The sequence below is a fragment of the Peribacillus sp. NPDC096448 genome, from assembly GCF_044762675.1.
Lineage (GTDB): Bacteria > Bacillota > Bacilli > Bacillales > DSM-1321 > Peribacillus > Peribacillus frigoritolerans_B.
The window spans coordinates 1-45,999 of the sequence record NZ_JBIWEU010000024.1 but is presented as its reverse complement, the minus strand read 5'-3'; the positions used below and the strand labels follow the sequence as shown (position 1 = coordinate 45,999).

Genomic DNA, 45,999 nt, shown 5'->3' with positions numbered 1-45,999 from the left:
GAAGAAATGTTTGACTTGCTCATTTGCTTTTTTGATAGTGTGTGCTCACTTAAAATTTAACGTTGGCGCTTTGTTTTGTTCAGTTTTCAAAGAGCGATTTTTGTCGTCCATTTGGAAACGACTTTAATAATATATCATCTATATTATTTTTCGTCAACAACTTTATTCTTTCGCTGTCGACTTAGTTATTATATCTAGTATCAGGAATAAAAGCAATAGTTATTTTAAAATAAATAATATACATCAATTCATAGATTTCAAATACTATGATTTTACCCCTGATCAAGAAGAAAAAGCTTACATTGCAAGAGTAAACTTTTTCTTTAAACATTATAGTATTTCTTCTATATATAATTCACGATTAATCCCCAAATTGATAATTTGCTCACTATCCATCACCTTTATGACCGGTCTTGTTTGCGAGCCGGCATCAATAAAAATGATTTCAGCGATGAATCCATTGTTCAGTTTGACCCTGCTTCCTATGGAAAAATCAGCGAAGCTTGATAACAAGGTTTTAACTACCGCAATATCAAATTTACCAAAGTCGTCATGTAAGATCATTTCTAATACCTTAAACGGTGACTGTTTCTTTCTATATGTCCTTTCGGAAGTCATGGCGTGAAATACATCTGCAACAGCAATGATTTTTGAGAATAAGTTCATGGGCTTTGATTTCAATCTTTTGGGATAACCCGTTCCATCTAACCTTCCATGATGCTCTAGAACGGCTATCTTCACACTATCCTTAATGATGGAACTGTCCTTGATCATCTTGTAGCTGAAAATGGGATGAGCATGTATCTCCTCATAATCATCTGCCGTCAGGCTTTCCCTTTTATTTAATAACCTTGGTGGCAGCTTCGCCATCCCACAATCTGCCAGGCATCCGCCAATTGCAGCTTGGTAGACATCTGCCCTATTGCATTTCATTTTATATGCAATATATCCTCCTATCAATCCAATGGAAATAGCATGATGATATACATAGTCTTCCTTATTGCAATAGTTGTGCAGCATCAAAATGTTTCCTGGTTCCTCTAAAGCCTTGTCCATAAGGGGAATCATGATGAAACGAATCATGGCCACCTCGACTTTACTGCCTGCCTGCCAATTTTTAAATAATCGTTTATATTTTTGTACTGACTTAAGATACAAATCCGTAAAATCCGATGACTCTCCCATTTCATGCAATTCTGGATCTATTACTTCTTTCGGCAGAAATGTCTTTCCATCGATCAAAGTTTTTTCAACGCTCACCTCTGTTATTAAAAAAGCTTGCAATGCCTCAATTAACCGCGTGGTCAATATTGTTTTTTCATACATTATGGGGCGGTTCGAAAGACCTCTAATCTCTTTAGAGAGGATGCAGCCTTCGATTAAATAGCGAGTTTTCACTAGCAAAACGTTTCACCTCGGTAGTATTAATGAGTATCAGTTTACTTGAAAAAGATGGTAAAAATCATCTTAATTATGATTAAATACCTAAAAAAAATCAATTCATTAGTAAAGTTCCCTAAAATACGCGAGTCTTTTTACCTACACCCGACCATTCTTGATATCATTTTGAAATCCAGCTAATGCAAAAAAAAAAGACCCAGCTTAATTGCTGGATCTACAGTTTTTTACGGTTTATACAATTTGAGAGTTGCTCGCTTTCCGCACACCCGCTCCAATCACCTTTGTTTTAACCTTTTATAGAACCCTTTGCCTAAAGTCTTCATTGTTTTAAAAATAGAATTAATAAAACTTTAACTTTAGACTAAAATTCAAAGGGAATTTCAAAAGGAGTTCGGAATTTTAATACCGAACTCCTTTTTTATGAAAAGATTATTCTTCCGTATCTTTTTCAGTATCTTCATTTTCTTCAATTACAGTAGGTTCGGGATCAGAATCCGGATCTAGAGTTGTTACCGTCTCTATATCCATGTCTTTTTCTTCTTCTTCTTCCCTTCCTACGATGGCCACCGTAGAAACATATTCATTATCTGCGGATTCGAGTCGGATGAGCTTAACACCCTGTGTATTACGGCCCGTTTTAGAAATGCCTTCGACTTCCATTCGGATCAATACACCAGCTGCTGTAATCAGCATCAAATCTTCATCTTCACCCGTAACTGTTTTCACGGCTATAAGTTCACCATTTTTCTCAGTGACATTACATGTTTTTATTCCTTTGCCTCCACGGCTTTGAATGCGGTACTCTTCCGCAGAGGTCCTTTTTCCATAACCGTTTTTCGTAACGATCAGGACTTCTTCATCATCTTCAAGAATTTCCATTCCGACAACTTCATCATTCGTCCCTAAGGAAATCCCTTTCACTCCCGCTGCAGTACGTCCCATTGTCCGTACATCCGTCTCAGGGAAACGAATCATCATTCCGGACTTCGTTCCAATTATGATCTGTTTCTCCCCATTCGTAAGTCGGACAGAGATCAATTCATCATCTTCACGTAAACCTAAGGCAATTAAACCATTATTTCGGATATTTGCAAATGACGACAAAGGTGTACGCTTTGATATCCCAAGTCTGGTCGTGAAGAATAAATACCAATCGTCCGCAAATTCCTTCACCGGTATGATTGCGTTGACCCACTCGCCTTTATCGACTTCCAACAAGTTGATAAGCGGCAATCCTTTTGCCGTCCTGCCAAATTCAGGTATTTCATATCCTTTTGAACGATAGACTTTACCTTTGTTGGTGAAGAATAATAGAGTGTCATGAGTCGAAGTGGTTAACAAGTGACCGACAAAGTCATCTGTATTCGTTCCCATACCCTGTATTCCGCGTCCCCCGCGTTTTTGACTGCGGTATGTGGTTGCAGGCAAGCGTTTAATATAACCGTTATGCGTAAGTGTCACGATTATATTTTCCTCTGGGATTAAATCTTCATCTTCCAGGCTTTCAAAGCCAGCTAATGTGATTTCAGTTCTCCGTTTATCATCAAAACGTTCTTTAATTTCAAGAAGCTCTTCACGGATAATTTCAAGAACTTTTTCCTCATCAGCAAGAATCGCTTTATATTCTGCAATTATAGCCATTAATGCCTGATATTCATCTTCGATTTTTTCACGTTCCAGACCTGTCAAGCGCTGTAATCGCATATCCAGGATAGCTTGCGCCTGTTTTTCGGAAAGTGAGAATTGTGTCATTAAGCCTTCACGGGCAATATCTGTCGTTTGGGAACTGCGGATCAACGAAATGACTGCATCCAAATTATCAAGGGCTATGCGCAAACCTTCTAAAATATGGGCACGGGCCTCCGCTTTCCGCAGTTCGAATTCAGTCCTGCGCCGTATGACTACCTGCTGATGCTCCAAGTAGTAGCGCAGGCATTGTTTTAAATTCAGCACCTTTGGCTGACCGTCCACCAAAGCAAGCAGATTGATTCCGAAGGTGGTCTGCATCGCGGTATGCTTATACAGGTTGTTTAAAAGGACATTCGCATTAACATCCTTTCGAAGCTCCATGACAATACGCATACCATTGCGATCCGATTCATCCCGTAAGTCGGTGATGCCTTCGATTTTCTTATCTCGGGCAAGTTCTGCGATTTTTTCAATCAATCTTGCTTTATTCACTTGATAAGGGATTTCCTTAACAAGGATTACCTGTTTACCATTCGGTTTCTCTTCAATCTCGACTTTCGCCCGTTGAATGATTGACCCTTTACCGGTTTCATAGGCCTTTCTGATTCCGCTTCTCCCTAAAATCAAACCGGCTGTCGGAAAGTCCGGACCAGGAATATATTCCATCAACTCTGGAATTGTAATCTCAGGATTCTTGCTTAAAGCCAATACGCCGTCAATTACCTCACCTAATTGATGGGGCGGAATATTAGTTGCCATTCCTACCGCTATTCCTGATGAACCATTCACCAACAAGTTCGGGAAACGGGCAGGCATGACGGCTGGTTCTCTTTCTGAACCATCGTAGTTATCCTGGAAATTGACCGTATCTTTATTTAAGTCCCGGAGTAACTCCATCGAGATTTTCGACATTCTCGCTTCGGTGTACCTCATTGCGGCAGCTTGGTCACCATCGACCGAACCGAAATTCCCATGACCATCTACAAGCATATAGCGATAGTTAAAAGGTTGCGCCATCCGTACCATCGTTTCATATACTGCCGAATCACCATGCGGGTGATATTTACCGATTACTTCCCCGACAATACGGGCTGATTTCTTAAATGGTTTATCCGAAGTCATTCCAAGATCGTTCATTGCATAAAGAATTCTTCGGTGTACCGGTTTCAAACCGTCCCTTACATCAGGCAAAGCCCGCGACACGATAACGCTCATCGCATAATCCAAAAACGATGTCCGCATCTCGGTACTTATATTTATTTCTTTAACACCTGATCTTTCATTTTCTGACATGGAGCCAACCTCCTATTAAAAGCTTATACTCTCATTTAAGTTTATCTGTTCGTGCACTATTTAAAGAACAGGATGTAAAAAGCATCCTGTCAAAAATCAGATATCAAGATTTTTTACATAAATTGCATTTTCTTCAATGAAGTTACGTCGCGGTTCCACCTTATCGCCCATCAGCATCTCGAAAGTTTCATCAGCCTCGGCAGCATCTTTCAAACTGACTTGAAGCAGCGTTCTCGTTTCAGGGTTCATCGTCGTCTCCCACAATTGCTCCGGATTCATTTCCCCCAGCCCTTTATAACGCTGCAGGTTAGGCTTGGGAGTACTTGGCAAACTTGCCATGATTTCTTCAAGCTCGCGGTCATTATAAGCATAATCCACTTTTTTTCCTTGCTGGATCTTGAAAAGTGGCGGCTGAGCAATATATATATAACCATACTCGATGATTTTTCGCATGTACCGGTAGAAGAATGTCAACATCAGTGTTCTGATATGGGCACCATCCACATCCGCATCGGTCATGATAACAATTTTATGGTATCTAGCCTTTTCAATATTGAATTCATCACCAATGCCTGTTCCAAGCGCTGTGATGATCGTACCTATTTCCTCATTGTGCAGGATTCTATCCAATCGCGCCTTTTCAACATTCAGGATTTTACCCCTTAGCGGCAATATGGCTTGGAAATGGCGGTCCCGTCCTTGTTTTGCCGAGCCTCCCGCAGAGTTTCCTTCAACGATGTACAATTCGCTGATACCCGGGTCCTTAGAAGAGCAATCCGCCAATTTCCCCGGTAGATTGGATACTTCCAAAGCACTTTTCCTCCGGGTCAATTCACGTGCTTTCTTCGCTGCCAAACGGGCTCTCGCCGCCATTTGCCCTTTATCTACAATTTTTCGGGCCACTGCAGGATTTTCATATAAGAAGGCATCAAGCCTTTCCGAAAGAATGGAATCAGTAACCGTCCTCACTTCAGAGTTTCCGAGTTTGGTTTTCGTCTGACCTTCAAATTGCGGATCGGGATGCTTAATCGAAATGATTGCCGTTAAACCTTCCCGGACATCTTCACCCGAGAAATTGGAATCCGCTTCTTTTAAAAGACCATTTTTCCGTGCATAATCATTGATGACACGGGTCAAAGCAGTCTTGAATCCTGATTCATGTGTACCGCCTTCATAGGTATGGATATTATTGGCAAAAGAAAAGACATTACTGATATAGCTGTCATTATATTGCAGAGCCAATTCAACAGAGATGCCATCTTTTTCGCCTTCCATGAAAATCGGTTCCTCATGCAATACCTCTTTTGAACGGTTCAAATGCTCGACATAGGATTTGATGCCGCCCTCATAGTGAAACTCCCTGATTTTCTCTTCTTCTTCACGTTTATCTTCAATGATCAGTTTCAAGCCTTTATTCAGGAATGCAAGCTCACGGATTCGTGTGGCTAATGTATCGAAATCATATTCCAAGGTTTCCGTGAAGATTTCACCATCAGGAATGAAGTGTACAGTCGTTCCGGTATGATCGGTTTCCCCGATGATTTTCAAATCCTCTTTTGGGATACCGCGGTTAAATTGCTGATAATGGATTTTCCCTTCACGATGAACGTACACTTCCAACACCGTGGATAAGGCATTAACCACTGATGCCCCCACACCATGCAGACCGCCGGAGACCTTATAACCCCCGCCGCCAAATTTACCGCCTGCATGGAGGACCGTCATGATTACTTCCACAGCCGGGCGTCCCATTTTTTCATGGATGCCCACTGGAATTCCCCGACCATTATCGACTACGGTTATGCTATTGTCTTCTTCGATCGTCACTTTGATTTCCGTACAGAAACCAGCTAGTGCCTCATCAATACTGTTATCGACAATTTCCCAAACAAGATGGTGAAGTCCTTTTGCAGCGGTGGAGCCGATATACATCCCCGGACGTTTACGAACTGCTTCTAAGCCTTCTAAAACCTGTATCTGATTCTCATCGTATGCCTGAGCTTGTACTTCTTTTTGTTCCATTGTCATACGTATCACCTACACTTTTCTTTTGGCATTTATCAATTTTCAGGAGTAATTATAACGTTTAGCTACAATTCAAAGAATATCTATATCATCGATTAAGAGCGATGGCTGCAGTGAACGCTTTTTCAAAGTGGACGACGCAAGCGGTGAATAATATACCTGTTTGTCCGTCACTACAATCGATTTAACCGAGTTTTTTGCTAAATGGTAAGTTACATCGGACTTTTTCTCCAAAAATTCACTCATGATCGGAGAGGCCTGAAGCAGCTTCTTATCTAAAATGGCTATGACATCGTCCGTTTTCACAAGAATGTCTTCACCAATGTGGAGATACATACATTCACCTCATCATTTAACCTTTTTTATACTTCCTTGACTAACATAAAAGGTGGACGCTTCTCTTAGCGTTTGATGATCGATTCCATCAACGGAGGGTGTCGTCACAAATGTTTGCACTTTCCCTTGTATCGTATTCAGTAAATGGGATTGACGGAAATCGTCGAGTTCCGATAACACATCATCCAATAATAAAATGGGATACTCGCCGATTTCTTCATGGATCAGCTCAATTTCGGCAAGTTTCAAAGACAGGGCAGTCGTACGCTGTTGTCCTTGTGAACCATATGTCTGGACATCACGGTCATTCACAAAAAAAACCAGGTCGTCACGATGAGGACCTACCAGTGTAACACCCCGTTCAATTTCCCTTGTTTTTATTTTATCAAATTTTTCTGTGTATACTTCTATCATTTTCGTCAAATCCATAGATTCTGATACATCAAGCGACGGTTTATATTGGATTTTCAATACTTCTAGATTTCTGGAGATCCCCGAATGAATCGGCTCTGCCCATTGCTGGAGCTTTAAAAGAAACTCGTACCTTCTTTCGACAATTTTCGCTGCATACTGAATAAATTGATCTGTCAGCACGTCAAGCATCGTCGTATCCGTTTGTTTCCGGGTCTGCAGAAGCTTTAAGTAATGATTTCTTTGTTGAAGTATTTTATGATATTGGCTCATATCATGAAGGTATACGGGAGAAACCTGGCCAATTTCCATATCTATAAAACGGCGTCTGACTAGAGGACTTCCCTTTACAAGGTTAAGATCCTCAGGCGCAAACATGACCACATTCATATTTCCGACATATTGACTCAACTTTCTTTGTTCAATATGGTTGCACTTCGCCTTTTTCCCTTTTTTTGAAATGGTCAGCTCAAGTGGTATTGAGGTATTTCTCTTTCTAACTCTTCCTTCTATTTTAGCATACTCTTCATCCCAGCGAATAAGTTCTTTATCATTTGAGGTCCGATGGGATTTTGCCATTGCTAAAACGAAAATGGATTCCATGACATTTGTTTTTCCTTGAGCATTTTCGCCAAGGATTACATTGACTTTATTCTCAAAAGTCAGATTCAATTCGGTATAGTTGCGGTAATTTTTCAAACTTATATTTTCAATATACATATTCCGCTCTTCCCTTATGTTTTAGCTTGTAATTGTGTAGGTGCCAAATCCAGGAATCTCTATTTTATCACCTGATCTTAATTTTCTGCCTCTTCTCACGTCTAATTCGCCATTAATGTAAACCTCGTATTCACTTAAGAACCATTTCGCCATTCCGCCGCTTTGGATCAAATCGGCCACTTTCAGGAATTGTCCAAGCGTAATATATTCAGTATTGATTTTTATGGAGTCCATTCATGCCTCACTCATTTCTAAGTAGTCTTTAATATTTCATTTTACTAAATTAATCCCATTAAGACAAAGTATAGCTTTTTGAGTTCCTGTTTTTAGCGATTCAGAGTCCCGTACAGAATTGAAAAAACGCCAAAAATCCTTTGGAAACCCATGTTTAAATACAAAAAAATTAAAGACCTGCTATACAAGCCTTTAATTTTTTTGAAATATTATTTTAGCTTAATAAGTCCTTACCGGGAGAATTAATTGCAGCATGGAATCATCATGTAGCGGACGAATGACAAACGGACGCATTGCACCTGTGAAATTAATTTTTATATCGGAACCTTCCAATGCCTTTAGAGCATCCATTACAAATTTGGCACTGAATGAGATCTTCAGGTCTTCACCTTCAATGGCTTCTGCCTGAACCTCCTCAATTACTTTACCAATTTCAGGAGTATTGGAAGAGACTTCGATTATACGGCCTTCCAAGGTTGTCAATTTGACGACATTATTTCTTCCTTCTCTCGCCAATAAAGAAGCCCTGTCGATCGCTTGAAGGAAATCCTTGGTGTGAACAGTCACATCGGTTTTGCTATCCGATGGAATCAAGCGTGATGTATCAGGATAATTCCCTTCAAGCAGTCTTGAGAAGAATAATAAATTTTCAGCTTTGAAAAGTACTTGGTTTTCGGTAATGACGATTTCAATGAGTTCGTTCGTATCATCTAGGATTTTACTTAACTCATTCAGACTTTTACCTGGGATTACAACGCTATAGGTCCCGTTAATTTTATTTTCTATTTTGGCTGTTCTCATTGCAAGCCTATGACTATCTGTTGCAATACAGGTCAATTCGTCATCTTGAACCTTTAAGTTTACACCTGTTAAGATGGGGCGTGTTTCTGACGTGGACACTGCAAACCCAGTTTGGCGGATAAGGGTCTTTAAAAGGTCCGTTGGAAGCTTGAAAATATTTTCTTCTTCAATGATCGGAAGATGTGGATATTCCTCAGGATCCAGCCCATTTAGATTAAATTCAGCTTTTCCCGAGCGAATAATCGTTTGAAAGTTATTCTCCACTTCAATTTCTACAGTATCCATCGGCAGCTTTTTGACAATTTCACTGAAAAAACGGGCATTCAGGACAATACCGCCGCTGCTTTTAACTTCAACAATCTCATCTCCATCAACCTCAGCGGGAATGAATGATTGGATGGAGATATCAGAATCACTACCTGTTAGGGTGACCCCCTCGCTAGTAACGCTTATCTTTATCCCCGTTAGAATCGGAATCGTCGTCCTTGATGTGACTGCTTTCATTACTTCTTGGACACTATGAACTAATCGATCTCTTTGGATTATAAATCTCATGTTTCATCCTCCAATTTTTTATTGCCGAATAGGCATATTTATTAATAATTTTTATTAAAAAAGATAGTAGTAATAGTAGTAGGTCCTGTTGATATGTGGATAAGTCCACTCAACCTAAGGAAAAACAGTCTATCCACATGTGGACAGACTGTGTGTAAGTAGTCGTCAGTTATTCACATTATCCAGAATCTATTATACCCTCAGCTGGTCCTGGATTTCTTTAACCTGACGTTGAAGCTGGGTGTCCGTTTGCATGAGTTTGGAGATTTTTTCATGCGCATGGATAACGGTCGTATGATCACGGCCCCCAAATTCATCACCTATCTTGGGCAGGGATGAGTCCGTTAACTCCCTGGAAAGATACATGGCAATCTGTCTTGGAAAGGCAACTGATTTAGTCCGTTTTTTCGCCTTGAAATCCTCAAGTTTGACACTATAATGTTCACCGACCGTCTTCTGGATTTCCAAGATGGTGATTATTTTAGGTTTTGAGCTAGGGATGATGTCTTTTAATGCTTCAGCTGCCAAATCCGCATTTATATCTTTATTAATCAATGAAGAATAAGCGACGACACGAATAAGTGCACCTTCAAGCTCACGAATATTGGAATCGATTTGGTTGGCAATATAGAGCATGACTTCATTCGGGATGTCAAGACCCTCAGCTTTTGCCTTTTTACGCAATATGGCAATCCGCGTTTCCAGATCAGGAGGTGTGATATCCGTGATCAAGCCCCATTCAAACCTTGAACGGAGGCGATCCTCGAGTGTAGGTATCTCTTTTGGCGGGCGGTCACTCGAGATGACGATCTGTTTGCTTTCTTCATGCAGCGCATTGAATGTATGGAAAAACTCTTCTTGAGTTTGTTCTTTTCCCGCAAGAAATTGAATATCATCAATTAATAAAACATCCACACTTCGGTATCTATCACGGAATTCCCCAGCTTTATTGTCCCGGATTGAGTTGATGAATTCATTCGTGAACTTTTCAGACGATAAATAAACGACCTTTGCATTCGGATTATGCTCAAGAACATAATGCCCGATTGCATGCATTAAATGAGTTTTTCCAAGACCTACGCCCCCGTAAATGAATAAGGGATTATAGGCTTTGGCCGGAGCTTCTGCGACAGCGAGAGACGCGGCATGGGCAAAACGATTGCCGGAGCCGATGACAAATGTATCGAAGGTATTTTTCGCATTCAGCATATGCTGTGGAAATGCAGCATGCTCTTTATCCTGTTTTTTTATCTTTTTAGGCTGAACAGGAACGGCAAAATCATCATCTTCTTGATTGGGGGGAATGATGAATTTCGCTTCCAATTCCTCACCGGTAAGTTCAAACAATACATCGGAAATAAGATGGGAATAGCGTTCTTCAAGCCAATCCCTGGCAAATTCATTGGGAGCGGTGACTGTTAATGTATCACCTTGCAGTAAATAAGCCTTGGTTGATTTAAGCCAAGTTTCAAAGCTTGGTTTACTGATTTTCTTTTCGATTTTTCCGAGCGCCTGGTTCCAGAGGCTATCGATGTTATCCAAACTTATCCCTCCTTTGCAAAAAATTTTTAATAATTGTATCTAAATGTATAGGCACAAATAAACTCATCGATTGCCGTCTTTATATTAATTTTGACAGCAAAGGTTCGGTGAGCTGTATAAGGGATTTTTGTGTTGTGTAATATGGAGTGCCCAAAACTATATCTTGCGCTGTACAACCTTTGTACAGACTACATCTGGTGAGCCAGTGTAGATTTGAATGTTTATTCATCAACAGGTATTTTAAGAAATATATAATAAAGAAGAAAAAAGGGTTTTCGACAATATCCACCATCTGTGGACAGATTGATATACACAGGTCGGATAAACTATCCACAAGTTATACACAGTCTGTGGATAAACGTTGCCTGTTGATAAAGTTATTCAGAGTGAAAACACAAATATAATATCAGAAATTCAGGCGTCTTGCAATGGGTTAGAAAACTTTATCCACAACTTACCGAGCTTGTGGGAAAAACTTTTCCACAGGCTATTGTTATGTGCAAAAGTCTATAAAATGGGATGTGGATAGAAAAAAACATGTCGAATTTTATCCACAGACCGTGATTATAGGCTCGAATTAATTCGATTTGAACCAAGTTGTTCAAGCTGATGACCTGCATGGAGAAAGATCGAAAATGATTCAGGTTCATTCTTATTATTTGTCGAATGGTGTGCCGCAAGGGAGGATTCCTTGCGAATTCTATTTGTGCTCATGGATAAAATGATGGAAATTTTCCTTTCCCCAAAAATTTCTATATCAGTTCGGAGCAAAATCATTTACAATAGGCTAGGTAGTAAAAAAAGGCCTACTGGACATTGAGCATTAAAAAAAGAAATATTTTTTATGGATGAGGTTGACAAGTAGATACCTCCATCTATATAATTGTAAAGACTGTCTTTAACTGTTATTCCTCAGGGAGGTGTCATATAATGAAAAGAACTTATCAACCGAATAACCGCAAACATAGTAAAGTTCACGGTTTCCGTGCACGTATGAGCACGAAAAACGGACGTAGAGTAATCGCTGCACGTCGCCGTAAGGGCAGAAAAGTATTATCTGCATAGACCACTGAAAAGTCTCAGTGGTCTTTTTTCGCAAAATAAGGGATTTGCTGAGACTCAATTCATGTAATGAAGGTGTAAAAATGAAAAAAAAGTTAAGGATTAAGAAAGAGGATGAATTTCAGCTTGTGTTTAAAAAAGGTGAATCTTCTGCTAATCGGCAATTCGTTGTCTATGTCCTTGAAAAGCCTGGTCAGGATTATTTCAGGATCGGCCTTTCTGTCAGTAAAAAAATCGGGAACGCCGTTGTAAGGAACCAAATCAAAAGATACATACGGCAAGCGTTTTTGGAATTGAAAGAAGATATAGAAGAGGGTAAGGATTATATTGTGATTGCTCGAAAACCAGCGGCGGAGATGGACTTTTTCCAGGTGAAAAGCAGCTTGATACATGTCCTGAAACGTTCTAAATCACTAAACTTTAAAATGAAAAAACAATAAAGTCCCCTCAATATCGAATAAGCACTCCTCGGATCATGTGGTTACTTTGTAAGATGACATAGAAAATTCCGATTGTAACTGTGGAAAAAGTGGATTACTTTTCCTTGAAATCTGCTAATAAACAGTTCACAATTGTTTCAAAAAAGATTGATTGCAGTTAGGAGGAAATTACGGTTGAAAAAACGAATATTACTCATTATTGGACTAGCCTCGATAATGATGCTGTTGGCAGGGTGTACGGAAATTAAAGAACCTATTACTGCGGATAGTGAAGGTTTTTGGAATTCATACATTGTCTATCCATTATCAGCCCTGATCATCTGGCTTTCCGAAGCATTTGGCGAGAACTATGGTTTGGGAATCATCGGCGTTACACTAATCATTCGCTTGGCATTACTTCCATTAATGATCAAACAGGTGAAAAGCTCGAAAGCAATGCAGGCCATTCAGCCTGAAATGAAAGAACTTCAAGCTAAATACAGCTCAAAAGATGCTGCCACACAACAAAAACTACAGCAAGAAACAATGGCTCTATTTTCGAAATATAATGTGAATCCATTGGCGGGATGTTTGCCGATATTGGTGCAAATGCCGATTTTGATCGGATTTTACCATGCAATCAGCCGTACGGAAGAAATTGCTTTACATAGTTTTCTTTGGTTTGATTTAGGTTCCCCGGATCCTTATTATATTTTACCGGTCGTTGCAGGTATCACCACTTTTATCCAGCAAAAGATGTCCATGGTTGGAATGAACTCCAATCCACAAATGGCTGCACAAATGACGATGATGCTTTACATCATGCCAATCATGATTGTTGTATTTGCTATTAATTTCCCCGCTGCTCTTTCTCTTTACTGGGTAGTTGGTAACCTTTTTGGTATCGTTCAAACATATTTCATCAAAGGTCCGGATCTTAGAAAAGCAGCTGCGGAAAACGCGGGAGGGGCAAAGAAAAAGTGAAAAAAGTGACTGCTACAGGACAATCTGTCGAAGAAGCAGTAAATTTAGCTTTAGCTCAACTGAACAGCACTAAGGATCGCGTAGAGATTGAAATAGAAGATGAAGGCAAAAAAGGATTTTTTGGTTTATTTGGTGCAAGGAAGGCTATCGTCCATGTGACATTGCCTCCAGATCCCATTGAAGAGACACTTGGATTTTTGAAGAATGTCTGCGTGGAAATGGGAGTCAATGCACAAATTGATGTCACCCGTAAAGGTAAGAACGTAACATTTCATTTATCAGGTGATAAAATTGCATTATTGATTGGAAAAAGGGGTCAAACGCTAAATTCACTTCAGTATTTAGCACAGCTGGTAGCAAATCGATATTCGAAGCAGTTTTTGAATATTACCGTAGATGCAGAAGATTATCGAAATCGCCGCAATGACACTTTAATCCAATTGGCTGAAAGAATGGCAAATAAAGCCATGAAAACAGGTAAAGCTGTTTCACTCGAGCCGATGCCATCCTATGAACGGAAGGTCATCCATAATGCCCTCTTGGATTATCCAAAAATAAAAACAACCTCAAGTGGGACTGAGCCGTATCGTCACTTGGTCATTACTCCACTTAAATGAACCTTCTGCTTTTAAGCAGGGGTTCTTTTTTTTAGGCCGTGATATCGTTGTATGTCGAATATTTTTTTTACAAAGTTTCAATTCAACAATAAGCGACATATTTCTTTTTATATTCTCTTGAGTCGAAAAGGGAATGGAAGAAAATGAAGCGGGCGATATTTGTTATTCACATGTGGATAAGTTAAAATGGGTGGTACAGAATATGGATTAACTGCATGTGGATAACTCTTGGAAGGAAGGAGTATCTACTTTTTTTCATGATTATACTGTGGTATTGTAGTAATTTAGGGATTCGACGATTTTATTATCAGAAAAAAATAGAACCATCAATATATAAGAGGTGAAAGCATGGAATTCGATACAATCACCGCTATCTCAACTCCCTTAGGGGAAGGGGCAATCGCCATCGTTAGAATCAGCGGTGATGAGGCCATAGAAATAGCCGACAGGATCTTTAAAGGACCAGGTGGAAAAGGATTGCTTGAAGTGAAATCACATACGATTCATTATGGCCACCTTATCCAGCCTAAAACAGGTGAAATCATAGAGGAAGTCATGGTTTCGGTCATGATGGGTCCAAAGACATTTACAAGGGAAGATGTAGTTGAAATAAATTGTCACGGTGGAATCGTTTCGGTCAATCGGGTACTGCAGCTTATTCTCTCACAAGGTGCTCGTTTAGCGGAACCTGGTGAATTTACGAAACGGGCTTTTTTGAACGGCAGGATCGATCTTTCTCAAGCTGAGGCCGTTATGGATTTAATCCGTGCTAAAACGGATAAAGCCATGAATGTTGCATTAGGTCAAATGGAAGGCCGGCTTTCGAAATTAATCCAAAATCTGCGTCAAGAAATTTTACAGACCCTCGCTCAAGTCGAGGTAAATATAGATTATCCGGAATATGATGATGTCGAAGAAATGACGCATCGTTTATTTTTGGAAAAGGGCAGGTTTGTGAAGAATGAAATCGAGAAACTGCTTCACACGGCCCAACAGGGGAAAATACTTCGGGATGGGCTTGCGACTGTAATCATAGGTCGCCCTAATGTCGGAAAATCTTCTTTGCTTAACAGCTTAGTTCATGAAAATAAAGCGATCGTCACTGATATTCCAGGTACAACACGTGACGTTATTGAAGAGTATGTCAATGTTCGCGGTGTACCGCTTAAACTTGTCGATACAGCAGGAATTCGCGAAACGGAAGACATAGTTGAACGAATTGGAGTTGAACGGTCTCGTGCAGTATTAAAGGAAGCTGATTTAATATTGCTTGTTTTGAACTATTCCGATGATTTCACTACTGAAGATGAGAAACTATTTCAAGCGGTTGAGGGAATGGATGTTATCGTCATCATCAATAAAACAGACCTTCCACAAAAAATCGATATGGAAAAGGTTAAGGAAAAGGCGGCATCCCATAAAGTTGTTACGACTTCATTACTGGAAGATCGAGGGGTCGATGAATTGGAAGAAGCCATCGCTTCTTTATTTTTCGAAGGTTCTTTAGAAACGGGAGACCTGACCTATGTTTCCAATGCAAGGCATATAGCTTTGCTGGGACAGGCATTACAGTCTATCGAAGATGCAATCGATGCTATTGAAATGGGTACGCCGGTTGATTTGGTTCAAATCGATTTCACGAAAGCCTGGGAGCTGCTTGGAGAAATCATTGGTGAAAGCGTTCAGGATAATTTGATCAACCAATTGTTCTCTCAATTTTGTTTAGGAAAATAAGCGTAAAAGGAGGAAAAGGATATGCAATACGAAGCAGGTAGCTATGATGTCATTGTTATTGGTGCCGGTCATGCTGGCAGTGAAGCAGGTCTTGCAGCTGCAAGAGTCGGAGCTAAAACGTTGATGATCACCATTAACTTGGATATGGTCGCCTTTATGCCATGCAATCCCTCCGTTGGCGGGCCGGCAAAAGGGATAGTCGTTAGGGAAATTGACGCTTTAGGCGGAGAAATGGGAAGGAATATCGACAAGACCCATATTCAAATGAGGATGCTCAATACGGCAAAAGGTCCGGCTGTTCGTGCGCTGCGGGCACAGGCAGATAAATTTCTCTATCAGCAAGAAATGAAAAAGACGATAGAAGACCAAGAAAATTTGACATTAATTCAAGGAATGGTAGAGGAATTAATTGTTGAAAACAACGTATGTACGGGTGTCATCACTAAAACAGGCGCGGTATACCGTGCGAAAACTGTCGTAATCACGACGGGAACATATTTACGCGGTGAAATCATTTTAGGGGAACTGAAATATTCAAGCGGCCCTAATAATCAGCAGCCTTCCATCAGGCTTTCTGAACACTTGGAGCAGTTAGGATTTGATTTGGTCCGTTTTAAAACAGGAACGCCGCCACGTGTGAATAGTTCTTCCATAGATTACAGCAAAACGGAAATTCAGCCTGGCGATGAAGTGCCGCGTGCATTTTCTTATGAAACAACAAAGTTCATAACGGATCAATTGCCATGCTGGTTAACCTATACGAATGAGGGGACACATCAGCTCATTGATGAGAATCTACACCGTTCACCAATGTATTCCGGAATGATTAAAGGGACCGGACCGCGTTATTGTCCATCGATAGAAGATAAAGTCGTTCGTTTTAATGATAAACCACGGCATCAAATCTTCCTGGAACCTGAAGGTCGCAATACAAAGGAAGTTTATGTGCAAGGTTTATCCACCAGTCTGCCTGAAGATGTACAAGTGAAAATCCTGCAAACAATTCCGGGACTTGAAAAGGCGGAAATGATGCGTGCTGGATATGCAATTGAATATGATGCTATCGTTCCTACGCAGCTATGGCCTACACTTGAAACGAAGAAAATCAAAAATCTTTATACTGCTGGCCAAATTAACGGGACATCCGGCTACGAGGAAGCAGCAGGACAAGGTTTGATGGCAGGTATTAATGCAGGATTGAATGCAATGGGGAAAGAAGAACTGATTTTAAGCCGTTCGGATGCCTATATTGGCGTTCTCATAGATGACCTTGTAACGAAAGGCACGAATGAACCATACCGATTGCTGACTTCACGTGCAGAATATCGTTTATTATTGCGTCATGATAATGCCGATCTACGCTTAACGGAAATTGGATTCAATATCGGAATGATCAAAGAAGAACGCTACAATCGTTTCCTTATGAAAAAAGAAGCGGTTGAAATGGAAAAGGAACGACTGAAATCAAACTTCATCAAACCGACCAAAGAGGTACAAGAAGTCATTACTGCAAGTGGCGGCAGTGAGTTAAAGGATGGAATCCGTGCCTCCGATTTATTGAAAAGGCCTGAAATGGATTATTCCCATATTCAGAAGTTGGCGCCAAGTGATGTCGAACTGAGTGAAGAAGTGACGGAACAGGTCGAAATCCAGATCAAGTATGAAGGATACATCGAAAAATCCTTGCAGCAGGTCGATCGCCTGAAAAAAATGGAGAATAAAAAGATTCCAGAGAATATCGATTATGATGCAATTTCTGGTCTTGCAACGGAAGCACGTCAAAAATTAAAGCAGGTCCACCCGCTATCAGTAGCTCAGGCTTCAAGAATTTCCGGTGTGAATCCCGCTGATGTTTCCATTTTGCTTGTTTATTTGGAACAAGGTAAAATTGCCAGAGTATCTCAGTAACGGAAATACCCGAAAAGGATTGAAAAAACATGAATATTGAACAGTTCCAACAAGCACTGCTGGAGAAAGGGATCGAGCTTTCTCCTCAACAGCTTGATCAGTTTGACACGTATTATCGATTATTGGTGGAATGGAACGAAAAGATGAACTTAACAGCCATCACTGATAAAGAAGAAGTTTATCTTAAGCATTTTTATGATTCAATCAGTGCAGCCTTCTATTTTGACTTTAACGAATCATATCGAATTTGCGATGTCGGGGCTGGAGCTGGATTTCCGAGTATTCCATTGAAGATTTGTTTCCCTGATATCCACGTCTCGATTGTGGATTCCTTGAACAAGCGAATTTCCTTTTTGAATCATCTTGCGGATTCCTTACAATTAAAGGGAGTTTCCTTTTATCATGACCGGGCGGAAACCTTCGCCCAAAAACAGGAGCATCGCGAATCCTATGATATTGTCATGGCGAGGGCTGTAGCCAGGATGTCGGTTTTAAGTGAACTATGTTTGCCGCTTGTTAAACTGGATGGGACGTTCATTGCCATGAAAGCGGCTAGTGCACAAGATGAAATGGACAATGGGAAGAAGGCCATTTTTACGTTAGGCGGAGAAATCGAAGAAATTCATCCTTTCACATTGCCAGAGGAAAATAGTGAAAGAAACATCATTACTGTGAAAAAAGTGAAGAAGACTCCTAAAAAATACCCAAGAAAACCAGGGACACCGAATAAGCAGCCTATTGAATAACCTCTGTACGATGCGCATGTTTTCATAGTAAGCGCAGATGATTCAGATATATATGGCTGGTACTTGCCCTTATTTTCTTTTACTATAAAAGTATGACCTTATTATTTTCACTTAATACTGCATTGTCCAACGAGGGGCATTTTCGGTACAGGTTAAAACGTGTGCACTTAGCTTGCTGATTCAGGGAAATAATTTTGGGAAAGCCAGCTGATATTTATAATAACTGGCCGTCCATTCCTCATAATTGCCTTGATGGCGCCAGTCGACATGTTTTTTACAGTGAAGGGCCATATGTATAACCATGTCGGGAAATGTATGCAGGACTTGTCCTTTAAATAGAGAATATGTTATTTGGGAGTTTTAAAAGGTGGTGTAGGAAGATGAAGCATCCTTTTTCGCGGTTCTTTGGGTTTGGCGAAAAAGAAGAAGAGCAACTAGAGATGGAGACACCTAGCAATAATAATGAAGAGATAAGAAAAATTTCCATTTCTGATATTGTGCCTAATCGATTTCAACCAAGGACCGTTTTTAATGACGATAAAATTGCCGAATTGGCTCAAACGATCCATACACATGGGATCATTCAACCAATTGTAGTAAGGGCTTATGGTCAGGGGAAATATGAAATCATTGCAGGTGAGCGTCGTTTCCGGGCCATGCAAAAGCTTGGCTGGGAATTGGCACCTGCCATAATCAAAGATTTCACCGATACAGAAACGGCTTCCGTTGCGCTGATAGAAAACCTTCAGCGTGAAGAACTGACACCGATTGAAGAAGCTTTGGCTTACGGAAAACTATTGGAGCTGCATAGTTTAACCCAAGAAGCTCTGGCACAAAGACTGGGAATAGGTCAATCTACCGTGGCAAATAAGCTTCGGCTGCTTAAGCTGCCACAAGAGGTTCAGGATGCACTTCTTCAAAAGCAAATTACGGAACGCCATGCCCGCTCGTTGATACCGTTAAAGAGTCCTGAAAAGCAGTTGAAACTGCTTTTGGAAATCATCGAAAAAGGGTTAAACGTCAAGCAGACCGAAGAGCAGGTCGTCAAGCTCTTAACGGGTACTGTGCAGAAGCCGAAACCTAAGCGAAAAGCGTTTAGCAAAGACATGAGGATTGCCGTTAATACCATACGCCAATCACTCAGTATGGTTACAGACAATGGAATAAATTTGGATGCAGAGGAAGAAGAATTCGAGGAGTATTATCAGTTCACGATTAAAATACCCAAGAAAAAAACTTGATTCCCTATCCTTAGCCCGCTTGGTAGTCTCCGATTACCAAGCTTTTTTTATTTTCTCTCCAAAACTGGCTTTTTCCACTTATAAAAACCCCGGAATTTTAATGTTTTTAGATATATTTCAAATTTTAAGAGGAATTTCAGAAAACGATTTCTTCCAGTAACATTCATGATAAAATAGAAAGAAATAAATGGATTTACGGTAAAAATCAATAGATATAGCGTCAGGAAGATAGTCGAAAGCAGGTGAATTCGTGGGTAAGATTCTCGCCATTGCCAATCAAAAGGGCGGTGTTGGAAAAACGACAACTTCTGTCAGTCTAAGTGCTTGTCTTGCATACATAGGACAGAAAGTCTTATTGGTCGATATTGATCCGCAGGGAAATGCGACAAGCGGTGCAGGTATTGACAAAGCGGATGTGGAACAATGTATTTATGATGTATTGGTTGATGATGTTGAGGCCAGTACCGTTATCATGGAAACAAAGGTAGAAAACCTATATGCTATACCTGCGACAATTCAACTTGCAGGTGCAGAAATTGAACTTGTTCCAACCATCTCAAGGGAAGTCCGATTAAAAAGGGCGTTAGAAGAGGTGCAAAGCCAATACGATTACATTGTGATTGACTGCCCTCCATCATTGGGTTTGCTTACGCTTAATGCCCTAACGGCTGCCGATGCTGTTTTGATTCCGGTACAATGTGAATATTATGCATTGGAGGGTTTGAGTCAACTATTGAATACGGTCCGACTCGTCCAAAAGCATTTGAACCATGATTTGAAAATCGAGGGTGTGCTATTGACGATGTTGGATGCAAGAACAAATTTAGGTCTCCAGGTCATAGAAGAAGTCAAAAAATACTTTCAGGATAAAGTCTATCAAACCATCATTCCCCGCAATGTCCGGTTGAGTGAGGCACCAAGCCATGGAGAACCGATAATTATATATGATCCAAAGTCACGAGGAGCGGAGGTCTATCTAGAATTGGCAAAGGAAGTGGTATCAAATGGCTAAAGGGCTTGGCAAAGGACTTAACGCACTTTTCAACAGTGGGGAGATCAGTAAAGATGAAATCGTGCGCGAAATCAAATTAAGGGAGTTAAGGCCAAATCCTTATCAGCCCCGAAAGAGCTTTCGACTTGAAGCTATAGAGGAATTAAAGCAATCCATCATGGAGCATGGGATATTACAGCCGATTATTGCCCGGAAAAGTATTAAGGGATATGAAATCGTGGCTGGTGAAAGGCGTTTCCGTGCTGCCAAGGAGGCTGGTTTAAAGACAGTTCCGGTCGTTGTGAGGGAATTGAGTGAACAGCAGATGATGGAACTGGCCATTTTGGAAAACCTGCAACGGGAGGATTTGAATCCGATCGAGGAGGCTGCAGCTTATCAAACGCTCCTTGAAAAATTGGAATTTACCCAGGAGCAGCTGGCCAACCGGCTGGGTAAAAGCCGACCCCATATAGCAAACCATGTTAGATTACTATCTTTGCCTGAAGGGATTAGGAGATATATCTCCGACGGGGAAATTTCCATGGGTCATGGCCGGGCATTGCTAGGTTTAAAGAAAAAAGAGATGCTTAAGCCGGTAGTGGATAAAATCCTCAAGGAAGGTATGAATGTCAGACAGCTAGAGCAATATATACATCAATTGAATGATACCGTTTCACGTGAAACCAAACCTAAGAAACAAGAGAAAAAAGATATCTTCATAAAGCAACGGGAGACAAGTCTGCGTGAAAGACTAGGAACGAGCGTAACGATCAAACAAAGCAAGAAAAAAGGTAAGATAGAAATAGAATTCTTTTCAAAAGAAGATTTAGAGAGAATTTTGAACTTGATCGATCAAGAGAACCTTTCCTCTTAGATCCCCTTATGAAAAGATCATGAAGACATATGCAGAAAATTAGGTGGATGAGATGGTATTATTAGGGGCTTTGGTGAATGGTGCCTGCATTTTAATCGGTTCGATTTTAGGAAGGTTTTTACAACATATACCTGAAAAGATAAAAGAAACGGTCATGAGCGGTATCGGTTTGGCCGTGATGGTCTTAGGGTTACAGATGGGGTTTAAAAGCGATAATTTCCTTGTTGTCATTTTAAGTATTGTCGGCGGGGCTGTCCTGGGTGAATGGATGAATCTTGAGGGCAGGCTCAATTCTTTAGGCAATTGGATTGAACGCAGGATGAAAGCAAAGGAAGGAACCTCGATATCTCAGGGGTTTGTAACGGCTACTCTCATATTTGGGATTGGGGCGATGGCCATTATCGGTGCCCTGGATAGCGGTATCAGGAATGATCATGACGTCTTGATAACAAAAGCGATAATCGATGGATTCACAGCACTGGTCCTCGCCAGCACGCTAGGCATAGGTGTACTTTTTTCAGCATTTCCGATCATTATTTATGAGGGATTCCTGGCGGTTTTTTCAAGGCAGATCAATACGATGATCCCAACTGCTTTAATGGATTCCTTCATATTGGAAATGACGGCAACTGGGGGAGTCATGATTTTGGCAATTGGTTTGAATATTATCGGTGTCACCAAAATCAGGGTCGCGAATCTGCTTCCGGGCATAATGATCACTGCCATTTTGGTTACTTTCATGTATTATGTATAAAAAAAGAAGGAAGGGGATGGCCCCTTCCTTCTTTTTTATGATAGCAAACACCGATCAAAGGGTTTTTTCTTGCTTGAATGCCCATGTGAAAGGAGTGATGGAAGGTTTTATTGGATAATGTTTTTGTGCTTCATAAATCCCCTCGGCAATGGTTTTGGCCATTTTTAGCACAAGATTAAGACGCGTGTTCTGCAAGACCATGAACTCCATGAATCCACTTACATTCACAATTCCTGTAATATGGGCATTTCCGACGGAAGGAAGATCTTTATTGACCCCGGCACCTGGCTTGACTGGTCCCTGGCCGATCTGAACGATGCCGACGCTTTTCATTTTTCCCAAGCAAGCATCGATTCCGACTATAAAGGCATTGGCATGAATCTTTTTAATTTCATTTAATTTTTCCTGTAAATTCATCGCATGTATAGGGTCATCCAGAGTACCATAAACATGGAATGAAGAAGAACTGTTTTCAGCCTTTTCACTAAGCAGTGTGCCGACAAGTGGTCCGAGTGAATCGCCTGTGGAACGGTCTGTGCCTATGCAGACGATGACGATTGGTTGAAGCTTTCCTGTTGGTAGGAGGTTGATTAATTCCTGGGAAATTTGTTTGGATGCATCCGTATCTTCATGCAGGATGCGACTCAATCTATTTTTATTATTATTAAATAGACTAGAATTCAGATTCATCGGCTCAACTCCTTTACTTTATTTGGTATTACAGTATACGGATAAAAAGGGGAAAATATACGGTATTTAACATGATGGATGGGGGAATTTTTTGTATAACATTCAAACAGGTGAAGGGGATATGAATTGACGTTATCCTCTACCAATTGCTTTCATCTATACTTTCTAGTAAATAATCTTGAATATTTGGTAAAAAATTTCTAATTGTATTAACTATATACCCATAATTTTTTTGTCCAGAAACCATTATTTATTGATAAAATAGAGAAAATCTCTCTAATTCATGGTTACCTCCACGCACGGGGGGAGAGGAATACGTCGAAGAAATAAAAGTTGTTATTTACATTAGGCAGGAGGAAAATATGGACCGCATATATGATAACGTTACAAAAGAGATATTGGATGAAAGGATATGGCTGCTGATGGGCGAGGGCATTATTAAAATCTTCCTTGTTCTGCTGTTATCGCGTATTATTATTACAATAGGAAAGACTATTCTGAATAAATTTTTCAAAGCACGTTTAAGAAGTCCCATTCGGGTATCGGAACGCAGGGAAGCGACACTCATTAAATTGCTGGAAAATATCATTACCTATGTCATCAATTTCATTGCCTTGTTGATGATCCTGGAGATTCTTGGACTTCATGTAATGCCATTACTCGCTGGTGCTGGTGTTCTCGGTTTGGCCATTGGGTTTGGTGCACAAAGTTTGGTCAAGGATATAATTACCGGGTTTTTCGTTATTTTTGAAGATCATTTCTCGGTTGGGGATTATATTAAAATCAATAATTTTGAAGGGGAAGTCATTGAAATCGGGCTTCGTACGACGAAAATTAAAAGCGGTGCAGGTGAATTGCACTTCATACCAAACGGCAGCATCATCCAGGTTACGAATTATTCGATTTTAAATAGTATGGCTATTGTTGACGTGACCATACCTAACGATGGATCGACCGAGCGCGCTGAGAAGGTGCTGATTGATCTTTTAAACAGTATGGAAGGCAAATACGAAGCCTTGATCAAAGCACCTGAATTTTTGGGAATTGAAAAAATCAGTCCTGAAGAAATCGTCTTTCGGATTAAAGCGGAAACAAAGCCGATGCATCACATTGAGATCAGTAGGATATTAAGAAAAGAAATAAGTGCTGCGCTTGATTCAAGTGGGATTAAATCTACGTACAATGGCAGCGAGTCATAGAATTGGGGGGGGCTCATGGTTATGGAAGAAAAGGAATTTGCACTTAAGGATATTGTGGAAATGAAGAAACCACATCCCTGTGGAGTGAATAAGTGGAGAATTATACGGATCGGAATGGATATCCGGATAAAATGTGAAGGATGCGGTCATAGCGTGATGCTGCCTCGACGTGAATTCGCGAAGAAAATGAAAAAAGTTCTGCAAAAGCATGAGGAGTGATCATGCTTTTTTTTGAGTGAAAGTAGTCTGGCGTTTCTCATGATTTACTTGTCTTTTTAGGAAGCGAAATCTATAATTGGGAAAGGTTTAGGTAATTGGATGGTCTTAATAGTAGATCAGTTCTTTTCCCCATATGTACGAATCATCTTGAAGGAGTGAAATATAAATGGCTTTAACAGCTGGTATAGTCGGTTTGCCTAACGTAGGTAAATCCACTTTATTTAATGCAATTACTCAGGCAGGTGCGGAATCTGCCAACTATCCTTTCTGTACGATCGACCCGAATGTCGGGATTGTGGAAGTGCCAGATCACCGTCTGCAAAAATTGACTGAATTGGTAAAACCGAAAAAAACGGTTCCGACAGCATTTGAATTCACGGATATCGCCGGGATTGTAAAAGGAGCAAGTAAAGGAGAAGGATTGGGTAATAAATTCCTTTCCCATATCCGTCAAGTGGATGCAATTTGTCAAGTCGTCCGTTGTTTTGCAGACGATAACATTACCCATGTTTCTGGAAAAGTAAATCCAATCGATGATATCGAAGTCATTAACCTTGAATTGATCCTTGCCGATTTGGAATCTGTTGTCAAACGCATCGACCGTGTCGGAAAAATGGCCAAGCAAAAAGATAAAGCCGCTGTGGCAGAACATGAAATCCTTGTGGCTTTAAAAGAAGCATTGGAAGATGAAAAGCCTGCACGTACCGTCGAGTTTACTGAAGAGCAGCAAAAAATCGTGAAGGGCATGCATTTACTTACAGCGAAGCCGACGCTTTACGTGGCGAACGTGAGCGAAGATGAAGTGGCGAATGCAGACGATAATGAATATGTACAGCAAGTTCGTGAATATGCCGCTAAGGAAAATGCCGAAGTAATCGTGATTTGTGCCAAAATCGAAGAAGAAATTGCAGAGCTTGAAGGTGAAGAAAAGGAAATGTTCCTATCTGAACTTGGTATCGAGGAGTCAGGTCTTGATCAGTTGATCCGTGCTTCTTATAATCTGCTTGGATTGGCAACATACTTTACAGCTGGTGTACAGGAAGTGCGTGCTTGGACATTCCGCAAAGGAATGAAAGCCCCTCAATGTGCCGGCGTCATTCACACGGACTTCGAACGCGGTTTCATCCGTGCCGAAACGGTTTCTTATACCGATTTACTTGAAGCGGGCAGTCATGGTGCCGCAAAAGAGGCGGGTAAAGTTCGTTTGGAAGGAAAAGAATACATCGTTAACGATGGCGATGTCATCCATTTCCGTTTTAACGTTTAAGAACCAAAGACCCTACCATTCCATATGTAGGGTCTTTCAGTTTGTCGACAAAAGAAGTTGATTGGAACGGAAGGTAAGAGTCTCCTGCGGGAAAAGCGGGTGCCTGAAGTGGAAATCAACGGTCATTAGATTACAATTAATTGTAATAAGTCGAACCGTGCGTTGCAAAGCCTCTATAACTATGCTATAATTTTATCTTGTGAGTAATTATAAATAATTGCTCCTTGCCCAATTGGGCCGCTTAGACCAAAAGGAGGTGACAGTGATGAGAAAATACGAAATTATGTATATCATCCGTCCAAACATTGAGGAAGAAGCTAAAAAAGCTTTAGTTGAACGTTTCAACACAATCCTTTCTGATAATGGTGCGGAAGTAGAAGCAAAAGAATGGGGTAAACGCCGTCTTGCATATGAAATCAATGATTTCCGTGATGGTTACTACATGCTTCTTAAAGTTAACGCTGAAAGTGCTGCGATTCAAGAATTCGATCGTCTTGCTAAAATCAGTGAAGACATTATTCGCCACATGGCTACTAGAGAAGAAGTTTAATTCGATATTAATATAAATTCTAATCTTGTTTCACATGAAACAAGCTTGAAACCTAGGGGTTGATTCTGATGATGAATCGCGTAGTTTTGGTAGGACGCTTAACTAAAGATCCTGAATTACGATATACACCTAATGGAGTTCCTGTAGCTACCTTTACTTTAGCTGTGAACCGTAGTTTTACGAATCAGCAGGGTGAACGTGAAGCGGATTTCATTAACTGTGTAGTTTGGCGTAAACCGGCAGAAAATGTAGCTAACTTCTTGAAAAAGGGCAGTTTAGCTGGCGTGGATGGACGTGTCCAAACACGTAATTATGAAGGACAAGACGGCAAACGCGTATATGTGACGGAGATTCTGGCTGAGAGCGTTCAATTCCTTGAACCACGAAGCAGTTCAGCGGGTGAAAGAAATGAAGGCGGTTCTTACGGTGGAGGTCAAAGAAGTTATGGAAATAACGGAAATGACAACAATTCGTATGGACAAAATCCAAATCAGAATCAACGGAGCAATAACAACTACACTCGTGTAGATGATGATCCGTTTGCAAATGCCGGTAAGACAATCGACATTTCAGATGACGATCTTCCGTTTTAAACATCCGTTTAAAATGAAAATTCAAAAAGCAGGGAGGGAAATTTATTATGGCAATGGGTGGACGTAAAGGACGCGGTAAGCGTAAAAAGGTTTGTTATTTCACATCTAACGGAATCACTAAAATTGATTACAAAGATGTAGATCTTCTTAAAAAATTCGTCTCAGAACGCGGTAAAATTTTACCACGTCGTGTAACTGGCACAAGCGCTAAATATCAACGTAAATTAACGATTGCTATTAAACGCTCACGTACTATGGCATTACTACCATATGTATCTGGTGAATAATAAATTGGCACATTGAGGAGTTATCCTTAATGTGCCTTTTTCATAAGTTGTCACTTATGCCTGAAAACCGCTGAATTGCGGTTTTTTTTATTTCAGAAGGAAGTTATCCGGTTGTTTTCCTCAGAAAAAATATTCATATCCTAAAAAAGACTGTGATGTTTGAAATATCCTGGCCGTAACGGATACAATATAAAGATGGAGATAAGACATCAATAATAACAGGGGGGTGAAATAAAGATGAATAGCGGGAGACGAATTGCCGAGGGCGGAGCACTTCTGGCACTATATTGCATTTTATTGTTCATCACCATTCAAATCCCACTATTGGGTATTTTCACTACTTTCTTTTTACCCATTCCATTCATACTGGTCACAATCAAACAAAAGTTATCATGGAGCCTTGGTTACTTATTTGTAGCCTCGTTATTGTCGATCCTCATCGGGACGATATTGTCTGTTCCGCTGACCTTGCTCATGGGGGCAACGGGAATCGCTATCGGCTATTTTTTGAAAAAGGACAAACCGATGGCACCTATGTTCATAAGCGCAGTCCTTGTCTTCCTGGGAGGCATTTTATTAATATATGCAGCTTCAGTGTTGATAACGGATGTTAATTACATAGAAGAATCGATGAACATGGCTGAGGGGTCCATTGAAAATACAATCGGCATCATGGATTCTTTTGGACAGGCACCGACGGAGCAAGTCAAAAAGCGGATGTATGAATCGATCGATATGATGAACACGCTGATGCCAAGTTTGTTCGTCTTGATGTCCGTCATCATGGTTTTATTGATTTTCTTTGCGGCGCATCCCATTGTGAAGAGATTCAGTGATAAGGCGTTAAAATGGCCCCATTTTCGAGATCTGCGACTCCCGAAAAGCCTTTTATGGTATTATTTAATTACGATGCTTCTCGCTCTTTTTGTGAATACGGACAAGAACAGTTTTGTATATATGGCCATAACGAACCTATTTTTCATATTGCAGTTCTTCATTTTATTACAAGGATATTCCCTGATATTCTATATCGCTCCTGTTAAGTCATGGGTTAAGGCGATACCTGTTTTAATCGTGGTTTTTTCTTTGCTTCTGCCGATCCCGATTATAACGACGGCCGTCCGATTTTTAGGTATAATAGATTTAGGCTTTCCTTTTAGGGAGACAATCAAGAAAAAGGAATAGAGACTTTTTTGTAAAACAGATGCTTTTAGGAGCTGAAACTATGCCATCTTATTTGAAAGAATACTCGATTAAGTCCCCATTATATGGGGTGCTGGCCGCAGTCGTTTTACTTTTGGGCGTACTGGCTTATTATAATTGGGTTATTGCACTTGTTGGACTATTGATTCTTGCTGGTTTATTTTATTTAACATTAAGAATGGTAGAAAAAAAGCAACGGAAGACAGAAGAGTATATAACGACTTTATCCTACCGTTTAAAGAAGGTGGGCGAGGAAGCGTTATTGGAAATGCCGATTGGGATCATGCTCTTTAATGAGGATTATTACATTGAATGGACCAATCCATTCCTGGCTTCTTGTTTTAGTGAAGACTCCTTGGCAGGAAGATCGCTATACGATGTTGCGGACTCGATAGTACCGTTAATCAAGCAAGAGATCGAGACAGAGACACTTACGCTCCACGATCGGAAATTCAAGGTGGTCCATAAGCGTGATGAACGGCTTCTTTACTTTTTTGATGTAACGGAGCAAGTGGAAATTGAGAAATTATATGAAGATGAGCGAACGGCAATTGCGATCATTCTTCTTGATAACTATGATGATTTGACACAGGGTATGGATGATCAGCGTAAAAGCAGCATTAATAGCTTGGTTACCTCACTTCTTGATAAGTGGGCAAGGGATAATGGCGTTTTCTTTAAACGGGTTTCCTCGGAACGATTCATCGCTGTCTTTAATGAGCATATCCTTCAGCAGCTTGAAAAGGGGAAATTCTCGATTTTGGATGAAATCAGGGAAACGACGGCCAAGCAAAATGTACCATTGACCTTGAGCATCGGGGTCGGCTCGGCCGTTTCATCCCTGCCGGAACTAGGTACGCTTGCACAGTCCAGCTTGGATCTCGCTTTAGGGCGGGGCGGTGACCAGGTAGCCATAAAGCAAGCGAATGGAAAAGTGAAATTCTATGGCGGCAAAACCAATCCGATGGAAAAACGCACGAGGGTCCGTGCCCGTGTGATTTCCCATGCATTGAAGGATATAGTCCTTGATAGCGATAAAGTCATTGTCATGGGCCATAAAAACCCGGATATGGACGCAATCGGTTCAGCGATCGGGATCTTGAAAGTTGCCCAAATGAATGAACGTGAAGGCTATATTGTCATAAACACCCAGCAGCTCGATAGCAGTGTCCTTCGTTTAATGGAAGAGATCAAAAATAAAGAAGAGCTGTATTCCCGGTTCATAACACCTGATGATGCATTTGAAATGATTACGGATGAGACCTTGCTGGTTGTGGTCGATACACATAAACCTTCCATGGTGATTGAAGAGCGGTTATTGAATAGGATCGATAAGGTTGTGGTCATCGACCATCATCGCCGGGGTGAGGAGTTCATCAAGAACTCATTGCTCGTCTATATGGAGCCATATGCATCTTCAACAGCAGAACTTGTGACCGAACTGCTTGAATATCAGCCAAAACGCTCAAAGATTGATATGCTGGAGTCTACGGCACTTCTTGCAGGTATCATCGTCGATACTAAAAGCTTCACCTTAAGAACGGGATCACGTACTTTCGATGCAGCCTCCTATCTAAGGGCGCATGGGGCTGATACGGTACTTGTCCAGAAATTCTTAAAAGAAGACGTGGACACCTATATCAAACGTTCGAAGCTCATTGAAGAAGTCATTTTTTATAAAAAGGGGATTGCCATTGCCGCGGCAAAAACCGACCAGGTTCATAATCAGGTGCTCATTGCTCAGGCTGCGGACACCCTATTGACCATGGATGGCGTTGTCGCTTCCTTTGTAATGGCTAAGCGATCTGATGATACAGTTGGCATAAGTGCGCGTTCTCTTGGTGATATCAATGTACAGGTGATCATGGAAATGTTGAATGGAGGCGGACATTTAACGAATGCCGCTACTCAACAGGTATGCTCCATTGATGAAGCCGAAAGCCGATTGAAAGCAGCAATTGATGAATATTTAGAAGGGGGACAAAAAGAATGAAAGTAATATTTCTTAAAGACGTTAAAGGTAAAGGGAAAAAAGGGGAAGTTAAAAATGTTGCAGATGGTTATGCACATAATTTCCTGCTTAAACAGGGATTGGCCGTTGAAGCAAATAATTCAAATGTAAAAACTTTGGAAGCCCAGAAAAATAAAGAAGAATCACTTGCAGCGGAAGAGCTGCAGCAAGCTGAAGAATTGAAAGTGCAGCTGGAGAAATTAACGGTTGAACTTTCTGCCAAAGCTGGTGAGGGCGGGCGTTTATTCGGTTCCATCACGACTAAACAAATTGCATCGGAGCTTCAGAAAAAACACGGTATCAAGGTTGATAAACGTAAAATGGAGCTTGCTGAAGGCATCCGCACTTTAGGGCATACAAAGCTTCCAGTCAAGCTTCATCCTGAAGTCACTGCGACACTTACTGTGCATGTGAAAGAAATTAACTAATTTTAGCTGTTTCATATCTGTGAAAAATTGATAAAATAGAGATAGACGAAAAATGTGATTGGGCACGTTGTCCTTTCACTTTTTTCTTTTTTACTAGAAACATATAAAAGGTATCCTCTTAGAATGGGAGGTTTTAAGATATGATAGAACAATTTCAGGATAGGATTCCCCCACAAAATATAGAAGCCGAACAGGCTGTGCTAGGAGCCATTTTTCTTGAGCCCTCTTCATTGACCGTTACATCGGAAGTTTTGATTCCGGAGGATTTTTACAGAAGCTCTCATCAAAAGATCTTTAATGTGATGCTTAAATTGAATGACGAAGGAAAAGCTGTCGATTTGATTACGGTGACAGAGGAATTGGCTGCGACAAAAAACCTTGAAGAAGTTGGCGGGGTTTCTTATTTAAGTGAATTGGCCGGATCGGTGCCTACCGCGGCCAATATTGAATATTATGCCCGCATCGTCGAGGAGAAGTCATTGCTGCGCCGTTTGATCAGGACAGCGACTAACATCGCTCAGGAAGGCTACAGTCGCGAGGACGAGGTCGAGGAGCTACTCGGGGAAGCAGAAAAAACGATCATGGAAGTGGCCCAACGTAAAAATTCCGGGTCTTTTCAAAATATTAAGGATGTATTGGTTGCGACGTACGATAACATAGAAGTTTTGACTAACCGTAAAGGGGATGTCACGGGAATACCGACAGGGTTTGCTGAACTGGATCGAATGACAGCAGGCTTCCAACGTAATGACCTAATCATAGTTGGTGCCCGTCCTTCGGTTGGTAAAACCGCTTTTGCATTGAATATCGCTCAAAATGTTGCGACCAAAACGGAGGAGAATGTAGCGATTTTCAGTCTTGAGATGGGTGCAGAGCAGCTCGTTATGCGTATGCTCTGTGCTGAAGGAAATATCAACGCCCAGAATTTACGGACAGGTTCCTTAACTGATGAGGATTGGCGTAAACTGACGATGGCGATGGGAAGCTTGTCGAATGCCGGCATTTATATCGATGATACGCCAGGTGTGAGGATTGGTGAAATCCGTTCCAAATGCCGTCGTTTGAAGCAGGAACATGGTCTTGGCATGATATTGATCGATTACCTGCAGTTAATCCAAGGCGATGGTCGTTCAGGCGACAACCGTCAGCAAGAGGTATCCGAGATTTCACGTTCACTCAAAGCGCTCGCCCGTGAACTTAAAGTGCCCGTCATTGCCCTTTCCCAGCTATCGCGGGGAGTGGAGCAGCGTCAGGATAAGCGCCCGATGATGTCTGATATCCGGGAATCCGGGAGTATCGAGCAAGATGCCGATATCGTCGCATTCTTATACCGTGATGATTATTATGATAAAGAATCCGAGAATAAAAATATCATCGAAATCATTATAGCGAAACAGCGTAATGGTCCGGTAGGCACGGTTTCGCTTGCATTCGTAAAAGAATATAATAAATTCGTTAACCTCGAACGCCGTTTCGATGATGATTCGATGTCTCCCGGCGCATAGGGGACTGCCTGCCATTCATGTAATGGCGGGCTTTCTCTGTTTCGGGAAAAAGAAAGGCCCTTATGATAATAGAAAAAGAAATCAGAGGGTACAATAATGTATGACAATCCAAAAAGATCGGGAAGAAATTTCTCATATTTACGAACAAAGAATTTTTTAAAAAGTGTATTGTTCGGATTTTGTATTGACTTCCAGTTTGGATTATTGATAAAATAGGTTTGTTTGATAAGAACCGGTTAATGATCGGTATTACGTGAACCTTTGGAGGTGCTTTATTCAGATGTCATCAGTTGTAGTAGTCGGTACACAATGGGGAGACGAAGGTAAAGGTAAAATAACAGATTTTCTATCCCAGAATGCGGAAGCCATCGCTCGTTATCAAGGTGGGAATAATGCAGGGCATACAATTAAATTTAACGGCGTTACCTATAAACTGCATTTAATTCCGTCAGGGATTTTTTATAGTGATAAGATTTGTGTCATTGGAAATGGTATGGTAGTTGATCCGAAAGCTCTTGTAGAGGAGCTTGCTTATTTACATAGCCATGGGGTGAGTACGGATAATCTTCGTATCTCGAACCGTGCACATGTCATTCTTCCTTACCATATCAAATTGGATGAAGTCGAAGAAGACCGTAAAGGCGCCAACAAAATTGGAACGACTAAAAAGGGAATCGGCCCTGCATATATGGACAAAGCTGCTCGTAACGGAATCCGTATGGCAGACCTTTTGGACCGTGAAATTTTCGAGGAAAAATTGTCTCAAAATCTTGTCGAAAAAAACCGTATGTTCGAACGTTTCTATGAAACGGAAGGTTTCAAAATCGAAGATATCTTGGAAGAATACTATGAGTACGGACAACAAGTGCAGAAATATGTTTGTGATACATCCGTTGTATTGAATGACGCACTTGATGAAGGAAAACGGGTATTATTCGAAGGTGCACAAGGTGTCATGCTTGATATCGATCAAGGAACATACCCATTCGTCACTTCATCTAACCCTGTTGCAGGTGGAGTTACGATCGGTTCTGGTGTAGGTCCTACGAAAATCAACCATGTGGTTGGAGTATGTAAAGCATACACAAGCCGTGTGGGCGATGGTCCTTTCCCTACAGAATTGCATGATGAAGTCGGCAACCAAATCCGGGAAATTGGCCGTGAATATGGTACAACTACAGGCAGACCGCGCCGTGTAGGCTGGTTTGACGCTGTTGTCGTTCGCCATGCTCGCCGTGTCAGCGGGATTACCGATTTATCATTGAACTCGATTGACGTATTATCAGGTCTTGATACGGTTAAAATTTGTGTGGCCTATGAATACAAAGGCGAAATCATTCATGAGGTTCCAGCGACTTTGAAAGCGATTGGCGAATGTAAACCAGTCTATGAAGAACTACCAGGCTGGTCAGAAGACATCACTGGTTGCAAATCATTGGATGAGCTTCCAGAGAACGCTCGCCACTATGTAGAGCGCGTATCTCAATTGGTAGGCATTCCTTTGACCACTTTCTCTGTCGGTCCTGACCGTAACCAAACAAATGTCGTGAGAAGCCCTTGGCGTCTAGCGTAATTCATGAAAAAGGAGCTGGCTTTTTTTGCCGGCTCTTCTTTCATTATTATTATCGATGCTGGAGGTCCGGGATATCGAATGAAAGGAACAAAACTATAGGGGAAATGAAAAAGATAAGAAAAAAATAATTTTATTTCAAAAAACTATTGCCTAAACTATATTATCCATGATATTATCAAAAGCGTCGTCACAATAGAACAAGCCATTAACAAGCTGCAGATGTTAAGTTACCAACCTGCAAAGAAACATTTCAATAGAACGAGCCATTAGCTCAGTTGGTAGAGCATCTGACTTTTAATCAGAGGGTCGAAGGTTCGAATCCTTCATGGCTCACCATTTTTTTCCGGCCCATTGGTCAAGCGGTTAAGACACCGCCCTTTCACGGCGGTAACACGGGTTCGAATCCCGTATGGGTCACTTCTTTATATAAATGCTTTTCTGGTCCCGTGGTGTAGCGGTTAACATGCCTGCCTGTCACGCAGGAGATCGCGGGTTCGATTCCCGTCGGGACCGCCATTTTATTTTTATCCTAAAATAGAATATTTGGCTCAGTAGCTCAGTCGGTAGAGCAAAGGACTGAAAATCCTTGTGTCGGCGGTTCGATTCCGTCCTGAGCCATCCTTGTATAAACGCCTTTCCTTTAGGGCGTTTTTTTGTTTTGCGTCCAGATTATTCTGAATGAAATCTTGTTAATAGATTGTTAACAATTTGTAACATACCATTTTCGGCCAATTCGGACTAAAACTCGCTTTTAACCTTACTGGGCTTAGGACCACTTCTTTTTCCTCAGTTCATTGAACTTTCCCCATTACCATATCTATTGGTACAAGTTGTCACCATTTATACAGTTCTATTACATTATGAAGTCTGTTTCTTGTTTTTTTTCTTAATATGGTAGAGTTATGAGTGATAAAAATCATTAAAGAAATCAGTCATAAGCATCTGGATATTTAAATTGGACTAATAAATCTCAAAATAAATTTGATTAGTTTCTTAATTGGTGACTGAGCCGTTAAGGAGGACAATATATGTTTAGCTCAAAAGGCAAGGGGATCATCCTGTTGATGGTTTCCGTCATTTTAGTGCTTGCAGGTAATCGGGTAACTGCTGCGGGGATATCGGAAACTACAACCATTCAGCATGTTTATCTTAACGATGAGTTCGTCGGCAGTGTGACGGATGAAACGGAAATCGAAAACATCGTAGCCGATAAGGTAGAAGAAGCACAGGAGGATTATCCTGACTTTACATTCGATAAGGAGACACAGCTGAAGTTCGTACCTGAAGAGGTATTCGATGAAGATATTAAAGAGGATCAGGCTGTTAAGGGAATTAAAGATCAGTGGCATGTGAAGGCAGAGGCGTATGAAATCGACATAGATAATCAGGCGGTCGCTTATGTTGCGTCAAAGGAAGATGCAGAGGACGTTCTGGAGAAAATCATTTTATTATATGTAAATGAAGAGGAATACGCTGAATACGAATCAGGTACAAAAGAAAGTGAAAAAGATGTGGATCCGTTAAAAGAGCCAGGAAGCAGAATTCTGGACATCGAATTTTCACTTCCCGTTACGTTTAAAGAGACAATGGTATATCCAGACGAAATCAAGAGTGTCGATAAAACCCTTTCCATGATAAAAGAAGGAAAGGAAGTAAAGACGATCTATGAGGCTAAGGAAGATGAGGATCTTGAAGCCATTGCCACTAGGCATGATATGGACCTGGATCAACTGCTGGAGCTGAATCCCGGACAGGATGAGGACAAAGGTATTAAAGAGGGCGAGCGTCTCTATGTGACCCAGCGTAACCCCTATGTGAACGTAATGGTAGAAAGAGAAGTATTTAAGGAAGAGAGGATTCCTTTTGAAAAGAAAGTGAAGGAGGATGACGAACTTCCAAAGGGTGAACTCATTACTGACCAAATAGGGAATGAGGGAATCCTTGGGTTCACCTATAATGTATCTGAAACAAATGGGAAGAAAATCAGTGAAACGATCGTAAAAAAAGAAGTCACGGAAAAAGCCAAAACAGAAATCACCAGAAAAGGCACCAAGGTCATTCCTTCACAGGGAAGCGGTACATATTCATGGCCTGCAGATGGGGGCTATATTTCCAGTAAGCAGGGCCAGCGCTGGGGGAAGCTTCATAAAGGTATCGATATTGCAAGGCCAACCACCAGGACCATAACGGCAGCGGATCATGGGATAATCGAAACTGCCGGGAACTCCGGAGGATATGGAAATAAGATAACGATCAATCATAATAATGGGTATAAGACTGTGTATGCCCATTTAGATTCAATAGATGTAAAAGCGGGACAAAAGATTGAAAAAGGCATGAAAATTGGCATGATGGGTTCAACAGGGCACTCGACCGGTGTCCACCTCCATTTTGAAATATATAAAAACGGGTCTCTCGTTAATCCGCTTAACTATATAAGTCAGTAATCGATGGAAGTCTTCGAAACATATTCGAAGACTTCTTCTGTTTCATATAGATGAGAATAATAGGAAAAAGGTGATTTAATGCCTATAAAATGATAAAGTAGAATAGAGACAATTTGCTTTCATTCCGGTGTTCAGCCCCTTTATTGGGTATATATATGTAACTTTGCTAAAACCAGGTTGCGAAGCTTGGTGCAAGCAGAAGGAAAAGTGAATAAGGTCCCGGATAAGGACACGGTTTTTAATAGATTCAGTTCAGTTATTAAAAAAGGAGATAAGTACATGGATAAAAAGATTCTGGTAGTGGATGACGAAAAGCCAATTGCTGATATATTACAATTCAATCTAAAAAAAGAAGGTTACGAAGTTTTTTGTGCTTATGATGGCAATGAAGCCCTCAAAATGGTGGAAGAACGCCAACCTGATTTGATTTTACTTGATATCATGCTGCCACAGCGCGATGGGATGGAAGTTTGCAGGGAAGTAAGGAAGAAGTATGAGACGCCGATCATCATGCTAACGGCAAAAGACTCAGAGATAGATAAGGTCTTAGGATTGGAGCTTGGTGCAGACGACTATGTGACAAAGCCATTTAGTACCCGGGAAATAATTGCCCGCGTTAAGGCGAACCTTAGACGTCAGCAAGCTGTTCCGGTTCCCGATCAAGAAAATGAACCGAAGGAAATCACGATAGGAACGCTCACCATCCATCCGGATGCGTATGTGGTATCCAAGCGGGGCGATACGATTGAATTGACGCATCGCGAATTTGAGTTGCTTCATTACTTAGCGAAGCACATCGGTCAGGTCATGACAAGGGAGCACTTATTACAAACCGTGTGGGGCTATGATTATTTCGGGGATGTGCGTACGGTCGATGTAACGGTCAGACGTCTTCGTGAGAAGATTGAAGACAATCCAAGCCATCCTGGCTGGATTGTAACTAGAAGAGGGGTCGGTTATTACCTGCGTAACCCTGAACAGGAGTAGTTTCTATGAAAAAGGTTGGTTTTTTTCGCTCAATTCATTTTAAATTTGTTCTGATTTATGTATTGCTCATTTTCGTGGCGATGCAAATAATCGGGGTATATTTTGTTGGGGAATTGGAAGAAAATCTTGTCGGGAACTTTACGAAATCAATAAAAGGTCACGTTAACCTGCTTACCTACAGTATAGGTGAAGAAATGGAAAAAGAGAGGGGAGAGGAAGATCCGACCCTCGAAGAAGCGATTAATGCGATATTGAAAGACCCGGATAATTCATCGAATGATATTTCGGAAGTACGTGTCATCGACACCCGCAGCAGACGCGTGATCGGAACTTCAGCCCGAGGTAACCAGGATATTGTAGGGAAGAAGACGACAGAGGTCCTCATTAAGAATACGCTCATTTATGGAAAAGAAGATAATGATATATTTCGGGATCTGAAAACAGGCAGGCGGCTCTGGGTCCTGTCGACACCCGTTGAAGCAAATGAGGAGGTCATTGGCGCCGTCTATGTAATAGCCGAGATGGAAAATGTCTTTGAGCAGATGGATGAAATCAATAGCATCTTCATGACGGGTACGGCCATCGCCTTAGTCATTACGGCCATCTTGGGGATCCTGCTCGCACGAACGATCACTAGACCCATGTCTGATATGAGAAAACAGGCCCTGGTGATGGCGAAAGGGAATTTCTCCAGAAAAGTCAGGGTATATGGCGATGATGAAATTGGCCAGCTTGCCCTCACTTTCAATAATTTGACCAAAAAGCTTCAAGAGTCGCAATCAAGCACAGAGGGAGAGCGGCGTAAGCTTTCTTCCGTACTTGCCAATATGACGGATGGCGTAATTTCAACGGACAGGCGCGGTCGGGTGAACTTGATTAATGAACCGGCGGCACAATTATTGAATGTCTCGAGTGAAACCGTCATGAACCAACCGATCATTGAGGTATTGGGTCTTGAAGAAGAATATAAATTTGAGGATTTACTGGAAGAGCGAGAGTCCATTATCCTTGATTACAGCAAAAAAAATCGGCCTTTCATTTTGAGGGGGAACTTTTCGGTCATTCAAAAGGAAACGGGATTCGTTAATGGTTTGATCACGGTTTTGCATGATATAACAGAGCAGGAAAAAATCGAGAGTGAACGCAGGGAATTCGTTGCCAATGTATCACATGAACTGCGAACTCCGTTAACGACGATGAGAAGTTACCTGGAGGCATTGGCTGAAGGTGCATGGAAGGACGAGGAAATCGCTCCATCCTTTTTAAGTGTGACCCAAAATGAAACGGAGCGAATGATCAGGCTTGTTAATGATCTGTTACAGCTTTCGAAAATGGACAGTAAGGATTACAGGCTTAAAACGGGCTGGGTGAATTTCAATAAATTCTATGATCATATCATCGATCGTTTTGAAATGACGAAAAATGATGACATCACATTTAAGCGTGATTTGCCGAAGGAAGCTTATTTTGTGGATATTGATGAAGATAAAATCACCCAGGTTCTTTATAATGTAATCTCCAACTCATTAAAGTACTCACCTGAAGGGGGTCAAGTGACTTTCCGCGTCAGGCCATCCGATGGCTTTATCATTGTGAGCATTACAGATCAAGGAGTGGGTATCCCGAAAAACGTGATTGATAAAATATTCGACCGCTTTTACCGTGTGGATAAAGCAAGGGCCCGTAACTTAGGCGGGACAGGGCTTGGTTTAGCGATTGCAAAAGAGATGGTCGTGGCGCATGGCGGGAAAATATGGGCGGAAAGTGTGGATGGAAAAGGAACTACCGTGTTCTTTACACTTCCTTACGAACAGGAAGAAGAGGATGATTGGTCATGAATTTTGAACGTGCAAAAAGTATCATACTGATTATTTTGGTTGGGACAAGCATTTTTTTGACATGGAGCATTTGGACGTACGAGCCTGAATATGATCCATTTGAACAATCGTCGGAATTTATAAAGATTAAAAGCGATGTCCAGATAGTCAGTGATGTCATTAAACCAGTCAGTATCCTTTTCCATGGCAATGGGCAGCATTTCCAGACTTCCAATCCGGTAGAGATAAATGAAATGGAAAAAGAATTTTCTCATTGGCGTTTCAGCGGAATAAAAGAGGTATCCGTAAAAAGGCTGCAAAGGAAATTTGACGATTTTGTCCATGAAGATGGATCGATCGAAATCGAATTTTCCGATGAGATCCCCATCTCTCTTTATAAAACGGTATTGAATATAGCGGATACGGAAGTGCCTAAATTTTCGTTTGATCGAATCATCATTAAGCAAAAGGATATCAGTGGTAATGTATCTGCCGTTTATTTTGTTTCCTATGATCAAGGGAAGATTTATCAAGGCATGGTTGACTCTAAAAAACTAAGGAATTTCATGGATTCATTTTATCAGGGTTCTTACGATAAGCACCCTGAATACACGGCCGAAACGATAAACAGCAAAAGGACGCTGTTCGTCCCGGAAAACCCAGTGGAGATCAATAGACTTCAATATTATATCGACTATTTGGATATTGGAGACCTTAAAAGCGCTCTATTTATTAATCCGAAGTATGTACGACAGGAACCCGTTTCGGTCGGTGAGGAATACACGGATGGAACAAGACTGATGACGGTCAATAAAGAGAATTACCTAATTTCTTATATCAATCCGGCACAAAAGAGCAAGTTATTTGACAGTTCCAGTGACCTTTTGCAAAAAAGCATTGATTTCATCAATGAACATGCCGGTTGGGAAAATAACAATTACCGCTTTGCCTATATGTCGGAGAATGAGCAACGAGTGGTATTCCGCTTATTCGTGAATGGTTATCCGGCCTTCAATGATTACGGAATGACGGAAATCGAGCAAATTTGGGGTAAAGAAGAAATTTATAGCTATGACCGTCCATATTTTAAACTTGACTCAGTCCTCCCGTCAGTAGGATCGCCAAAGACTTTACCAAGCGGTGAAGAAGTAGTGAATAAGCTGAAATCGAAAGATAATATCGATTTCAATAGCGTAGAGGACATCTCGATAGGCTATAAACTGGATAAATCCCTGGATTCCAAACTTGTAACTCTAGTTACACTTGAGCCCACTTGGTATTATCGTATCGGCGATAAATGGTTTATTGTGCCTTTTGATGAAGATACGGGAGGCGATCAAAGTGGATTGGAATAATACAAAGTCGATTTTCATCATGGTTTTCTTCGTTTTGAATATTTTTCTTCTTTATCAATTCCTTGAAAAGATTAATGACTCCCAATTAGAAAGCTTAACGGAGCCTCTTACGGATGAACTTTTGAAAGAAGATGAGATTTCAATAGAAACCCCACTTCCGAAACAAAAGTCGGATCAATTCCTGACTGCCCAAAGCAAGACCTTCGAGAAGAAAGATATACAACACCTAAAGAATCAAAAAGCAAAAATCATCGATGATAAGAAGCTTGTGGGTACATTTAAGATACCGGTTGGCATGAAAGAGGAAATTCAGGCTGCAGACGTTGATATATTCCTGAAGGAGTATATATTAAATGGAAGTGAGTATCATTTTTGGAGCTATGATGAAATCAGCCAGACCATCATCTGCTATCAAGTGGCAGATAAAAAGATGTTTTTTAATAATAGTAAAGGGAAGGTCACTCTATATCTGAACAAGAAGGGTGAAATCGTTTCCTATGAACAGATGTATTTAGAGGGGATCAAAAAATTCAATAAACCTAAAGAATTGAAATCTGCTTTAACGGCTATTGGAGCATTGTATCAGAATGGTGATATTGATCCCAAAAGCAAAGTCACGAATGTAAAACTGGGTTTTTATAATTCGCTGCAGACGACATCTGTGTCACATTTACTTGTGCCAACTTGGTGGGTGGTCATTGATGGCGAAACGGATCTCTTCGTGAATGCTTTTGATGGAGAGGTCATTGAATTGAATACAGAAGAAAAAATATTGGAGTGAGTATAGATGACAATGCATTTTAGTGTTCTCGCAAGCGGGAGTACAGGAAATGCCTTTTTCGTGGAAACGGAGGATCAATCATTCCTTGTCGATGCCGGCTTAAGCGGTAAAGCCCTGGAAGCATTGTTTCAGGATATAGGCCGTGATATGTCGAAGCTGTCCGGCATCCTTGTTACCCATGAACACAGCGACCATATTAAAGGTCTTGGCGTGGTTGCCAGAAAACATAAACTCCCGATATATGCGAATGCAAAAACATGGGATGCCATGGAGCGATCGATCGGTGAAATTGCAACCGAACAAAAATTCACATTTGAAATGGAACAGATCAAAACGTTCGGCAGTCTTGATATAGAATCTTTTGGCGTTTCACATGATGCGGCAGAGCCGATGTTTTACGTCTTTCATCATGAAGATAAGAAACTTGTGGTCATTACCGATACAGGGTACGTAAGTGATCGGATGAAAGGAATCATCTCGAATGCCGATGCTTATGTATTCGAAAGTAACCATGATGTGTCCATGCTGAGGATGGGAAAATATCCATGGAGCATCAAGCGCCGGATTTTAAGTGATGTCGGACATGTTTGTAATGAAGACGCTGCCCTTGCAATGAGTGAAGTGGCCGGTGATAAGACCAAGCGGATTTACTTGGCCCATTTAAGCCTTGATAACAATATGAAGGACCTAGCTAGAATGTCGGTGGAACAGACGTTAAAGACAAAGGGGATCATCGTGGGTGAACAATTTTCCTTATATGATACTGACCCGAAAAGACCAACTGAACTTGTTACATTATAAATGAAAGAGGAATGGATGAGGGATACCTTGTTCATTCCTTTTTATTTTTAAAAATTTCGATTCGTAAGTTACGAATCGGATTAAAAGGGGTATCGTTTGGTTAGAACTGTATAGGTAAAAGGAAAATGGCTGATACTAGTCAATTTTATGTTGCCCCTTAAATTAAGCATGCATTTTTTTAGAAAAATTTCGGTAATTGAGTATAATTGAGGGAGGATACCAAACAATAGAATTGCTATAATACATTCCTAAAATGAGAGGATGGGGCGGTCTTGGGTTATTATGATCAGAATGATGAAAACCAAAATAAACGGAAAAAAAGCCATACGAGCTATTTTCTAGCAGGCTTGGGGGGCGCCATCATCGGGGCTTTACTTATTTTATTAGCCTTTCCGGGAAGTGGACTGTTAAATGACGATGAAAACGAAATGACAACGGAAAAATCAACGGAGAGGGAGACCACGGAGCAGTCCCAGCAAAACCTTACTCTTGATGTAACAAGTGCCGTCACCAATGCCGTTGATAAAGCCAGCGACGCAGTGGTCGGCATCACTAACATTCAGGAAACGAACTTCTGGGGTCAAGGGAGCAACGCCGAGGACAGTTCGGCAGAAGCCGGCACTGGTTCTGGAGTCGTCTACAAGAAAGATGGCGGCAAGGCCTATATCGTCACGAATAATCACGTCATTGAAGGAGCTAATGAACTTGAAGTGACATTAAGTGATGGCACTAAATTGCCAGCTGAACTACAAGGCAGTGACCCATGGACAGATTTAGCCGTCATTGTCGTTAAGGGTGAAAAAATCAAAACCATTGCTGAATTCGGAAAATCGGGCAAATTGAAACCTGGTGAGCCCGTCATTGCCATTGGTAATCCATTAGGCCTTCAATTCTCTGGGTCGATCACACAGGGGATCATCTCCGGTTTGGAGCGCACGATAGAAGTGGATATCAATGAGGACGGACAAGTGGACTGGAATGCGGAGGTAATCCAGACCGATGCGGCGATTAATCCGGGTAACAGCGGAGGGGCACTCGTTAATATGTCAGGGCAGGTCATCGGAATAAATTCGATGAAGATTGCAGAAAATGCAGTGGAAGGAATCGGTCTTTCCATTCCAATCGATTCAGTTATCCCGATTATTAATGATATAGAGGAATTTGGTGAAGTGAAACGTGCTTTCTTAGGTGTGAACCTGGCATCTGTAGAAGAAATTTCCCAATATCATCAACAAAATACATTAAAGCTGCCAAGGAAAGTCACTTCTGGCGTTGCAATAACAGGCGTTCAAAGCAACTCTCCAGCATCCAAAGCAGGATTGAAGGAATTTGACGTCGTAGTTGGAATGGATAATGAAAAAATCCATGATGTCGTGGAATTAAGAAAATACCTTTACAATGAAAAACAAGTCGGTGATAAAGTTAAAATCATTTATTACCGTGAGGGAAAGAAAGAAACGACGGAAGTCACGCTTTCAAGCAGCGAAATTTAAAGCAAAAAAGGACAGGGGGCGGAAAATGCCTCCTGTCCTTTCTATTTCCTTGCGCTTTTCTTATTTTTTGTTACGATTGCCTGTGGATATATACTGATATTAAAAATCTCAAGTAACTTGTGGATAATTGGGAATGGATGTACTGGGAATAATGAATGGGAAAGGAGATATGAAAGATGAAATTATATTGCTGTCAGGAACACGTGGACATGGCGCTGGATGAAGTGGTATACGAATGTGAAACCTATCCTGTTTTAACGCTGGTTCCCGAGGAAAATCAGTTATCAACAACCTGTGAATATTGTCGAAACGTGGCAATATATCTAGTAGGGAACTAATATTCCCATACAAGATGTGGATAGATTTTGTGGATATGTGGATAACTTTTGTGGATAACATGTTTGTAACCTGTTCTTAACATTTTCCAAAGAGTAAAGCGGCGGGTGGAATGGTTTAGATTCAAGCGTTTGTTTGTACGAATAATCAAGATATTTGTTCGGATTGGATCTAAGTCCAGCCGAATTTCTTCAATAATGAAAGTTACCGTTGCCGCTTTCAAGGGCAGCGGTTTTTATTTTAAAAGCATTAAAAATTGGAAAGGATATGCTTGTTTTGCTTATAGGTCACTGTAAGGTATGATAATAGGTAGGCAAATCCAACAATTGATAGTAAAAACATAATGAAAGCTAGAGGATGTATATGAAAATAACGATTATTACTGTTGGCAAGCTAAAGGAAAAATACTTAAAGCAAGGAATTGCTGAATATACAAAAAGGTTAAGCGCCTATGCTAATATAGAACTTGTCGAAGTACCGGATGAAAAGGCTCCGGAGAACCTGAGTACAGCGGACATGGACATTGTAAAGCAAAAGGAGGGTGAACGAATCCTGGCCAAAGTCAGCCCGGACACCTACGTAATAACGCTTGAAATCAATGGAAAACAGCTTACTTCAGAACAGCTGGCCACTCATATGGATCAGCTGGCCACCTATGGAAAGAGTAAAATTGCCTTTATTATTGGCGGGTCGCTTGGGCTTGGCACCGAGGTGTTATCAAGAAGCGATTATGCCCTTTCCTTCTCGAAAATGACCTTTCCGCATCAATTAATGAAATTGGTTCTAGTCGAGCAAATATATCGGGCTTTTCGGATAAATAGAAATGAACCATATCATAAATGATAGAACTGATTCCGGTGGAATTCCCGTAAGGTAATGGGTTAAAGTATTAATCTTAATGTAATGAAAAGAGGGTAACGAATGAATAAAGAGTCCATTTATGGTTTAACATTCGAACAATTGACAGCGTGGCTTTCGGGCCATGGCCATAAAAAATTCAGAGCTTCCCAAGTTTGGGAGTGGCTTTATAGAACACGCGTGACGAGTTTCTCTGAAATGACGGATGTTAATAAAGAGTGCATAAAATTACTTGAAGAGCACTTTGTCATCCAGACTTTGACTGAGCATGTCAAGCAAGAAGCAGCGGATGGTACGATTAAGTTTCTGTTTAAATTACAGGATGGCAACCTTATCGAAACGGTTATGATGAGACATAAATACGGAATTTCGGTTTGTGTCACCACCCAAGTGGGCTGCAATATTGGCTGCAGTTTCTGTGCCAGTGGATTATTGGCCAAAAGCCGTGATTTATCCAGCGGGGAAATAGTGGAACAAATCATGAACGTCCAACTGCATCTGGATAAATTGGAACAAGGTGATGTTGTAAGTCATGTTGTTGTAATGGGCATTGGCGAACCGTTCGATAACTTTGAAAATATGTTAGACTTTTTGAAGGTCCTCATGGACCATAAGGGTCTTGCCATCGCGGGCAGGCGCATTACTGTTTCGACAAGCGGTCTTGCCAATAAGATTTATGAATTCACCGATACTAAATTACAGGTGAATCTGGCCATCTCATTGCATGCACCGAATAATGAGCTCAGGACAAGAATCATGAAAATAAACCGAGGTATCCCGATAGAAAAATTGATGAAGTCTCTTGATTATTATTTAGAGAAAACGAATAGAAGAATTACGATCGAATATATCCTATTGAAAGATGTCAATGACCATCAAGAAGAAGCCGAGCAACTTGCCGATCTCCTTGATGACAAAAAACATCGCCTCTATGTCAACCTGATCCCATATAATCCTGTAGATGAGCATAGCCAATACCAAAGAAGTGAAAAAGAGTCCGTTCTCTCGTTTTATGATACGCTGAAAAAGAGAGGCATCAATTGTAAAATTCGCCAAGAACATGGAACGGATATTGATGCGGCTTGCGGTCAGCTTAGAAGTAAACAAATCAAGAAAGCTGAAGCTAAGTAAATTCATTAAGAAAGAACAAAAAGAGGACGAATATTTTTGAAGTGAACCCAAAAAGTTAGACACTTTATTTAATTAGGAAACCTTGAGGGCATGAACCCGGTAATCTACTGGGCTCATGCCTTTTAATTTCA

The 45,999-nt window shown here is 40.9% G+C and carries 41 protein-coding genes and 4 tRNA genes; 36 read left to right on the top strand and 9 right to left on the bottom strand.

Annotation, left to right across the window (positions count from 1 at the left end; all coding sequences use genetic code 11):
* Positions 1-330: 330 nt before the first annotated feature.
* The 8 genes from ACIQ0C_RS24430 to dnaA form a co-directional block, all read right to left on the bottom strand.
* Complete coding sequence (locus ACIQ0C_RS24430) at positions 331-1,398, bottom strand: HD-GYP domain-containing protein (protein ID WP_403064811.1); 1,068 nt, start codon at positions 1,396-1,398, stop codon at positions 331-333.
* Between the two features lie 432 nt (positions 1,399-1,830).
* Positions 1,831-4,383, bottom strand: a complete 2,553-nt coding sequence (gene gyrA, locus ACIQ0C_RS24425) for a DNA gyrase subunit A (RefSeq protein WP_403064805.1) — start codon at positions 4,381-4,383, stop codon at positions 1,831-1,833.
* 96 nt (positions 4,384-4,479) lie between these two features.
* Positions 4,480-6,405 carry a DNA topoisomerase (ATP-hydrolyzing) subunit B gene (gene gyrB / locus ACIQ0C_RS24420; protein ID WP_403064808.1) on the bottom strand — a complete coding sequence of 642 codons (1,926 nt, stop codon included), beginning with the start codon at positions 6,403-6,405 and terminating at the stop codon, positions 4,480-4,482.
* 75 nt (positions 6,406-6,480) lie between these two features.
* Complete coding sequence (gene remB / locus ACIQ0C_RS24415; RefSeq protein ID WP_101223983.1) at positions 6,481-6,744, bottom strand: extracellular matrix regulator RemB; 264 nt, start codon at positions 6,742-6,744, stop codon at positions 6,481-6,483.
* Between the two features lie 12 nt (positions 6,745-6,756).
* Positions 6,757-7,875, bottom strand: a complete 1,119-nt coding sequence (gene recF / locus ACIQ0C_RS24410; RefSeq protein ID WP_048687943.1) for a DNA replication/repair protein RecF — start codon at positions 7,873-7,875, stop codon at positions 6,757-6,759.
* 21 nt (positions 7,876-7,896) lie between these two features.
* Complete coding sequence (yaaA, locus tag ACIQ0C_RS24405) at positions 7,897-8,109, bottom strand: S4 domain-containing protein YaaA (protein WP_402835498.1); 213 nt, start codon at positions 8,107-8,109, stop codon at positions 7,897-7,899.
* Between the two features lie 219 nt (positions 8,110-8,328).
* A complete protein-coding gene (gene dnaN, locus ACIQ0C_RS24400) occupies positions 8,329-9,465 on the bottom strand; it encodes a DNA polymerase III subunit beta (RefSeq protein ID WP_101223982.1) in 1,137 nt (378 codons plus the stop codon).
* A 192-nt stretch (positions 9,466-9,657) separates the two neighbouring features.
* Positions 9,658-11,007 (bottom strand): chromosomal replication initiator protein DnaA, encoded by a 1,350-nt coding sequence (dnaA, locus tag ACIQ0C_RS24395; RefSeq protein WP_034316187.1) that lies wholly within the window; start codon positions 11,005-11,007, stop codon positions 9,658-9,660.
* Positions 11,008-11,937: 930 nt separating this feature from the next.
* On the opposite strand from dnaA, the gene rpmH reads away from it, so the two are divergent.
* From rpmH to ACIQ0C_RS24340, 11 genes are all read left to right on the top strand, one after another.
* Positions 11,938-12,072, top strand: coding sequence for a 50S ribosomal protein L34 (gene rpmH / locus ACIQ0C_RS24390; protein ID WP_034316183.1), 135 nt, complete (start codon positions 11,938-11,940; stop codon positions 12,070-12,072).
* A gap of 80 nt (positions 12,073-12,152) precedes the next feature.
* Positions 12,153-12,509 carry a ribonuclease P protein component gene (gene rnpA, locus ACIQ0C_RS24385; RefSeq protein ID WP_063234313.1) on the top strand — a complete coding sequence of 119 codons (357 nt, stop codon included), beginning with the start codon at positions 12,153-12,155 and terminating at the stop codon, positions 12,507-12,509.
* A gap of 174 nt (positions 12,510-12,683) precedes the next feature.
* On the top strand, positions 12,684-13,472 hold the full coding sequence (gene spoIIIJ, locus ACIQ0C_RS24380; protein WP_063234312.1) for a YidC family membrane integrase SpoIIIJ: 789 nt from the start codon (positions 12,684-12,686) through the stop codon (positions 13,470-13,472).
* Positions 13,469-14,089: an RNA-binding cell elongation regulator Jag/EloR gene (gene jag, locus ACIQ0C_RS24375; RefSeq protein WP_402835499.1), complete on the top strand. Its 621-nt coding sequence runs from the start codon at positions 13,469-13,471 to the stop codon at positions 14,087-14,089. Before spoIIIJ ends, jag begins: the two co-directional genes overlap by 4 nt.
* Positions 14,090-14,437: 348 nt before the next feature.
* Positions 14,438-15,823 carry a tRNA uridine-5-carboxymethylaminomethyl(34) synthesis GTPase MnmE gene (gene mnmE / locus ACIQ0C_RS24370; protein ID WP_403064802.1) on the top strand — a complete coding sequence of 462 codons (1,386 nt, stop codon included), beginning with the start codon at positions 14,438-14,440 and terminating at the stop codon, positions 15,821-15,823.
* Positions 15,824-15,844: 21 nt separating this feature from the next.
* The gene (gene mnmG, locus ACIQ0C_RS24365) at positions 15,845-17,731 is read left to right on the top strand and encodes a tRNA uridine-5-carboxymethylaminomethyl(34) synthesis enzyme MnmG (protein ID WP_403064799.1); all 1,887 of its coding nucleotides are present in this window, start codon (positions 15,845-15,847) and stop codon (positions 17,729-17,731) included.
* Between the two features lie 29 nt (positions 17,732-17,760).
* Positions 17,761-18,477: a 16S rRNA (guanine(527)-N(7))-methyltransferase RsmG gene (rsmG, locus tag ACIQ0C_RS24360; protein WP_402835502.1), complete on the top strand. Its 717-nt coding sequence runs from the start codon at positions 17,761-17,763 to the stop codon at positions 18,475-18,477.
* Between the two features lie 380 nt (positions 18,478-18,857).
* Complete coding sequence (noc, locus tag ACIQ0C_RS24355) at positions 18,858-19,718, top strand: nucleoid occlusion protein (protein WP_034316169.1); 861 nt, start codon at positions 18,858-18,860, stop codon at positions 19,716-19,718.
* 250 nt (positions 19,719-19,968) lie between these two features.
* Positions 19,969-20,730: a ParA family protein gene (locus tag ACIQ0C_RS24350; protein ID WP_402835503.1), complete on the top strand. Its 762-nt coding sequence runs from the start codon at positions 19,969-19,971 to the stop codon at positions 20,728-20,730.
* Positions 20,723-21,583, top strand: a complete 861-nt coding sequence (locus ACIQ0C_RS24345; RefSeq protein ID WP_403064796.1) for a ParB/RepB/Spo0J family partition protein — start codon at positions 20,723-20,725, stop codon at positions 21,581-21,583. The genes ACIQ0C_RS24350 and ACIQ0C_RS24345 overlap by 8 nt, the downstream gene beginning before the upstream one ends.
* A 52-nt stretch (positions 21,584-21,635) precedes the next feature.
* A complete protein-coding gene (locus ACIQ0C_RS24340) occupies positions 21,636-22,337 on the top strand; it encodes a DUF554 domain-containing protein (protein ID WP_402835505.1) in 702 nt (233 codons plus the stop codon).
* A gap of 54 nt (positions 22,338-22,391) precedes the next feature.
* Here the strand turns inward: ACIQ0C_RS24340 and yyaC are convergent, their stop codons facing one another.
* Positions 22,392-23,027 carry a spore protease YyaC gene (yyaC, locus tag ACIQ0C_RS24335; protein WP_402835506.1) on the bottom strand — a complete coding sequence of 212 codons (636 nt, stop codon included), beginning with the start codon at positions 23,025-23,027 and terminating at the stop codon, positions 22,392-22,394.
* Positions 23,028-23,389: 362 nt separating this feature from the next.
* On the opposite strand from yyaC, the gene ACIQ0C_RS24330 reads away from it, so the two are divergent.
* From ACIQ0C_RS24330 to rlmN, 25 genes are all read left to right on the top strand, one after another.
* Complete coding sequence (locus ACIQ0C_RS24330) at positions 23,390-24,226, top strand: mechanosensitive ion channel family protein (RefSeq protein ID WP_403064793.1); 837 nt, start codon at positions 23,390-23,392, stop codon at positions 24,224-24,226.
* Between the two features lie 21 nt (positions 24,227-24,247).
* Positions 24,248-24,445 carry a DUF951 domain-containing protein gene (locus ACIQ0C_RS24325; RefSeq protein WP_076368501.1) on the top strand — a complete coding sequence of 66 codons (198 nt, stop codon included), beginning with the start codon at positions 24,248-24,250 and terminating at the stop codon, positions 24,443-24,445.
* 166 nt (positions 24,446-24,611) lie between these two features.
* Positions 24,612-25,712 carry a redox-regulated ATPase YchF gene (ychF, locus tag ACIQ0C_RS24320; protein ID WP_076368500.1) on the top strand — a complete coding sequence of 367 codons (1,101 nt, stop codon included), beginning with the start codon at positions 24,612-24,614 and terminating at the stop codon, positions 25,710-25,712.
* 265 nt (positions 25,713-25,977) lie between these two features.
* Positions 25,978-26,262, top strand: coding sequence for a 30S ribosomal protein S6 (rpsF, locus tag ACIQ0C_RS24315; protein WP_034316153.1), 285 nt, complete (start codon positions 25,978-25,980; stop codon positions 26,260-26,262).
* A gap of 68 nt (positions 26,263-26,330) precedes the next feature.
* On the top strand, positions 26,331-26,855 hold the full coding sequence (ssb, locus tag ACIQ0C_RS24310; protein ID WP_403064790.1) for a single-stranded DNA-binding protein: 525 nt from the start codon (positions 26,331-26,333) through the stop codon (positions 26,853-26,855).
* Positions 26,856-26,902: 47 nt separating this feature from the next.
* Positions 26,903-27,142 (top strand): 30S ribosomal protein S18, encoded by a 240-nt coding sequence (gene rpsR, locus ACIQ0C_RS24305; RefSeq protein WP_034316147.1) that lies wholly within the window; start codon positions 26,903-26,905, stop codon positions 27,140-27,142.
* Positions 27,143-27,379: 237 nt separating this feature from the next.
* Positions 27,380-28,327 carry a YybS family protein gene (locus tag ACIQ0C_RS24300; protein WP_403064787.1) on the top strand — a complete coding sequence of 316 codons (948 nt, stop codon included), beginning with the start codon at positions 27,380-27,382 and terminating at the stop codon, positions 28,325-28,327.
* Positions 28,328-28,367: 40 nt separating this feature from the next.
* Complete coding sequence (locus ACIQ0C_RS24295) at positions 28,368-30,338, top strand: DHH family phosphoesterase (RefSeq protein WP_402835510.1); 1,971 nt, start codon at positions 28,368-28,370, stop codon at positions 30,336-30,338.
* A complete protein-coding gene (gene rplI, locus ACIQ0C_RS24290) occupies positions 30,335-30,784 on the top strand; it encodes a 50S ribosomal protein L9 (RefSeq protein WP_034316140.1) in 450 nt (149 codons plus the stop codon). The genes ACIQ0C_RS24295 and rplI overlap by 4 nt, the downstream gene beginning before the upstream one ends.
* A gap of 140 nt (positions 30,785-30,924) precedes the next feature.
* Positions 30,925-32,289, top strand: a complete 1,365-nt coding sequence (dnaB, locus tag ACIQ0C_RS24285) for a replicative DNA helicase (RefSeq protein WP_098370315.1) — start codon at positions 30,925-30,927, stop codon at positions 32,287-32,289.
* Between the two features lie 280 nt (positions 32,290-32,569).
* A complete protein-coding gene (locus tag ACIQ0C_RS24280) occupies positions 32,570-33,862 on the top strand; it encodes an adenylosuccinate synthase (RefSeq protein ID WP_034316136.1) in 1,293 nt (430 codons plus the stop codon).
* A 260-nt stretch (positions 33,863-34,122) separates the two neighbouring features.
* Positions 34,123-34,198, top strand: a tRNA-Lys gene (locus ACIQ0C_RS24275).
* 9 nt (positions 34,199-34,207) lie between these two features.
* A tRNA-Glu gene (locus tag ACIQ0C_RS24270) sits at positions 34,208-34,279 on the top strand.
* Positions 34,280-34,302: 23 nt separating this feature from the next.
* A tRNA-Asp gene (locus ACIQ0C_RS24265) sits at positions 34,303-34,378 on the top strand.
* A 29-nt stretch (positions 34,379-34,407) separates the two neighbouring features.
* A tRNA-Phe gene (locus ACIQ0C_RS24260) sits at positions 34,408-34,480 on the top strand.
* Positions 34,481-34,890: 410 nt separating this feature from the next.
* Positions 34,891-36,309: a peptidoglycan DD-metalloendopeptidase family protein gene (locus ACIQ0C_RS24255; protein WP_403064784.1), complete on the top strand. Its 1,419-nt coding sequence runs from the start codon at positions 34,891-34,893 to the stop codon at positions 36,307-36,309.
* A gap of 279 nt (positions 36,310-36,588) precedes the next feature.
* On the top strand, positions 36,589-37,296 hold the full coding sequence (gene yycF / locus ACIQ0C_RS24250) for a response regulator YycF (protein ID WP_034316131.1): 708 nt from the start codon (positions 36,589-36,591) through the stop codon (positions 37,294-37,296).
* 5 nt (positions 37,297-37,301) lie between these two features.
* Positions 37,302-39,134, top strand: coding sequence for a cell wall metabolism sensor histidine kinase WalK (walK, locus tag ACIQ0C_RS24245; RefSeq protein ID WP_403064781.1), 1,833 nt, complete (start codon positions 37,302-37,304; stop codon positions 39,132-39,134).
* Positions 39,131-40,468: a YycH family regulatory protein gene (locus ACIQ0C_RS24240; RefSeq protein ID WP_403064778.1), complete on the top strand. Its 1,338-nt coding sequence runs from the start codon at positions 39,131-39,133 to the stop codon at positions 40,466-40,468. The genes walK and ACIQ0C_RS24240 overlap by 4 nt, the downstream gene beginning before the upstream one ends.
* Entirely contained in the window at positions 40,455-41,249 is a 795-nt protein-coding gene (locus ACIQ0C_RS24235) for a two-component system regulatory protein YycI (protein WP_403064775.1), read from the top strand. The genes ACIQ0C_RS24240 and ACIQ0C_RS24235 overlap by 14 nt, the downstream gene beginning before the upstream one ends.
* 6 nt (positions 41,250-41,255) lie before the next feature.
* Positions 41,256-42,050, top strand: a complete 795-nt coding sequence (locus ACIQ0C_RS24230) for an MBL fold metallo-hydrolase (RefSeq protein WP_402835515.1) — start codon at positions 41,256-41,258, stop codon at positions 42,048-42,050.
* Positions 42,051-42,322: 272 nt separating this feature from the next.
* Positions 42,323-43,543 carry a S1C family serine protease gene (locus ACIQ0C_RS24225; RefSeq protein WP_402835516.1) on the top strand — a complete coding sequence of 407 codons (1,221 nt, stop codon included), beginning with the start codon at positions 42,323-42,325 and terminating at the stop codon, positions 43,541-43,543.
* 176 nt (positions 43,544-43,719) lie between these two features.
* A complete protein-coding gene (locus tag ACIQ0C_RS24220) occupies positions 43,720-43,881 on the top strand; it encodes a CxxH/CxxC protein (protein ID WP_065310847.1) in 162 nt (53 codons plus the stop codon).
* A gap of 361 nt (positions 43,882-44,242) precedes the next feature.
* A complete protein-coding gene (rlmH, locus tag ACIQ0C_RS24215; protein WP_034316119.1) occupies positions 44,243-44,722 on the top strand; it encodes a 23S rRNA (pseudouridine(1915)-N(3))-methyltransferase RlmH in 480 nt (159 codons plus the stop codon).
* Positions 44,723-44,800: 78 nt separating this feature from the next.
* Complete coding sequence (rlmN, locus tag ACIQ0C_RS24210; RefSeq protein WP_402835517.1) at positions 44,801-45,868, top strand: dual-specificity RNA methyltransferase RlmN; 1,068 nt, start codon at positions 44,801-44,803, stop codon at positions 45,866-45,868.
* Positions 45,869-45,999: the final 131 nt, after the last annotated feature.

Excerpts from the sequence above, each read along its gene's own strand:
- gyrA (WP_403064805.1), bottom strand. The coding sequence starts at position 4,383 with ATGTCAGAAAATGAAAGATCAGGTGTTAAAGAAATAAATATAAGTACC.
- gyrB (WP_403064808.1), bottom strand. The coding sequence starts at position 6,405 with ATGGAACAAAAAGAAGTACAAGCTCAGGCATACGATGAGAATCAGATA.
- remB (WP_101223983.1), bottom strand. The coding sequence starts at position 6,744 with ATGTATCTCCACATTGGTGAAGACATTCTTGTGAAAACGGACGATGTC.
- recF (WP_048687943.1), bottom strand. The coding sequence starts at position 7,875 with ATGTATATTGAAAATATAAGTTTGAAAAATTACCGCAACTATACCGAA.
- yaaA (WP_402835498.1), bottom strand. The coding sequence starts at position 8,109 with ATGGACTCCATAAAAATCAATACTGAATATATTACGCTTGGACAATTC.
- dnaN (WP_101223982.1), bottom strand. The coding sequence starts at position 9,465 with ATGAGATTTATAATCCAAAGAGATCGATTAGTTCATAGTGTCCAAGAA.
- rpmH (WP_034316183.1), top strand. The coding sequence starts at position 11,938 with ATGAAAAGAACTTATCAACCGAATAACCGCAAACATAGTAAAGTTCAC.
- rnpA (WP_063234313.1), top strand. The coding sequence starts at position 12,153 with ATGAAAAAAAAGTTAAGGATTAAGAAAGAGGATGAATTTCAGCTTGTG.
- mnmE (WP_403064802.1), top strand. The coding sequence starts at position 14,438 with ATGGAATTCGATACAATCACCGCTATCTCAACTCCCTTAGGGGAAGGG.
- mnmG (WP_403064799.1), top strand. The coding sequence starts at position 15,845 with ATGCAATACGAAGCAGGTAGCTATGATGTCATTGTTATTGGTGCCGGT.
- rsmG (WP_402835502.1), top strand. The coding sequence starts at position 17,761 with ATGAATATTGAACAGTTCCAACAAGCACTGCTGGAGAAAGGGATCGAG.
- noc (WP_034316169.1), top strand. The coding sequence starts at position 18,858 with ATGAAGCATCCTTTTTCGCGGTTCTTTGGGTTTGGCGAAAAAGAAGAA.
- ACIQ0C_RS24345 (WP_403064796.1), top strand. The coding sequence starts at position 20,723 with ATGGCTAAAGGGCTTGGCAAAGGACTTAACGCACTTTTCAACAGTGGG.
- ACIQ0C_RS24340 (WP_402835505.1), top strand. The coding sequence starts at position 21,636 with ATGGTATTATTAGGGGCTTTGGTGAATGGTGCCTGCATTTTAATCGGT.
- yyaC (WP_402835506.1), bottom strand. The coding sequence starts at position 23,027 with ATGAATCTGAATTCTAGTCTATTTAATAATAATAAAAATAGATTGAGT.
- ACIQ0C_RS24330 (WP_403064793.1), top strand. The coding sequence starts at position 23,390 with ATGGACCGCATATATGATAACGTTACAAAAGAGATATTGGATGAAAGG.
- ACIQ0C_RS24325 (WP_076368501.1), top strand. The coding sequence starts at position 24,248 with ATGGAAGAAAAGGAATTTGCACTTAAGGATATTGTGGAAATGAAGAAA.
- ychF (WP_076368500.1), top strand. The coding sequence starts at position 24,612 with ATGGCTTTAACAGCTGGTATAGTCGGTTTGCCTAACGTAGGTAAATCC.
- rpsF (WP_034316153.1), top strand. The coding sequence starts at position 25,978 with ATGAGAAAATACGAAATTATGTATATCATCCGTCCAAACATTGAGGAA.
- ssb (WP_403064790.1), top strand. The coding sequence starts at position 26,331 with ATGATGAATCGCGTAGTTTTGGTAGGACGCTTAACTAAAGATCCTGAA.
- rpsR (WP_034316147.1), top strand. The coding sequence starts at position 26,903 with ATGGCAATGGGTGGACGTAAAGGACGCGGTAAGCGTAAAAAGGTTTGT.
- ACIQ0C_RS24300 (WP_403064787.1), top strand. The coding sequence starts at position 27,380 with ATGAATAGCGGGAGACGAATTGCCGAGGGCGGAGCACTTCTGGCACTA.
- ACIQ0C_RS24295 (WP_402835510.1), top strand. The coding sequence starts at position 28,368 with ATGCCATCTTATTTGAAAGAATACTCGATTAAGTCCCCATTATATGGG.
- rplI (WP_034316140.1), top strand. The coding sequence starts at position 30,335 with ATGAAAGTAATATTTCTTAAAGACGTTAAAGGTAAAGGGAAAAAAGGG.
- dnaB (WP_098370315.1), top strand. The coding sequence starts at position 30,925 with ATGATAGAACAATTTCAGGATAGGATTCCCCCACAAAATATAGAAGCC.
- ACIQ0C_RS24280 (WP_034316136.1), top strand. The coding sequence starts at position 32,570 with ATGTCATCAGTTGTAGTAGTCGGTACACAATGGGGAGACGAAGGTAAA.
- ACIQ0C_RS24255 (WP_403064784.1), top strand. The coding sequence starts at position 34,891 with ATGTTTAGCTCAAAAGGCAAGGGGATCATCCTGTTGATGGTTTCCGTC.
- yycF (WP_034316131.1), top strand. The coding sequence starts at position 36,589 with ATGGATAAAAAGATTCTGGTAGTGGATGACGAAAAGCCAATTGCTGAT.
- walK (WP_403064781.1), top strand. The coding sequence starts at position 37,302 with ATGAAAAAGGTTGGTTTTTTTCGCTCAATTCATTTTAAATTTGTTCTG.
- ACIQ0C_RS24240 (WP_403064778.1), top strand. The coding sequence starts at position 39,131 with ATGAATTTTGAACGTGCAAAAAGTATCATACTGATTATTTTGGTTGGG.
- ACIQ0C_RS24230 (WP_402835515.1), top strand. The coding sequence starts at position 41,256 with ATGACAATGCATTTTAGTGTTCTCGCAAGCGGGAGTACAGGAAATGCC.
- ACIQ0C_RS24220 (WP_065310847.1), top strand. The coding sequence starts at position 43,720 with ATGAAATTATATTGCTGTCAGGAACACGTGGACATGGCGCTGGATGAA.
- rlmH (WP_034316119.1), top strand. The coding sequence starts at position 44,243 with ATGAAAATAACGATTATTACTGTTGGCAAGCTAAAGGAAAAATACTTA.
- rlmN (WP_402835517.1), top strand. The coding sequence starts at position 44,801 with ATGAATAAAGAGTCCATTTATGGTTTAACATTCGAACAATTGACAGCG.